The organism is Chryseobacterium indologenes, assembly GCF_018362995.1.
Lineage (GTDB): Bacteria > Bacteroidota > Bacteroidia > Flavobacteriales > Weeksellaceae > Chryseobacterium > Chryseobacterium indologenes_G.
Map to the genome: position 1 here is coordinate 2,477,689 of NZ_CP074372.1, position 57,671 is coordinate 2,535,359.

The following is a 57,671-nucleotide window of genomic DNA, read 5'->3' on the forward strand; positions in this document are numbered from 1 at the left end:
TGTTCTGGAACTAAAGATACGTCCGAATACATATTCATGGCTTGACTTTGGAAGTTTTGAGGAAATTCTGAACAATTTTTATGCATCTTATTTTGCAGGTGCTTTATTAATTTCAAAAGAGCCGGTCATTGAGAAAACATCGGAATTTTTCCAAAATAATACTTGGGAATCAAAAAATTTCGAGAATCTTATCAACAGTTTTACCCGTTCTCCTGAAACGTTCTACTACCGACTGACCAATATTCTCTCGGCAGAAATGGGAATTAAAGATTTATTTTATCTATGTCTGGTAAAAAAGAAAAATTCGGATAAGATTCAGATTTTAAAAGAACTCCACCTGAACCATCAGCAGGCTCCTCACGCTAATGCAACCAACGAACATTACTGCAGAAGATGGATTGCCGTGAAAAATCTTGATCATTTAAAAGAAAATGAAACTCTTACGGATGCTCAAATTTCCCATTATAAAGATCAGGGAATAAGTTATCTGGTCATTTCCACTTCACAAAAGAATCCTTTTTCGGATGGAAGCAACAGAAGTTACTGTCTGGGTATTTTATTGAATTCTCAAACGATCAAAAAAATAAGTTTTATAAAATCTCCTTCTCTGAAAACGATTAATGTTGGAGTTACCTGTGAATCCTGCAGTATTGCAGATTGTGAAGTGAGACAAGCGCCGCCGGTAAGACTGGAAAAAGAGCATTTTAATCTAAGTATGAAAAACGCTGTGGAGAAGATAAGGAAGAGGTTCGAGGATTAAAGGGTGAGTGGTGAATCATCAATGTTTTTGCGAGGTGCGTGATTCGTGGTACGTGCTGCGTGATTCGGGTTGATGTATTTTAGTTTAGGTATAACTTCTTAAACGCTGAGTTCGCAAGGTTTTCTATTATACTTTAGAGTATTTTGATCGCAAAGGCGTTACACTCAGCAACGAAAAATACTTTCCCTCTGTTAAATGAAATGCCCTTGCGAACGATACGAAAGTAACGAACTTTGCGAACATTAGAGTTAATAAATTCATTATTGACTTTGTGACGCAAAAATTGACATTTTTTTATATCTTAGTAAAAACACACTATGATATTAGATATATTATTTCCCAACCGTTGCATCCACTGCAACAGAATCATTGATCCTGAACTTTTGGTATGTGATCTTTGTTTCAGCCAGATTTATTTTACCCACTATTCTTATTTTGAAAATAATCCGATCAAGGAAAAATGCAGTTTGTTTTTCCCTGTTGAAAACACCTTTGCTTTACTGCAATTCGAAGAAGAAAGCTTAAGCCGACAGATCATCCATGAATTAAAATACAAAAGCAGGGAAAAAGCAGGAAAGATCATTGCCAACTGGACAACAGAACGTCTGGACTTCAAAAATGAAAAGCCTGATCTTTTGGTAAGTGTACCACTTCATCCAAAGAAGCTCAAGGAGCGCGGATATAACCAGCTTCATTTATTCACAGAAACTTTATCGGCATTTTACGACATCCCTTTTGACCATCAATTAATCAAAAGAAATCATTATTCAAAAGCACAGGCTTTAAAAGATAAGAAACACAGATTGGAAGCTGTCAATACATTCTCTATTACACAACCGGTTTCAGGAAAGCACATTCTTCTGATTGATGACGTTTTTACCACAGGAAATACCGTTTCATCGGTAGCATGGGAGATTTTAAATGCCGGAAATAATAAAGTGAGTGTACTGGTAATGGCAATGGATGTTTGAGAGGAGTTGCGAGGTACGAGATTCGAGGTTTAGGGATTTCGGGATTTTCAGCGCGGAATTATTTTTAAAAATATTCTCAAACTCTGGAACTCTCAGACACTCCGACACAATCACTCATTCAATTTTTTCCATTCAATTCTTTTTCCTAATTTTCCGGAAACTAAACCACTATGCCACATCTGCTTTTATTACACGGAGCTTTAGGTCACAGCAACATTTTTACGCCTTATCGGAGTGCTTTATCTCAGTATTTCACGGTACACACTCCTTTATTTTCGGGACATGGGGATAAGGAACTTCCGGCTGAAGGGATTAGTATTGAAAAGTACACTCAGGAACTATCAGAATATTGTGAAGTGAATAATCTGACAGATGTATCTATTTTCGGGCACAGTATGGGGGGTTATGCAGCGCTTTGCTACGCAATGAAAAATTCTGAAAATGTAAATTCTATTATCACGCTGGGAACAAAGTTTGACTGGAGCGAAGAGCAGGCTTTAAAGGAAAGTAAAATGCTTAACCCTGATGTCATTCTTGAGAAAATTCCGCAGTATGCCCAACTTTTAGAATCACAGCACGGATCAAAATGGAAGCAACTTCTTCCAGCTATCGCAGATTTGATGATTGATCTAGGTAAAAATCCTCCTTTGGAAAATAATCTTGCAACGATTAATATTCCCATTCAAATCATGGTGGGAGATAAAGATAATATGGTAACTCTCGAAGAAAGTTCCAGAGTTTACAGAAGCCTTCCGAATGCAAAATTGGCCGTACTTCCGGATACAAAACATCCACTGGATAAAGTACGACCAAGTCTATTATTGAACTTAATAAAAGATTTCTGGAATCTTTCTTAAATTATCTTTGAAGTTTTTCTCCGTAGCTAAGATCTCCGGCATCTCCTAAACCGGGAGTAATATATCCTTTTGATGTTAATTCTTCATCGATGGCTCCTACCCAGATATGAGCTTCAGGATAAGCATTCTGAATTGTTTCCACGCCTTGTCTTGAAGCAATTGCCGCTACAATATGAAGCTGGGTTGGATTTCCATTGGTTAATAAATCTTTGATCGCTTCAATTAAAGAAGCTCCTGTTGCCAACATGGGATCTGCTACGATCAAAGGTCTGCCTTCAATGCTTGGGCAAGTCAGATAATCCTGTTTGATGGAGAAGTAATCATTGGCATCGTGTTTTCTGTAGGCTGCCACAAAACCACAGTCAGCTCTGTCAAGATAGTTCAGAATTCCTTCAAACAATGGAACTCCTGCTCTTAAAATAGTTGTAATAACCGGCTGTACAGCAATTTCCCTGCTTTTAATTGTATCTAAAGGAGTTTGAATTTCAACCTCTCTGTGCTCCAGACCTTTACTGATTTCAAAAGCGGCAATCTCTCCGATTCTTTCCATATTTCTTCTGAATCTCATTCGGTCATGCTGGATGTTAACGTTCCTAAGTTCGTTAATCCATTCATTGACAAGAGAAAAGTGTTGCGATAAAATAGTAAGCATGAAAATTTTATTTTTAATTTCAGTTAATTAATTCCTGCAAAATTACAACTAAAAAACGAATTGGAAGATTGGGCCTGGGGATAAATAAAGCACATGAATAGAAATAAACCTATGCTATATACTATAATTATTCAATGATAAAAAGTCTGTTTTCAGTGATGAGCGCTTAGTTTTTTAATTTAAAATAAAAAAATCCGGCAAGCTAACTTACCGGATTTTCTTTGAACATCGTTCTTATTATTTTTGTCTGAAATACACTTCAATCGGAACTCCGGTAAACCCGAATTCTTTTCTCAGCTGATTTTCAGTAAATCTTTTATAAGGTTCTTTCACATACTGTGGAAGGTTACAGAAGAATACAAACTGTGGTGACGGCGTTGGAAGCTGCACACAATATTTGATCTTGATATATTTTCCTTTCAATGCCGGTGGCGGAGTATTTTCGAAGATCGGAAGCATTACTTCATTCAGTTTTGAAGTTTTAATTTTCTTCTTACGGTCTTCATAAACCTGCATTGCCACTTCTACAGCTTTTAGGATTCTCTGCTTCGTTAAAGCTGAAACAAATAAAATTGGAATATCCTGGAACTGACCGATTTTATCTTTGATTGATTTTTCGAAATCACGCATTGTATTGGTTTGCTTGTCTTCGATCAAATCCCATTTATTCACAAGGATTACAATTCCTTTTCTGTTTTTCTGAGCCAGTCCGAAGATGTTCATATCCTGAGATTCCCATCCCTGTGTAGCATCTACCATAATGATAACTACGTCAGAATACTCAATAGAACGGATAGATCTCATTACAGAATAGAATTCAAGGTCTTCGTTTACCTTGGACTTTCTTCTCATTCCTGCTGTATCTACCAAAACAAACTCATGCCCGAATTTGTTATACAGAGTCTGGATACTGTCTCTGGTAGTTCCTGCAATATCCGTTACGATATTTCTTTCAACATCCAATAAAGCGTTTGTCATTGTAGATTTCCCTACGTTTGGACGGCCTGCAATAGTAATTTTAGGTAATCCTTCGAAAGGGTCTTTATATTCTGTTGTTGGAAAGTCTTTAACGATATCATCTAAGATTTCCCCTGTCCCTGAACCGGTAGCAGAAGAAATAGTGTAATATTTATCAATTCCTAACTGGTAAAATTCTGTTGCCGGAAGTTCTTCTTTGGCAGAATCTACTTTATTGATAACGATATAAATCGGTTTATTGGATCTTCTTAGTAAACTGTAAATTTCGTAGTCTGTATCAGTAAGTCCTTCTTCCACGTTCATCATAAAGATAATAGAAGTAGCTTCTTCTACGGCTAATTGTACCTGCTTACGGATTTCTTCTTCAAAGATATCATCTGTACCTACATCATAACCTCCGGTATCAATTACAGTAAAGTCTACCCCGTTCCAGTCTGATTTTCCGTAGTGACGGTCTCTGGTAACACCGGCTGTAGAATCTACAATAGCTTCTCTTCTTTCTAACAAACGATTAAAAAGCGTGGATTTTCCTACGTTGGGACGTCCAACGATTGCGACAATATTTGACATAAAAAATGTTTAATAATCCTTTTGCTTATGCTCAGGATATGTTATTAATGGGTTACTCCAACTTTTGGAGCCCAATTTTTTGCAAAGATATGATTTTATTATTTAACCAGACTTTTAAGGATGGAAGCCGGAAGAAGAAGGCTGAAAGTTATTATTCATCGGATAAATTAGCATAAACCTGACTCTTCAAATTGAGCAGACAATATTCACCAGCCTGCTGCTTATGGGTAGGAGCAGATTTTTTTTAAATTTTTATTAAAAATAATTATTTGGATATCAATAAGTAAAGCGTTTTACACTCTTATTATGTTAATTAATCTTTAATTTTGATTTTCATATTTAAAATAAATTCTATAATTTCGCATCATCGAAACAGACCTATAGTGTAACGGTAGCACTCCGGTTTTTGGTACCGTCAGTCGGGGTTCGAATCCCTGTGGGTCTACAAACCATCCTTTTTTAAGGATGGTTTTTGTTTTTATATCTTCATGACAAATCCTTAAATTGTAATTTGGTTCAGCCCCAAAATAATGGCAGACGAACTTTTGTAATCCTTCAATTAAAAAAACCAATTAAAACAAGTAAAATGACAGAATCAGAATTAAAAAACATCATGGAAATATGTAATAAAGCTACTCCATCTCCATGGACATCATATATTGAAGGAAGAGATCTTAATTCCGGATCCGGTTTTATAATGACCGGAGAAGAAGAAAACAGGGATTATGATATCGAATTCATTTCAATAAAGCCTGAGGATCAGGATTTCATTGCTATGGCAAGAAACGTAATTCCACTATTAGTAGATGAAATTATTAAATTAAAAAGAGATCAATAAAATAAACAAATCTTTCGTTAACCTTCAAAGTCAACGATAAATATAAAAACAACAGGCTGCCTTTTCAAGACAGCCTGTTTGTTATATATAATTAAAAAAGATTAAACCAGATCAAACCTATCCAGGTTCATCACTTTCGTCCATGCTGCCACAAAGTCTTTTACAAACTTACCTTGTGCATCAGCACTTCCGTATACCTCAGCGACTGCTCTCAATTCAGAATTGGAACCGAAAACAAGATCGGCACGGGTAGCGGTCCATTTTGGCTGACCGCTTGAACGATCACTTCCTATATAAAGCTGCTTATCGTCTGACATTGCTTTCCATTGTGTTCCCATATCTAAAAGATTCACGAAGAAATCATTGGTAAGAACTCCCGGACGGCTGGTAAATACACCATGTTTTGAACCGTCAAAGTTGGTATCCAAAGCACGCATTCCGCCTATCAAAACTGTCAATTCAGGAGCTGTAAGCGTTAATAACTGAGCTTTATCAATTAATAAAGATTCTGTAGATACCGTAAATCTTCTTTTCAGGTAATTACGGAATCCATCGGCAACAGGCTCAAGATATCCCATAGATTCTACATCGGTCTGTTCCTGAGAAGCGTCCATTCTTCCCGGAGCAAAAGGAACTTTCACATCCTGTCCGGCATTTCTTGCTGCAACTTCTACCGCTGCGTTACCTGCTAAAACAATCAGATCAGCTAAAGAGATTTTCTTACCTCCATTTTGAGAATCATTAAATTCTTTCTGGATTCCTTCCAATACTCCTAATACTTTATTCAGCTGTGAAGGATTATTTACTTCCCAGTTTCTCTGAGGTTCCAGTCTTATTCTTGCTCCATTGGCACCACCACGCTTATCACTTCCTCTGAAAGTAGACGCAGACGCCCAGGCTGTAGATATAAGCTCTGAATTAGTTAATCCTGAATTTAAAACTTTTGATTTCAATACTTCCACATCATTTTCGTCAACCAATTCGTGATTCACTTCTGGAATAGGATCCTGCCAAATTAATTCTTCCTGTGGAACATCCGGTCCCAGATAACGGGCACGTGGGCCCATATCTCTATGTGTTAATTTAAACCAAGCTCTTGAAAAAGCATCGGCAAAAGCATCAGGGTTTTCGTAAAAGTGTCTTGAAATTTTTTCATACACAGGATCCAGTCTCAATGAAAGGTCTGTTGTAAGCATTGTTGGTTTATGCTTTTTGTCAGCATCAAATGCATCAGGAATAATATCTGCTCCATCCTTTGCTACCCATTGGTGAGCTCCGGCAGGGCTTTTTGTCAATTCCCATTCATTTTCAAAAAGATTTTTAAAGAAGTAATTGCTCCATTGAGTTGGAGTTTCTGTCCAGGTCACTTCCAGACCACTGGAAATAGCATCTCTACCAGTTCCGGATTTATAGCTGCTTGCCCATCCTAATCCCTGTTGTTCAATTCCTGCTCCTTCAGGTTCTTTTCCTACATGATCTGCAGGACCTGCTCCGTGTGTTTTACCGAAAGTGTGTCCTCCGGCAATCAAAGCAACCGTTTCTTCATCATTCATTGCCATACGGCCGAAAGTATCACGGATATCTTTAGCGGCAGCAATAGGATCTGGATTTCCATCCGGGCCTTCTGGGTTTACATAAATAAGTCCCATCTGTACAGCTGCCAATGGATTTTCAAGATTTCTTGAATGAATATCTCCGTCTGCATCATCATCAGTAGGAAGAACTGCTGATTGCCCTTCTACTACTCCTTCTGAACCATGAGCATAACGTAAGTCACCTCCCAGCCATGTTTTTTCTGATCCCCAATATACATCGGAATCCGGTTCCCAAACGTCTGCACGTCCTCCGGCAAATCCAAATGTTTTGAAGCCCATGGATTCAAGAGCAATGTTTCCGGTAAGAATCAAAAGGTCTGCCCATGAAATATTTCTACCATATTTCTGCTTGATCGGCCATAGTAATCTTCTTGCTTTATCAAGGCTTACGTTATCCGGCCAGCTGTTTAATGGTGCAAAACGCTGTTGTCCAGCTCCTGCTCCACCTCTACCATCTCCTACTCTATAAGTTCCGGCGCTGTGCCATGCCATACGGATAAACAGTGGACCATAATGACCAAAATCTGCCGGCCACCAATCCTGGGAATCTGTCATCAATGCATGAAGATCTTTTTTTACGGCCTCAAGATCCAGGCTTTCAAATGCTTTGGCATAATCAAAATCCTTGTCCATAGGATCTGAAAGGGAAGAGTGCTGGCGCAGAAGATCTACTCTAAGCTGATCCGGCCACCAATCAGAATTCTGGGTTCCGCCACCTGCTACGCTCTTCTTCATTGTTCCGTTATGAAACGGGCATTTACTGATGTCATTCAAATCTTTTTCCATTGTTGTTTATTTTATTTTTTATGTTGATTAATACAGTTTCAATTTTCTGTTGTAAGAACATGACAAACCTACAACGTTTGAATGATAAATACAATCTATTAATTTTTATTTCAATGATAGTCAAAAACTATAAACATGTATTTCTTACAGCTTCAGAGCTAAGACAAAATTGTGGTATTAAGTTAATCATTTTTCAGATTAACTTAATTAAAAACAGCAGTATAGCGCTCAATTTAGAATTACTCAACGTAAGAATTTATAAAGAAAGGAAGAAAGAAGCTTGGGGAAGGAAGTGTAGTAGCATCTTCTAACTTTATCTCACTAAAAATAAATTAACTACCTTTATCTTTACCAAACATGAATACTATCTCTATGAAAAAAATAATCGTTGTTGTGCTTGTTGCTTTTATTATCATTCAGTTTTTTCCGATTGATAAAACAAATCCACCTCCTACTCCAGGCATGGATTTTCTGAAGATTAAAAACACTCCGGAGAAAATTGCCAATACCATCAAAACGTCATGTTACGACTGTCATTCCAATGAAACAACATATCCATGGTATACCAATATTTCCCCGGCCTCATGGTGGGTAAAAAATCATATTAACGAAGGCAGGAAACATCTTAATTTTTCTACCTTTGCAGTATATGAGCCTAAAAGACAGCTTCGTAAACTGGAGGAATGTATAGAAATGGTTGAGAAAAAAGAGATGCCGCTTGAATCTTATTATTTGGGACATCAGAATGCCAAACTATCGGATGAACAGCGTGCAGAACTTATTCAATATTTCAAAAAGGCTAAAGAAGATACAGAAAGAAGAATCATGTTCAATAAATAAAGTCGTGGAAAACTGGGAAAATAAACATATCGTATTTTTTGATGGAGATTGCGGAGTCTGCAATTTCTGGGTGCAGTGGATTTTGGAGCGGGATAAGAAAGACAAATTCATGTTTGCTTCCCTTCAGTCTGAATTCGGGCAGCAATTTTTATCTGAAAGAGGTCTGGAAACCAATGTCTTTAATACCATGTATCTATGGAAACCCGGACGATATTATCTGATCAAATCACGGGCAGTACTGGAAATCGCCAACTTACTGGGAGGAGTGTATAAACTTTCTTTTATTGGTAAAATTCTGCCTGCATTTTTAAGTGACAAAGTATATAATGTCATTTCTAGAAACAGGATGAAACTGGCCAATCAGAAGTGTTATTTACCGGATCAGCACCAGAAGAAAAAGTTTATTCAGGTGTAATTTTATCTTACATCGTTTCTTTTAACTTATAAAAATATCATTCCGTAAGAGTTTCCTACAATATGTATTATAAATAATGCATTGTATAGATTCCTACGGAATGACAAATAAAACGTATAGTTGTTTTTGTTTAATATTTAATGGAAGTTAAACTGAAGAACAGTCTTTTACCAGCTTAATCAATTATCAATTATCAATTATCAATTATCAATTATCAATTATCAATTATCAATTATCAATTATCAATTATTACTTATAAATTAAGCGACCATACAGAATAAGAATTCGGCGGACACTGGATTTTCACCCATTTATCACCTTGGGTAGTCGGGTACCACGTTGAATTTCCGGTAAAATCTTTGATCTGCTGACTGCTCCAGTTGGTTTCTACCCATCTTTCCTGCCAGCTTGATGATGTATTGATATAAACAACCAACCCGGGATTTCCATTATAGCCGTTTCTTCTTGCAATATATTCATCATTATCGGTGTAGAGAATAGAAGTTGTTCCGGTAGCTTTATTATTGTGAATCCAGATCAGATTATTCAGTCTTTCTTTGTTCAGCCATTCTTCATAATCTCTATAAAAAATGGTTGGATATCCTTCATGGGTTAAGATATAAGCATAGGCTGGCATTTTATTGTAAATGATATCTGTGTCATGATTGGCTACAAAAGTGACTGCCTTGTATGGATTTCTTTTCCACATCATATCATCATTCAGAACGTTTAAATTTCCGTTGTCAAAAGCTTCGTCCATTTTATAATAAGCCGCAAAATCAAATACTGAACTGTTGGCATTATTGGCCCACCATTCCAGTGTATTTACGTTAGAATCCCACAATTCGCCGACAGAAAATCCACCTACTTTTGAATTCCAGGTATTGACCACCCAAGGTCCAAAACCTTTAACGTAATCGAATCTCCATCCATCAAACTTCATTACATTCTTATAATATTTTGCGACAGAATCATCTCTTCCCCAAAGCCAATCCTGCACGTGAGGGTTCGCATGAGAAAGATCGGGAAATCCGCCAAAAGCGCCTTCGTCATTGTTTCCGTAGGCATTTTTATAAAAATCATTGTAGTTTCTCTGAAATTTCCCCGAAGCAACGCCTGAAAAATCAGTCCAGGTATTGGTTCCGGTGAAAGGATTCGCTTCAGATTGTCCACCACTGTTATGATTAATCACAATATCTGCGTATACCTGCATACTTTCTGCATGCGCTTTTGTAATCAATGCTTCAAGCTCTGTTCTGGATCCGAAACGGGTTTCCACACTACCATTCTGATTAAAATTTCCAAAATCATAATAATCCGTAGGATCATATCCCATAGAGTAAGCTCCATTCTGTGCTTTTGAAGCAGGAGGAAGCCATACGGCACCAATTCCGGCATCGGACCATGCAGTTAATTTATCTTTAACGGTATTCCACCAGTTGCCTCCTTCAGGAACATCCCAGTAAAAACCCTGCATCAGAACTCCTCCACCGGGACCCGCAACAAATTTACCGTTTGTAGATCCGGAATCCTTTCCGGTACTGAAAGGACGGCCGTCATGATGAGTAACATTCACCGTTTTGTTATGAACTTCTTCCTGTCTGGAAGTTTCATTAATCAATTCATCCCTGTTATGACAAGAGCTAACTAGTGCTAAAGTCAATAGGGAAAGGAAAAAATATGTTTTTTTCATCGTAATAATTAATTATCAATCTATTAAACAAGATACAATTTTATTGAAAACAAATTCAAATGAATGGGAAATATTTTAATTTTCAACAATAAATCAAGAGGAAAGTCATTTAAAATTTTCATTAAAAAATCATAAATTTTTCAGATTCTCGAAACAATTTTTCTTTTAATCCATATATTTGCATACTATGGAATACAATACCCAAAAAACTCAGCTTCATATGCCGGAATACGGCAGAATTATACAACAGTTGGTTGAGCGCTGCAAAGAACTTCCTACCAAAGAGGAAAGGAATGAAATGGCTATGGCAATCATCGATTTTATGGGTCAGAGAAACCCACAACTTCGCGACGAGGAAAATTATAAACATAAACTTTGGGACCATCTTTTTATTCTTGCTAATCATGATCTGGATGTAGATTCTCCATATCCGTTCCCTACTCCGGAACAATTGGCAGAAAAGCCTAAAAGAATGGAATATCCAAAACTTCAGGGTGACTTTAAGTTTTACGGAAAAAGTATTCTTCAATTGATAGAAAAAGCAATTGAACTGGAAACGGGTGATGAAAAAGAAGCCCTTATCGAGGTAATTGCCAACAATATGAAGAAATCTTATAATGTCTATAATAAAGAACATGTGACGGATGATGTTATTTTCCGCCATCTGAAAGAACTGTCTGAAAACAGGCTGGACCTTACCGGAATAGATTCTCTTGAAAAAAGTAAAATCTATTACACCAGCAATAACAACAACAGGAATAATAACAATAACAACAGGAATAACAACAGTAATAAAAACAACAACAGCAACCAGCCTAACAAAAGAAGGCATAATAACAATCATAAAAACAGAAAATAATGAGTGGAACATTTCAAATAAGAGGAGGAAAAAGACTGCAGGGCGAAATAACTCCACAAGGGGCCAAGAATGAGGCTCTACAAATTTTATGTGCGGTACTCCTTACGGACGAAGAAGTAAGAATCAAAAATATTCCTGATATTCATGATGTGAACAGACTGATTGAAATTCTTGGAGATTTTGGGGTAAAAATTACTAAAAACGGACAGGGAGATTATACTTTCAAGGCTGATCAGGTAAATTTTGATTACATAAAATCTAACGAGTTCAAAAAAGACGGCGCAAAATTACGTGGATCTATTATGCTGATGGGGCCAATGCTTGCCCGTTATGGTGAAGCCTATATGCCGACTCCGGGAGGGGACAAAATCGGAAGAAGAAGACTGGATACCCACTTTCAGGGACTTGTTGAATTAGGCGCTGAATTCAATTATGATGAGGAAGAATATTTCTATTCTTTAAAAGCTAAAGAATTAAGAGGAAAATTCATCTTACTGGAAGAAGCTTCTGTTACCGGAACTGCCAATATTGTGATGGCAGCAGCCTTAGCAAAAGGAAAAACAAGAATCTACAACGCAGCCTGCGAACCTTATCTTCAGCAATTATGTAAAATGCTGAACAGAATGGGAGCCAATATCTCAGGAATCGGGTCTAACCTTCTTACCATTGAAGGAGTAGATTATCTGAGAGGAACAGAACATACTATGCTTCCGGATATGGTAGAAATCGGATCGTGGATTGGTCTTGCAGCCATGACGAAGTCTGAAATTACCATTAAAAATGTAAACTGGAACCAGCTTGGTGTCATCCCGAATACATTCAGAAAATTAGGAATTGAGCTTGAGCAAAGTGGTGATGATATCTACATTCCTGCTCAGGAACATTATAAAATTCAGAAGTTTATTGACGGATCTATCCTTACTATCTCGGATGCTCCTTGGCCAGGATTTACGCCGGATTTATTATCTATTATTCTAGTGGTAGCTACTCAGGCAAAAGGAAGTATTCTGGTTCATCAGAAAATGTTTGAATCCAGATTATTCTTTGTTGATAAATTAATTGACATGGGAGCTCAGATCATTTTATGTGATCCGCACAGAGCTACGGTAATCGGGTTGAACCAGGAAGCTCCGTTAAGAGGAACAACAATGGTTTCTCCGGATATCAGAGCCGGAAATGCACTTCTTATTGCAGCACTTTCTGCAGAAGGAAAATCTATTATCCACAATATCGAGCAAATCGACAGAGGATATGAAAATATCGATGGAAGACTGAAAGCAATTGGTGCTGATATCGAAAGAATTTAAAATTATTTTATTTAATATCGAAGCGTTCAGAGTAATCTGAGCGCTTTTTTCTTTTTTACCACCCCGTCAAAAATTCTTTGAATTTTCGCCACCCCTCCGGAGGAGGGGAATTTTGTCCCGGCCAATAATTATTCTGTTTTAATTTACTTTTAGTGTAAAATAAAAAGTGCCCGGTAATAAACCGGACACTTTGAGTAATTAAAACTATATGAATCTCACTTAAAAATACTTTCTGCAGATATACTCCACTGTTGTATTCATAAGTTTATTTTTATTCAGATAGATCTCAAGCTGCTGAAAATCTTCTGAACTTACATTAATATATAACTGTACTGAACCAAAACTATATCCGTTCACATACTCTACATTAGCGGATAACACTCTATGACAAATGCCGAATTGATTATAGATCGTATTCATCAAATGTTCAAATTTCATTTTGCCATTCAACTCTATTTCCAATAACAATTCTTTTTTAGGCAGGTTAATTTTATTTTGTAAAACCTGCAGGCCCGGATTAGGTGTAATCATCGCTAAACATTTTTTGGTTAAACTTCTATGATCATATTGCGCTATGCATTTAAATCTGTGACAAAAATATAAAAAAATATTAGTCCACCAAATTAGTAGACTAATATTTTTAAAAATTTAACATAAAAAAAGAAGCCTGTTCAGCTTCTCTCCATATTTTAATAGTTTCCTATCCTTTCTAATTTATCAGACCCGGCAAGTCCGTTAGGGTTACAACCCGGCTCTCCTTCAGGGACTTTGAGATTTTTTTTGGTGTAAAATTCTTCCCAGAATGCATTTGTTTTTCCTGTTTTGGGATCAATAAATGTCATGGGCTCCAGCTTGAAAATATTTTCTTTACGAAAAGCTCTTTCCACAAAATCTGAACAGTAATACGAATTTTCATCCAAGATATAATTGAAATTATAAGTCTTCCCCAACATGGAATGCGCTTTTTTAATAGCTTCAGGAATAGCTTTCTGATATTCCGGCTTTAAACGATAAACAATCACCTCCTGCCCGTCTTCTTTCTGATCTTTTATAAAATCCTTCAGATCTTGTTTTTGAGAACCACCTTTCGGAGCAGCATGCAGAACAAACATTTTATTTCCTTCTTTTTCAAGAATTCCGATATGATCAAATGAGGCAGCCTTCTGTTTTTGAGTGACATTATTGATTGCACCGGAAAGGCCAGATTCTTTAGCCGTTACAAAAAGCAGATCACCATTTTTAAGCTGTACCTTACCGGAATAAGCATTTTTACACTGTACCAATAATACCATCAGACAGGATAAAAACCAAATAACAGCACCCTTTTTTATTCTTTTTTTAGTTCTAAATTCAGACATTCGATTATACTTTCGGGACCAAAATTACAAAATAGAATTCATTACATTTGTGGGAATATTGATCTATTCTTCACACCAACCCAAACCTATTCAAGATTCTTATGCCACATATTTTATTAGTTGAAGACGATGACAGACTTTCCAAACTGATTGCAAAAGGATTTCAGGAAGCTGAATTTGAGGTGACCGTGGCTTATGATGGAATCACAGGTCTGAAACTGGCTTTGCAGACCAATTTTGATCTGATCGTCACAGATATTGTCCTTCCTAAAAAAAACGGCCTTGAATTTTGTAATGAAATCAAAGCATTAAAACCTAATCTTCCTGTCATTATGCTGACTGCACTGGGAACCACTGATGACAAACTAGAAGGATTTGATGCCGGAGCTGATGATTATCTGACCAAACCTTTTGAAATGCGGGAACTGACAGTAAGGATCAAAGTACTTCTGAAACGTTTTTCACAACAGAGGCTGCAAAAAGTTTCTGTTCTTCAATATGAGGGAATTGAAATGAATCTGGAGCAGAAAACGGTGAGCAGGGATCATACTCCGATAAAACTGACTCCGAAAGAATTTAATCTTTTAAAATTCATGATGGAGAATTCCGAAAGAGTTCTTTCCCGAAGTGAAATTGCAGAAAAAGTATGGGAGACCCATTTTGACACGGGCACCAATTTTATTGATGTATATATCAATTACCTTAGAAAAAAAATAGATAAAGATTTTGAAACGAAACTGATCCACACCAAAGCCGGCATGGGATTTATTCTGAAAAAAGACTATGAATCAGGCCTTGTACAGTAAGCATTAAGATCAACTAAAAATATCCGGATGAAAATAAGAACCCAACTTACGCTGCTTTTTACCTTAATCACTGCAATGCTTTTGGGGGTTTACAGCGTTTCGATCTATTATTCATCCAAAGAAGCCAGAGAGAAATCTTTTTATAGCGAACTTCAGAACGAAGCTATTGCTAAAGCTGATTTATTTTTCCGGAGTTCATTGCCTGAAAAGGAAATGCATAAACTTTATAAAAACAATACCAGAACGCTTAATGAAGTTCAGGTAGCGATTTATGATGTTGATAAGCAACTCATTTATCATGATGATGCGAAAGTAGATTATGTAAAGGAAACCCCGGAAATGCTTTCGCAGATATTCCAGAAAAAGAGAATCAATTTCTTTCTAAACGATTTACAGGTGATTGGAATGGTATATCATTATGAGGGAAAAACTTACGCCGTCACTGCAGCAGCTTATGATCAATATGGATATGAATATCTCACTCACCTTCTTACGATCAGCATTATTTCCTTCTTTATTATTTTAATATTGATTTATCTGGCCGGGATATTTCTCTCGAAAAAAGCATTGAGCCCACTTAGTGAAATGGTCAATCAGATCAAAAAAATCACAGCCGGAAAATTACAGTTACGCCTGAAAACAACGAAGGAAAAAGATGAACTTAATGAGCTTGCCCAAAACTTCAACGGAATGCTGGAAAGACTTGAGAACTCTTTTGATTCACAAAAGCATTTCGTATCAAACATTTCACATGAACTGAGAACTCCTTTATCTGCGATTATTGCCGAACTGGAACTGGCTTCTGAAAAAGATAAGACCAAAGAGGAATACAAAGAAACCATTCAATATGCCCTGAATGACGCCCGAAATATGGTAAAACTGTCCAACAGCTTAATGGACCTCGCCAAAGCAAGCTATGATCCCAATGAAATCAGTTTTTCCGAAGTCCGCCTGGATGAGATTCTTCTGGAATCTTACAGCAAAATAATAAGAGAAAATTCAGAATATAAAGTTTCACTGAACATCGAAGATTCAATAGAAGAACACCAACTGATTATTCAGGGAAACGAATATCTGCTGCAGGTTGCATTTAATAATCTTATTGACAATGCCTGTAAATATTCTCCGGAGCACAGTTGTCAGATAGATGTCAGAATTCATTCTAAATATCTTAAAATAAGCTTTATTAATACTGGAAATATGATTCTTAAGGAAGATGTACAGCATATTTTCGAGCCATTTTTTAGAAGCGGAACAACCAGACTGGAAAAAGGCCACGGAATAGGATTATTCCTCACCAAAAAAATTATTCTGCTCCACAATGCAAAAGTGACTGTAATATCAGATCATAACGAAACTATTTTCACAGTAGAATTTATAATCAGTTGATGTATCAACACTTCATTCAATTTTATTTGAATTTTAATTTCCTTTAAAGCCTTAATTAACTTAATGGTTAAAAATTCCATGCCTCTACTCATGAGAAAGAGATTTTTTATTGAAAACTGTAGTTCCTATGCTGGCAGCAATGACACATGCAATAGAAATCCACTGTAAAAAAGATAGTTCTTCGGCAAGAAAAACCAATCCTGAAAGTGCCGCAAATGCAGGTTCAAGACTCATCAGAATACTGAAAGTCTTTGCAGGAAGTCTTTTCAATGCCATAATTTCTAATGAAAAAGGCAAAGCACTCGAAAGAATAGCCACACCGAGACCTTTAACAAAAATAGCAGGGGTAAGATTAAAAACCGCTCCATCCCAAATCGTAAAGGGAATAATTACCATACTTGCAAATATCATCCCAGTCGTTACCGCATCTTTTCCGTCCATTATTTTTGAAACCTTTCCACCCATGATGATGTAAACAGCCCAGAACATCCCCGCCAGAAAGGCCAGCCCAAGACCTACCAAATCAACGTGATCATTTTGCCATGGAACAATCAGCAGAATTCCGACACAGGCTAATAATGCCCATACAACATCCAATAGCTTACGGGATAAAGCCAGCGCAAGAAATAAAGGACCTGCAAATTCTACTGTAACCGCCAATCCCAATGGAATCCTTTGAATTGCCATATAAAAAATAAGGTTCATTGCAGCCAGTCCTACTCCGTAGACCGCACAGTATTTCCATTTTTGCCTATCAAACTGTAAAAATTTCGGACGGTTAATCAACGTAAGCAAAACAGCAGAAAGTACAATCCTTAAAGTAACTGTACCAATAGCTCCGATGGCAGGAAAAAGCTGCTTGGCAATGGACGCTCCTCCCTGTACACAGATGATCGCTAAAAGCGTAGCTGGTATTGCTATGTTTGATTTTTTCATTTCTAAAATATATAATTCAAAAGATTTTGGAAAGAAATTTCCGGGATTCAGCAGGTTTTTATTTTATGTGATAAATCGTGAAATTCATCCTATAAAACTGCCTGCCCCCAAATGTATTGAAATTTTATCTTTTACAATGGGTACAGCTTACACTTATTAATAGGGTCTAAAAAAATAATCAATTCTTATTTCACCATAAAAAAAACAGGAAAACATTTTCTCTAATGATTTTATAATAATATTCTAAAGCTTTTCTAACGGTAAAAAAATGTGTTACTCTTTACTTTTGCACAGTAAAAAATAAAGCACATGGACGCAGATCCTTACAGTAATTATCAATCTGAAAAGCTTTAGTTGTACTCACTTTTCCCGTACAGCTGAAAAGCTTTATAAAAACAGGAAAAGTTATGAATACATTCGAATTTACCCTTCGTCTCCTTACCGCATTTGCCTTAGGTGCAAGCATTGGTTTCGAAAGACAGTGGCGTCAGAAAAGCGCAGGTCTCCGTACCAATACCCTTGTATGTCTTGGCTCAGCTGCATTTGTTCTTCTTTCTATCAGAATTGGAGGTGATGCTACAGGCAGAATAGCCTCTTATATTGTAAGCGGGATTGGTTTTTTGGGCGGAGGCGTCATCATGAAAGATGGCCTTACCGTTAGAGGACTCAATACAGCAGCTACCATCTGGTGTTCCGCCTCTGTAGGAGCTCTCAGTGCCATGGGATTTCCTTTTGAGGCAGCCATTACCAGTGGATTTATTATTCTCACCCATGTCATTCTCCGTCCTTTAGGTGTAAAACTGGGCAATACTATCAACAACAGAAACCATTATACCGAATACCTTCTCAGCATCAAATGCAAAAGTGAAGTGGAAAATCATGTCCGCGTACAACTCATGCAATCGCTGAGCGGAAATGATAAAGTATTACTTAAATCCCTTACCAGCGATGACAACGGCCTTCCCGAAAATGCCATCATTACTGCAGAAGTTCATGCTTCTACTCCACAAGACAGTTTCATGGAAAAAACAGCCAGCAGACTTACGATTGAAGATAAAGTCATCAAAGTAAGCTGGGAAATTATAGGTACTGAAAACGATTTGTAACATTAAAAACAACCCTTGAAGCAATGTTAAAAAAATCTTCAAACAAAAATCTCAATTCCGCCGCTCTTGTAAAATTGAAAGAAGCTGCTGCCGAGAGCGAAAAAATGATTTATGCCCTTCTGGAAACCTCAGAAGAAGGCCTCAGCGAAAACACGGTAAAAGACCGGCTGAAAATTTATGGTAAAAATGAAATTGCAACTCAAAAAGCGCCCTCATGGGTCAAACAGTTTGCCCATTCTTTCTTTAATCCATTTAATTATATCCTGGCCTGTATTGCTATCATTTCATTATTTATTGATGCTATTCTTGTACCTGCCGGGGAAAAAGATTTCAGTACCAGTATTATTATTTCCGTGATGCTGCTCTTCAGTACGGTTTTAAGATTCATTCAGGAATTCCGAAGCAACAAAGCGGCAGAAGCATTAAAAAAGATGGTAAAGACAAGCTGTCTCACCAAAAGAAAATTTAATGAAAGTAAAGAAATAGAAATCACTGAAATTGTCCCCGGAGATATGATTATTCTGTCCGCAGGGGATATGGTTCCGGCCGACTGCAGAATTCTTAAGAGTAAAGATCTTTTCATCAGTGAATCCATCCTGACGGGAGAAGCACTTCCTGTAGAAAAAAATGCACTCCCCATCAAAGAAGCCAAAGACCGCAATCCCCTCAGCCTTCAGAATATATGCTTTATGGGTACCAATGTAGTAAGCGGATCTGCAACAGTTGTTGTGGCAAACACGGGTATTTTCACCTATTTCGGAAGCATCAGCAGAAGCCTGGCTTCTAAAAGACCAGAAACTGCTTTTGATATCGGGATCAATAAAGTGAGTTATCTGCTGATCAGATTTATGCTGATCATGACTCCTGTTATTTTCCTTATTAACGGATTGGTAAAAGGAGACTGGATGCAGGCTTTATTATTTGCCATTGCTGTTGCCGTAGGATTAACTCCTGAAATGCTTCCTATGATTGTTACTGCCAATCTCGCCAAGGGAGCAGTCAATATGAGCAAAAAGAAAGTAATCGTTAAAAGACTCAATGCTATTCAGAATATCGGAGCTATGGATATTCTCTGTACTGATAAAACAGGAACGCTTACACTGGATAAAATTGTATTGGAAACCCACCTCAACGTTCGTGGTATTGAAGATGATGAAGTATTGAAATGGGGCTACCTCAACAGTTTTCATCAAACCGGCCTCAAAAATCTGCTGGATCAGGCAGTGCTGGATCATGCTGAAGTTCACAACCTGATGAAAGCTGATGAATTGTATCAAAAGGTAGACGAAATTCCTTTTGATTTTGAAAGAAGAAGAATGTCTGTGGTATTGAATACCTCTACGGGAAAACACCTGATGATCTGTAAAGGTGCAGTCGAAGAAATGCTTCCTTTATGCCAATATGCATTAGATCCAGGCGAAGATCACAGCCTGCATATCGAGAATGATAATAGTGTTCCACTGGATGATCTTATGAAACAGCAAATTATCAGAATGTCCGAAAAACTGAATGCGGAAGGACTACGTGTATTATTGATTGCCATCCGGGAATTTGACGGTGATCATCCACTGAATTATTCTGTTGCTGATGAAAATAGCCTTACGCTTACAGGATTCATGGGATTCCTTGATCCGGCGAAACCCTCTGCAGAACCAAGCATCAAAGCTTTACACAAACTGGGCGTAGAAGTAAAAGTAGTAACCGGTGATAACGATATAGTGGCTAAAAAAATATGCCACGATGTAGGAATTCCTATCAATACTATTATGCTTGGTGAGGAACTGGAGCATATGAGTGATGAGGAACTTTGCAAGGATATGGACCTCTATTCTGTTTTTGCTAAAGTAAGTCCTCTACAAAAACAACGTATTGTAAAAATATTAAGATCCAAGGGTCATACCGTTGGCTTTATGGGAGATGGGATCAATGATGCGGCAGCCATAAAGGAAGCAGATGTAGGAATCTCCGTTGATACCGGGGCAGACATTGCCAAAGAAAGTGCAGATATCATTCTGTTGGAAAAAGATCTGATGGTCCTTCGAAGCGGAGTGATCTATGGAAGAAGAACTTTCGGAAATATCGTGAAGTATATAAAAATGACTGCCAGCAGCAACTTCGGAAATATGTTCAGCATGATCGGAGCCAGTGCGTTGCTTCCGTTTCTGCCTATGCTTCCGCTGCAGATTCTGACACAGAATTTACTGTATGATGTATCGCAAGCCTCCATTCCATGGGATACGATGGATAAAGACTTTCTGGAAAAACCGAAAAAGTGGGAAGCTGCAAGCATTAAAAAATTCATGCTGTATATAGGTCCTTTGAGTTCCATTTTTGATTATGTGACTTTTGCTGTGATGTTCTTCATTTTTAAAGCCAATACACCGGAACAACAAGGTTTGTTTCAGACTGGCTGGTTTGTGGAAGGGTTATTATCTCAAACCTTGATTGTTCACATTATCAGAACAAAAAAAATTCCATTTATCCAAAGCTGGGCCGCCACACCGGTAGTTGCTTTAACAAGTTTAATCATGCTGATCGGAATCCTGGTTCCCTTCACTCCAATGGCCGTATATCTGAAAATGCAGCCTTTACCTCTGAGTTATTTTCCTTATTTAATAGGAATTCTTACAGGATACTGTGTTTTAACCCAGCTTGTGAAACAATGGTTCATCAAAAAATTCGGACAGTGGCTTTAGTACAAAAATTCTAACCACACATATAAAGTGAAATTAAAATAATGGTTATAAATAACTTATATGAGAAAAACAGTCTTAACAATAGTCTTTTTGACATTGGTAACCTCTTGTAAAAATCCCAAAAGTGAAACTCCGCAGGATCAGGATCTCCGTATAAAAAACGATCACGTGACCGTTCCTGAAAATAATCCCATTTTCAAAAAAATTAAAACACAGGTTGTTACCGAACAGGAACATAGTGAGGGAGTAATCTCAGCAGGAACAATCCAGGCGATTCCCAATCACTATGCGGAAATTGCCAGCCCTTTTTCCGGAAGAATTACCCGGTCATTTATTCAGCTTGGACAAAATATTCCTGCCGGAAGCCCGCTTTTCGAGATCCTTTCTTCAGATTATTTTTCAGTCCAAAAGGATTATACAGATGCCTTGAATGATGTACAGCTTGCGGAAAAAAATTACAGACGCCAGCAAGATCTTGTCAAGCACGGAGTAGGTATCCAGAAGGAACTGGACGAAGTAGAAACCGATTTTAAAAATAAAAAGACATCTCTTTCCAACGCATCTTCAGCTTTAAAGGTCTATAACAGCAAAGGAGGGATAGGAAGTCCTCTCATTGTACGAGCTCCTATCAATGGAGAAATTATTTCCAACAAAATTGTAAACGGCCAATATCTAAAGGGAGATGCAGATCCGGTAATGATTATCGCAGAATTATCAAAAGTCTGGATTTCCGGTGATGTAAAGGAAAAAGACATTCGTTTTGTCAATACCGGAGATCAGGTTTCAGTAAAGGTAAGTGCCTATCCGGACAGGAATATTACCGGAAAAGTGTATCACATCAATGAAATAGTGGATGAAGGCACCCGAAGTATAAAAGTTCTTATTGAATGTGATAATCCAGACAGAAAATTAAAACCTGGAATGTACGCCACTGTGCAATTCTCAACAACTCCTGAAAAAGCAGTGATGATTCCTGTAACGGCATTAATGCAGCAGGACAGTTCGCAATATGTATGGGTAAAAACCGGTAATAATCAATATAAAAAACGTTCTGTGACAACGGGAGAAACCGATGAAAAAACAGTAAGAATCACATCAGGATTAAAACCCGGAGAAACCATCATGACTGAAGGAGGAATTTATATGCTGGATGCAAAATAATGTAAAAGAAAAACTATGAAGAAATTACTAACAATCTCTATACAGAAGAGATGGCTGATGCTTGCTCTCTTCCTTTTACTGGGATTTTTCGGGTATTATTCCTGGACCAGATTATCCATAGAGGCTTATCCTGATATTGCTGATGTGACTTCACAAGTGGTAACGCAAGTTCCGGGGCTGGCCGCTGAAGAAGTGGAACAACAAATCACCATTCCATTAGAAAGATCTCTGAACGGACTTCCCGGAATGCATGTCATGCGAAGCAAAAGTACCTTCGGGCTTTCCATTATTACGATGGTTTTCGATGACGGGATAGATGATTACTGGGCAAGGCAGCGTATTCAGGAAAGACTGACGGATGTTGAGCTTCCATATGGTGCGCAGCCAGGATTAGATCCCCTTACCTCTCCCATCGGCGAAGTCTATCGTTATATTATCGAAAGCAACAACCACAGTCTGCGGGAATTGACGGATTTACAAAAATTTGTTATCATTCCCCGTATCAAACAGGTGTCAGGAATTGCTGATGTAACCAATTTTGGGGGAATTACCACTCAGTTTCAGATCGAGCTGGATCCGCATAAGCTTGAACAATACGGACTATCTCTGTCTGAAGTGACCGAAACTATTTCTAAAAATAATGTCAGCGCCGGAGGCAGTATGCTTCCCCGCGGAAACCTTGCCTATGTCATCCGTGGAATAGGTTTGGTAAAAGATTTAAATGACCTTGGAAAAATTGTAGTCAAAACCCAAAATGGGGTTCCCGTTTTTCTGAATGATGTAGGAACGCTGAAATACGGAAACTTAGAAAGAAAAGGAATTCTTGGCTACACAGACCGAAAACGGAATTATTCTGAAAGTGTGGAAGGAATTGTACTTTTATTAAGGGGACAAAATCCTTCACAAGTACTGGAAGGCGTTCATGAAGCGATTGAAGAACTGAATAACGAAACACTTCCTCCCGGAGTAAAAATCCATCCTTTTCTGGACAGAACAGATCTTGTAAAAACTACACTTACCACAGTTTCCCATACCCTTACCGAAGGCATTGTACTGGTTATTATCGTACTGATTGTATTTCTTGGAAGCTGGCGGGGAGCTTTGCTGGTAGCGATTACCATTCCGCTTTCTTTATTATTCGCTTTTATACTCATGCATTTTACCAATATTCCGGCCAATCTTCTTTCACTGGGAGCGATTGATTTCGGGATTATTGTAGACGGAGCCATCGTCATGCTGGAAACCATTCTTAAGAAAAGAGAAGAAAATGCGGAAGAAACACTGGAAGAAAAGACCATTACCCAAAGAGTGATTGAGGTGGCAAAACCTATTTTCTTTTCAACCATTATTATCATTACCGCCTATCTGCCCTTATTTGCATTTGAAAGAGTAGAAAAAAAATTATTTACCCCTATGGCTTTTACTGTTGGATATGCCCTGTTGGGAGCCCTTGCTGTTGCATTGCTTCTGATTCCCGGATTAGCTTATGTGATCTATCGGAAACCACAGAAGATCTATCACAATAAATGGTTGGAAAAACTAAGCACAGCCTATGGAAAAAGCATTGAAAAAATAATGCAAACTCCTAAAAGAGTTATTATTCCTATTATGATCGTTCTGGTTTCTGCCGGAATCCTATCCTGGCATGTAGGAAAAGATTTTCTTCCCGAATTGGATGAAGGTTCCATATGGTTACAGGTACAGTTACCTCCTGGAATTTCTTTAGCCAAATCAAAAGAAATGAGTGATACTTTACGTGCCCGTACTCTCAGACATCCTGAAATCACTTATATGATGATTCAGGCAGGACGTAATGATGATGGTACCGACCCATGGACGGCTTCCCACTTTGAGGTATCTGTTGGAATAAAACCTTACAGCGAATGGCCTTCAGGAAAAACAAAAGCCGACCTCATCAAAGAACTTGCAACAGATTATAAAGATATGCCGGGATTCACCGTTGGGTTTTCACAACCTATGATTGATGGTGTCATGGATAAAATCTCCGGAGCTCACAGTGAGCTGGTGGTAAAAGTATATGGAGAAGACTTTAAGGAAACCAGACGTATTGCAGAAAATGTATTATCCACTTTAAATACAATTCCGGGCTCTGCAGATCTTGCTATCGATCAGGAGCCGCCGTTACCTCAACTGCAGATTATTGCCAACAGAGACAAGATTGCTCAGTATGGACTGAATGTAGCAGATGTTGCCGACCTTATTGAAGTGGCATTGGGAGGGAAAGCCATTTCTCAGATCTTTATCGGCAATAAAGTGTATGACATTTCATGCCGTTATACAGAAGACAGCCGTAATACGCCGGATAAAATCGGAAATCTGATGCTGACTTCAGCTTCAGGAGCAAAAATCCCATTGTCTCAGGTGGCAGAAGTAAAATTAAGCACCGGTGAAAGTACCATTACCAGAGAAATGAACAAACGTCATCTTACGGTAAAGCTGAATCTGAGAGGAACTGATCTTTCTTCTTTCCTGAAAAAAGCACAGGATAAAATTGAAAAAGATATCCAATACGATCACGAAAAATATCAGATCAAATGGGGCGGACAGTTTGAAAATCAAAACAGGGCGTATTCCAGACTGGCATTTATTGTTCCGCTGGCATTGGCAATCATGTTTCTTTTATTATACGGTGCATTTGGAGATTTCAGACAGGCTTTGGTTCTGATGTCTATTGTTCCACTGGCATTATTTGGAGGAATGCTGGCTCTCAATGTAAGAGGAATGTCTCTGAATGTATCTTCAGCCGTAGGATTTATCGCATTGTTCGGAGTTGCTATCCAGAACGGAGTCATTATGATTTCTCATATCAACGATCTCCGTAAGAAAGGATATGAACTGAAAGAGGCAGCCATCAAAGGGGCAAAAGATCGTTTCAGACCTGTACTGATGACCGCAACAGTGGCTGTAATTGGATTATTCCCTGCATCATTAGCCACAGGAATCGGTTCTGATGTACAGCGTCCACTGGCAACTGTGATTGTTTATGGACTGATGTTCTCCACTATTTTAACCCTATTCGTTTTACCAGCAATTTATTTTATGGCTGAACACCGAAACGAAAAACAAAATTTAGAATCAGATGAAAATTAGAGTTCGATTTATCATATTATCTCTCGTATTGCTGAGCATTACAGAGATGAAGGCACAGGAAAAAGAACTTTTATCATTCGAAGAATACCTGAGTCTTGTCGGAAATAAAAATCTGGGTTATGCCTCTCAAAAATACAATGTAAGTATGGCCGAAGCTACTATTCAGACTGCCAATATGTTTCCTGACCCTCAATTAGAAATGGAAACTACCAATAATGGAGTCAGTCAGAATATGGGATATGTGTATGGTGCATCACTAGGCTGGACCCTTGAATTGGGTGGTAAAAGAAAAGCCAGGGTAAATCTGGCCAGAAACCAATCGGAGCTGAGCAAAATACAGTTGCAGGATTTCTTCAGGAACCTGAGAGCAGATGCAAGCTTAGGATATATCGATGCTTTAAAATCCAGGGCTTTGCTTGAAGTACAGCAGGATTCTTATAAAAATATGCAACAGCTTGCAAAGTCCGACAGTATCCGTTATAGATTGGGAACCATATCACTTGTAACGTCCAAACAAAGTAAACTGGAAGCTGCTTCCCTTCTCAATGAAGTATATCAGGCTGAAAGTGCAGAACAGCAGGCGTTCACCAGTTTATCAGTTTTTCTTGGAGAAAGCAAAATTACAGACAGAAATGTTGCCGGAGATTTTAATGCATTCAACAGGGATTTTAGTATTGATGATCTGGTTCTTCAGGCCTTAAATGAACGAGCAGATTTATTGGCTGCCAGACAAAATACAGAGGTTGCCAAAAGTCAGATCAGCCTTGAAAAAGCTAATAGAGTTATAGATTTAGGCATAAGTGCCGGAGCAGAACGACATACCGAAGCTACGAATGAAATTGCTCCTTCTCCCACCGTAAATGCTGTAAAAATGGGCATTAGCATTCCTTTGAAGTTTTCCAACAGAAGAAATGCAGGATTGAAAATAGCAGAAATGGCCCATTCGCAGGCAGAAGTTGAGTACAAACAAATCGAACAAGGAATAAAAGCTGAAGTAATGCAGGCTTATCAGCAATATACAGCTACCCAGAAACAGCTCAGACAATTTCATAACGGAATGCTTACGGAAGCACAAAACATTCTTGAAGGAATCACCTACAGCTACAAAAGAGGAGAAAGCTCAATCCTTGAAGTCCTGAATGCCCAGAGAACGTATAACAATGTAAGGAAAGATTATTATCAGGCTCTTGCAGACAATGCAGCTGCTTTGATTGAGCTTGAGCGTAAAGTTGGAATCTGGGATATTCATTTTTAGCTGGAGGATGGAAGTTTCCAGATGTCGATGAATAAATACACACCATTTAATTAACTTTTTAATCGTAAAATACATACCATCAAACGACAAACATTGATTCTAAAAACACAACTATAACTTCCTGCTTCCATCCTCCAGCTTCCGGCATAAAAAAGGCCCTGAAATTTAGATTCCAGGGCCCTTTTTTATCTTTTATACTGAGATTCATAAATTCCGATCCAGTCATCAGGAGTCATTTTTTGACTCAGCTCGGCAATCAGTTCAAAAGGAATATCTTCCACTTTTTTGAAGCGGACGCAGGATTTCCCCATATCCAGCTTCTTTTTGGAATGTTTTGGATATTCTCCTACGAACCAATCCAGAAGTTCCGGTTTTGAATACAAACCCATATGATACAGCGCTATAAAATTCTTCTGAGAAGCCAGATTGATGAACGGCAGCGGTGTTCCGGGTGCACAGTGATATCCGGCAGGAAATGTTGTCAAAGGAACTACCCAACCTATCATCCCATAATTTGTAGCGTCCTCAAAACCTTTCGGGAGATTATCATTTACCGCATCATAAAGTTTTTTGAAAGCTTCCTGTCTTTCTTCAGGAATCTTTGAGACATAATCTTCTATAGAAACTGACTGAATCTGCATATTGTAATTTTTTGTAAAATACGATTATTTTATAAAATTGTACACACTGAACATCTGAACATCCTTGCTGCTCTTTTGAAGGAACATCATTTTGTTGACATTCGGAACATATTGAATCATATTTCCATCTGCAAAACCATAGTTCTGGAAGAAGTTTCTTCCTTTATAATCAAGGCTTACTTCCTGAGGTTTCAGGTTGGCAAAATCAAAAACTTTCATAGAGAATCCTGTGTTTCCGAATGCTCCTTTAGGATAGAATGCAGAAATATAAAGCTTGTCTCCGGATTCAACCACGTGAATTCTTTTTCCAGTAGAAGTTCCTGCTGCTACAAATTGCTTTACTTCCCCTTCTTTATTAAATTTAATCAGCATTCCTGCATCCAGAGAATATACGGGATCCGGGAAACGATTCATTGTTGTAGGCATCGGTCTTGTCACCGTTTCCTGCTGAACAGCCATTAAAGTCTCATCCCCTTTCACGATAGTTTTGATGACCTTCACGTCGTTCATATCTTTGCTTCCCGCTAAATTGGTATTGCTGATCACCGCTTTCCCGGATTTCATATCATAAAACATTACCGTTCCAAAAGTACTCGCTCCAATGGTAACTGCTGCATTTTTTCTTCCAAAAGTCACCAGATAATCATTGTCGTTTTTACTGAAAGCATATAATTTTTCAGGAATATATTTGTCATCAAATGGAAGATCTTTATCCTCAGTATTGGAAACCAATTCCAACTTATAAGATTCCTTCCAGCCTGCAGCTTTACGCAGTACAACAATTTTCGCTGAGTTAGTTAATGTTAAAGATTTTTCAACATAATCATTACTCAATATAATTTCTTTGTTCCAAACCGGAGAAAGGGTTCTCAGGTCCAATACCAGAACATCATTTACATTATCTGTTTTTTTGTTGGCAAATCTGTCATTGAAGATGGCTGCATATTTTCCGTTTTCTGAGAAAAGTACATAAGTTGTACCCGATCTGTTGGTAGATTCAATATTGTATTTTGCAATACTCTTTGTTGTAAAAGTACCTTCTTTTTTACTGAAAACATGTTGAAAAACTTCTTTCCTGTTTTCCTTTCCAAAATATTCTTCAGTAAATGCTATAAATTTATCATCATCAATCTGCTGTGATCCCAAATAATTGTGAAGAACACCATTCGTTTTATTGGCGTAATCTTTCACATAAGTATCCACAAGACTTCCGTTCTGATCCAGTTTTCTCATTAATAATTTCTTGTGAGGAAAAACATTTCTCATCAGTCCGTCAATATTGATGGCACTGAACATATAAGAATTGTAATCATCTGCCAGTACCAGTTTATCATCCGTTTCAAGATTGGCATCCACCGTGAATTTTGTTCCCTCAGTCACTTTCGTCTGTGCATAAGAGTACACAGAAGCTGTAATTAATGCCGAAGCAATAATCTGTTTAATCATATCGTTTTCTTTAATTATTATAAATTTTTTCTTCTAATCTTTTCAGTTCAAGATTGGCATCATAGGATAGTTTAATATCTACCAGATGTTCCTGTAACTCATTTAAATATTTCTCTGCTTCCTGGTAATTGCCTAATGCGATATTCAATCTGATCAGGTTAAAATAAAGATACTCCCCGATCTTTTGGTTGTAAAGCGCTTTCTTATCGTTGTAATTTACTTTTGTCAAAGCACTTTTCCAAAGATCAATCCCTTTCTGCATGTTTTCCATAGCTACTTTATTCGGTGCATAATCTGTCTTTGCCTGAAGTTTTTTAAGATTGGTTGTAACGTAGATATATGCTTTTTCCAGATCATCATACTCTCCTTTGTTCTTCACAGTTGCCAAGGTCACGGTAGAATTGATGGTCTGATACCCGAAATTTTCATTGATAATATTCCTTGTACGGTCAATGGTTCTTTGCAGGAATCTTTTTTCCTGAGTATTCAGATTAATTTCATTGGTAGGAACGCTTGCTATTTCTGCAAAATCTGAGAAATAAGTCTTATCCAGTTTTACAGTTCCTCCCTGTTTTGCAATAATTCTTGTAGGTTGATTGGCGAAAGTTTTTCCCTGATTGTCCTGAAAATTTGTTCTTTCCATTTCAATGACAATATCGAGACAATTTCCTCCTTTTGAAAAACCGATCACATCTATTTGAGAAGCCAGAATTTTATTATCCACAATTAAGGCGTCTCTCAGGTCAGGCTGCTGATACACTGGAACTGGAGGAATATTAAGGACAGGTCTGGATGGTAATCTCAGCGTTGGAGCACCGTTGGTAGCTGCAATTTTTTCAACCGCTGATAACTTGCTGTATTCTGCAGACTCAAGTTTGTACTTTTCCTGAAGCTTTTTCACTTCAGCATCATAATCCTTCAATCTTTCTCCGTGTTCGTACTTGGCATTTTCAACGTTTGCCTGATAATTATCCACCTTTTTCTGATGATCTTCTTTTGATAATCTTATAACATCATCTTTTGTAATGTTATAGGGAGATTTTACCGTAATCGTATAGTTTCTGTTGGAAAGGTCTGTAGGAAAAACCGGTTCTTTCAAAAGCTGGAAACTGATCATTTCTTTATCAATTCGTTGAGCCTGTGAAAATTCGGAATAAAATAATGGTATTAAAAAGAGTAGTTTTAATTTATTCATGGGTGTTATAGTTTTCGGTGCAAATGTATAATAATTTCATCAACATTTTTTAAGAATAATTTGTCCAGTTATTATTTAATGGATCATAAAAAAGGCAGCCACACGAATGCAACTGCCTACAGAAATTATTAACTCAAAAAATTTTATTTTTTAATGGCTTTTACTGTAGATTTTGAACCATTTTTAAAGTTCATTGTCACTAAGTATAAACCAGTATTTAATTCTCCTAACTGAAGTTCTGAGGTTGGATTGTCAATAGTTTTCACCACTCTTCCTGCTACATCTGTAACCGTTACAGATTTAACATCTTTAATATCTGCAACATGCAGAACATCTTTGAAAGGATTAGGATATACATTCACTTCTTTTTTCTTAACAGATGTTTCAGCTGTAGCTAAATTGGACTGTGTAAGAGAAAAATCATCAAATCCCATATAATATGGAGCCGTTGTTGTATTCAAAGCTTTAATTCCAAATGAATAGTCACCAGTAGCCGTTGGGATATAGGTAACGGTAACTTTAGTATAATTAGCACTATTACCTCCCCCCGCAGCTGTTTGATCAGCCGTAATAAATGTTGATAAGCTAGTTGCTCCGGTCGCTGTTTGTCCGTTGTTTACCAATACTTCATTCTGCCAACCAGAATAGCCGTCTCCTACCCAATAGAATGTAAAATCATACGAACTTCCTGCAGTTAGAGTAAATGTAGGTGTCCATAAATAAGCTGCATTACTATATGGATAATAAATCGTCACATAATTTGGAGCAGATTTAGGATCATTATAAGCTTGCTGGGAAGCATTTGCTGATGTAAAGTTATAGTTAGATGAACTTCCTCCCGGAGTTTGTTTCCAACAGTTCGGAATGATTGCAGAACCTATAGTTGCCATTGCATCAAAATTTTCACTCCAAGGCAGTGTAGTTATTGGAACACAAAGAGTTGTAAATGATGTAGAAGTACTCCAGATGCTCTTATCAGATGCACTACAGCTAGATCTTACCCACGTATAATATGTTGTAGAGGGCTGCAGTCCGCTTAACGGTGCAGAAGCTGTTGTAGAAGTTACAGAGTTTGTAGCGTTTAAAACAGTTGAAGCATCAGGTGCAGTATTGTTTGTGCTGTAATAAACTTCGTATCCACCTGCAGGAACCGGAGATGGTTCCGTCCAACCGATCGTTGCTGTGTTCGCTCCTACGTTTGACGACGTAACTGCTGTAGGCTCCAGGCAAGAAGGAATATTCTGAACTGTAATATTATCTATATAAAGTCCACGGCCTGTACCTCCTAAACCATGCTTAAATGCTAATTGTAAATCAGAACCCGCAGGAATATTAACTGTATATTGTGTATGGGTAGTTGTCAGAGCAATAGGAGAACCAATTGGTGTAAAAGACGCAGGATCAGCAGGGTTTGATAAAGTACCCACTAACAATGTGTACCCATTTGATCCGGATCTTGCATAGAATCTCACCCGTTTAGTACCATCTGAAAGGTTTACAGTTGGAGGCGAAACTAACATTTGGCTGCCTGTAGTAGCCGTAGAGTTATATAAATAATAAGCATTAGGTGCTGAATAGTTGTTGGATGTAGTTACATATCCATAACCCGCAAATGATGCACTTTCCAGATATGCCCAGCAGCTTGGTGCATTTGTATTGGTGCTGGAACCTGTACTTGTTGTATCAAAGTTTTCTGTATACGGAACCGTGAAAGTAGAACAAGCTGTTTTAAATGTTCCTGCAAAAGACCATACACTTTGGCCTGTCGCTGTGTTACAGTTGGATCTTACCCAATAATAATAAGTGGTATTGGAATTAAGACCTCCTATCGTTGTACTGGTCCCTGTTACTCCCGGATAGGTAGGTGTTACTGAGCTCGCCGGTGTTGTGTTTGAAGTACTGTGGTATACATCATAGCTGGCAGCACTGCCTGTCCATGAAATCAAAGCTGAGTTTGCCGTGATTCCTGAAACGGCTTGCAATACAGGAGGCATACAATCCGAATAAGCATCTGCTGAAAAAGCAAAAATATTCGGTATCCCTGAACCACTAGCCTTGGTTACTGTTACACTTTGTATCAGTTTTGTCTGATTCGCTGCATCTATTGCCAGTTCAGCCTGATATAATCTTGGATTGGTTCCGCCTTCAGGAGAAGGAACATCATCACCAGCTCCAGGAGTAGCTCCCGGCTTTTTAATCCTTCCTATTCCCTGAATGGCAAAATTAGATCCATTATACCAGTCTGCAAGACTGATACTTGAAAACGTCTGTGAACTCCCATCTGTAAAATTGACCACTACACTTACTGTAGAAGTCCCACTTCCACTTACAGCAAGCATATACAGCTTGGTTGCTGCTTTTGGTGTTGTAAATGCCAAAGTTCCGTTATCATTGATTGCAGCCAGCCTTAAAGAGTTGTTCGCATTCAAACTGGCTAACTGAAAGCTCAATCCCGGAGTGGTTCCCACTACAGAATTAATAACTCCATCAACAGGAATACCATACGTAATCGCTGCACTTGTGGAGGTCAGCTGAAAATCTTTCGCTATAAAAGCATAAGAAACTCCGTCTACGTCATTATTTGTAGTAACTGTTGAAGAACCTATCCCGTTTGCAATTACATCAGCTGTAAAGCCTGAAGAGATCGGCATCGTTTGATAATTTTGAGCCATGAGTACACTGGCAGAAAACAGAGCGATAGCAGGTATCACTCTAGAAAATAAATTTATTACCATTTTAATCACATTTGAGGCGAAATTTAGGAAAAATAATAATACAAAAATGTTATTTTTAACAAAATCTTAAACTTTATTTAAAATGTGTGAAAAATTAATATCAAACATCATTTAAATAAGCAACTTTCAAAGACAAAGTAAAACTTAATGAAACATCTTCTTATTGATTCTTAATTTTATTATTGAGAAATTAAATCCTATTTTTGTCATACAAATTTTTTGAACAATGCCGAATATTTCAAACAGAGCGCTGCATATGCCGCCATCGCCGGTAAGAAAACTGGTTCCCTTTGCATTACAAGCAAAACAGAAAGGAATAAAAGTATACCACCTTAATATCGGACAGCCTGATATTGAAACTCCGGAAACAGCTTTAAATGCTTTAAAAAACATCGATTTAAAAGTATTGGAATATGCGCTTTCTGAAGGAAATATAGAATACAGAAAGGCCCTTACAGAATATTATCACTCTTTAGGTTTTTCAGATCTTACACCCGATAATTTCATTGTTACCAATGGAGGTTCTGAAGCCCTGAACTTTGCGATCTCTACTTTATGTGATGAAGGTGACGAAGTGATTATCCCTGAGCCTTACTATGCCAACTACAATGGTTTCACCAGCACATTTGATGTGAATGTAGTAGCCGTATCTTCTACTATTGATACAGGTTTTGCTTTACCTCCTATTGAAGAATTCGAGAAAAAAATCACAGAAAAAACCAGAGCAATCATTATCTGTAACCCAGGAAACCCTACCGGATATCTGTATACCCGCGAGGAACTTCAGAAGCTTGCAGACATTGCTTTGAAATATGATATTGTAATCATTTCTGATGAAGTATACAGAGAATATGTATATGACGGAAAACAGCAGATCTCTATGTTTGATTTTCCTGAATTAGCTGAAAACTGCATTATCATTGATTCTGAATCCAAGCGTTATTCTATGTGTGGAGTAAGAATCGGATGTATGGTTACCCGTTCCAGCAAGATCCGTAATGCTGCCATGCTTTTTGCACAGGCGAGATTAAGCCCGGTTCTTTTAGGACAGATTGCTGCAACAGCGGCACACCAGAATGATGGTGCCTACATCAGAGCGGTAAGAGAAGAGTATACCCACAGAAGAAATGTATTGGTAGATCTTTTGAATGCAATCCCAGGTGTAATCTGCCCAAAACCAAGAGGAGCTTTCTACTGTGTTGCTGAACTTCCGGTAGATGATACTGAAAAATTTGCACAGTGGCTGCTTGAAAAATATTCTCTTAACAACGAAACCATCATGGTAGCTCCTGCAGGAGGATTCTACAGTGATCCCGAATTAGGAAAGAAACAGGTAAGAATTGCCTACGTTCTGAAAGAAGAAGATTTAAAAAGAAGTGCTGAAATTCTGAAAGAAGCTTTAAAGAAGTACAGAGAAGAATTCAGTCTGTAAAATATATCCTATGCCGACAACAAAAAAACTACATCTGAAAATACTGTTTTCGATTCTTTTGCTGTTGGCATTTTTTTCCTGTGACTCCAAAAAAACGGAACAGGCTATTTCTCATCAAAATCCGCATGAGATTACTTTCATCAGCGTATCCGACATTGGAGGATATCTTGGAAATTACAGAATTATTAAAGTCACAAAAGATTCCGTTTTTGCAGAAAAAGGAATGACAGCCAATCAAACCCATAAAAAATGGTCGTCTGCCATCAATTCCAACACATGGAAACAGCTTGTATCATCAGTAAGGATTGTAGATCTCGACCATATTAAAAGCTCTCCCAGCCTACAATCGGTAGACGGAACAGATGAAACTTTTCAGATCCGGACTCCGAAAAAATCACACATCTATGTGAATGCTTATGCAGACACTTTACATTACAAGCAATTACAACAACTTAAAGAACAAATAGACAAAATTCTTCCCAAAGAATACAAATAAACATGCAGGAAAATTTTTCATTACAACCTTATAACACATTCGGTGTTGAAGCCAAAGCCCGCTATTTTACTGAAGTCAATACCATTGATGAATTAAAAGAGGCTCTTATTTTTTCGAAAACCCAATCTCTTCAGCTTCTGTTTCTAGGAGGAGGAAGCAATATTCTTCTTACCAAAGATCTTGACGGTCTTGCCATCAGACTTAATTTAAAAGGAATTACCGAAGAGAGCATCAACGAAAATGAAGTATTGGTAACAGCAAAAGCAGGTGAAAACTGGCATGAATTTGTGATGTACTGCCTGCAGCAGAATTTTGGAGGGTTAGAAAATCTTTCTTTAATTCCCGGAAATGTAGGTACTTCTCCGATGCAGAATATCGGGGCTTATGGGACAGAAATCAAAGATATTTTTGTAAACTGTAAGGTATTGGATTTAGAAAAGCTTGAACTGAGAACCTTCAATCTGGAACAGTGCAAGTTCGGTTACAGAGATTCTATTTTCAAACAGGAAGGAAAAGGCAGATATGTGATTCTGGAAGTCACTTTTAAACTTACCAAAAAAGATCATTCTATCAAAACAGAATATGGTGCGATTAAATCTGAACTGGAAAATCTCGGCGTTGAAAATCCAACCATTCAGGATATTTCCAAAGCGGTTATCAATATAAGACAAAGCAAACTGCCGGATCCTAAGGAAATAGGAAATGCCGGAAGCTTTTTCAAAAATCCAACTATTCCTCTAGCTCAATTTGAAGATTTAAAGCAAAAGTTTGAAAATATACAGGGCTATCCAAATGGTGATATGGTAAAAGTTCCTGCAGGATGGCTGATTGAACAATGTGGATGGAAAGGAAAGCAGATTGGAAATGTAGCTTCACACAAATTGCAGTCACTGGTTATCATCAATGCTACCGGGAATGCTACCGGAAAAGAAATTTTTGATTTTTCCACTGAGATTATTAATTCTGTGAAAGAAAAATTCGGAATAGAATTAGAAAGGGAAGTGAATATTATTTAATCTAAAAATATATAAAGGCTTTGAATACAGTCTTTATATATACACTATTTTTAAAAATATTGGTAAACGCAAAGGTGCAGGGGTATTAATTTCTTTGAGTTTTTAAGGCACAAGGATTTTATCTCAGATAAAATGCGTTATGGCTGCATGATAGCTGGAAAATAGTAAGGCTGGATTCTTTCAGAATGACAACACAACGCTTAGCTTATCCGTACACTTTGTCATTCCGTAGGAATCTATGCATAGATGGAATGAAAAACACAAGGACAGAAGTTATTTTCTAAGCTTTATGTTGTAAAGCACAAGGATTTTATCTCAGATAAAATGCGTTATGGCTGCATGATAGCTGGAAAATAGTAAGGCTGGATTCTTTCAGAATGACAAACACAACGCTTAGCTTATCCGTACACTTTGTCATTCCGTAGGAATCTATGCATAGATGGAATGAAAAACACAAGGACACAGGTTATTTTCTAAACTTTATGTTGTAAGGCGCTAAGATTTTATCTCCGATAAAATTCAATGCTGTTCGATCTTTGTGCGACAAAAAGGATTAACCTTATCTCATTTCATTCTCACCCTTGCAGAAAATCTCACATTGAGCGAAGTCGAAATGTTCTTGCGCCTTACAACAGCATGTCATTCAAAATCTTTGCGCCTTTGCGTTTTCCCAACCATATCTCATTACAAGTTTCCAAAAAATCATTATTTTAGCTTAAAATTTACAATCCGTAATGAAAATAGCTATTCTTGGAGCCGGAAATATGGGACTTTCTTTTTCAAAATCATTTTTGAAATACGAGCTGATCAAACCTGAACACCTTCATCTGATTATCAGAAATCAGGAAAAAATCTCCAAAATAGCTGAAGAATTCCCCAAATCTAAAATTTCCACCTTTGAAGAAGTGAAAGAACTCGATGCGGATTTGATCATCATCGCTGTAAAACCTCAGGATTTTCAGTCGGTTGCCCAAAATATTCAATTTACTTTAAAAGAAAACCAGATGGTATTATCCATCATGGCGGGAATCAATATTGAAAAAATTCAAAAATTACTTAATCATCCGCTTGTTGTAAGAGCAATGCCGAACTCTCCTACCCTTCTGGGAATGGGAATTACGGGATATACCGCTGCAGAAGGAATTTCTTTCAGTCAACTCATAAGTATAGAAAGATTACTGAACAGCACGGGAAGATCTGTTTATCTGGAAGAAGAAGAACTCCTGGACGGTGTTACAGCACTTTCAGGAAGTGGTCCCGCTTATTTTTATTACATCATTGATGCAATGATTAAGGCCGGAATTGAAATGGGAATTGAAGAAAATCTCTCCAAACTTTTTGTAAAGCAGACAATGCTGGGAGCTTATCACCTGATCAATAACTCAGAAAAAAATCTTGAAGAGCTTATTAAAGATGTCGCATCTAAAGGCGGAACTACTGAAGCTGCTTTAAAAACATTTGAAGACAACAGCTTCAAAGAAATTCTGAAAAAGGGAATTCTGAACGCTGAAAAACGCGCCAAGGAACTTAATAATTAAATTTTTTTTCAAAAATCCTGCAAAATACCCATCCCAGATACACCCCAAATGTATTCAGGATGATATCGTCTACCTCAAATATTCCCATTCTTGTAAAGTATTGCAGTGCTTCAACAATAACGATACATGAGATAAAACTAAATAACAATGGTTTTAGTTTTTTCAGATCCGGCAAAACCCACCCCAAAAATCCAAAAGGAATAAACATGATAACATTTCCCAGGACAATCATTACAATATCTATCGTCTTATTCGGACCCTGGATAAATTTTATTGTAGAAAAAACGGGTTCTAACGTAAGGAGATTTTCTTCATACTGAAACCTGTCCATTCCCAAAAACATCAGGTAAAGCAAAAACAGAGTATACGGAACAATACTAATTTTATATATTTTCTTTAACATTGAACTGCTAATATATTCATTTCAAAAACATTAAATTTGTGTATTAAAATAATTTAATGAAATACGTTCTACTTACACTTATTTCAGCAATGCTGCTGTCGGTTTCATGGCCAACTTATGGAGTTCCGTTTTTTATATTTTTTGCCCTTGTTCCTCTTCTGATGATGGAGCATGGAGTTTCGAAATTCTCAGATTACAAAAGGAAAAGCTGGGTCGTCTTCGGATTGTCTTATCTATGTTTTGTGATCTGGAACATAGTCACTACAGGATGGCTGTATGGCTCAAAGAATCCTGACGGAAGCCATTCTCTGATGGCTGTTGTATTCCCGGTATTGGTCAACTCTCTTTTATATTCATTAGTATTCCAATGTTATCACTGGTACAAAAATGCTCAGGGAACCTATTGGGGATTAGGATTTTTGATCGCGATCTGGATGAGCTTTGAAAAATTTCATTTGGGATGGGAACTGACATGGCCATGGCTGAATCTGGGGAATGTATTCGCCGACTATCCAAAACTGATCCAGTGGTATGACACTTTAGGTGCTACCGGAGGAAGTTTCTGGATTCTTCTGATCAATGTTCTGATTTTTTATACCGTAAGAACCTGGGAAGCTGGAAGAAAGAGAAAAGACCTGATTAAAAATTCAGCTATTGTTGGAGCTTTAATTGTTCTGCCAATGATCATTTCAGTGATCAAATACAATAATTTTGATGAAAAACCAGCCGGCCAGGTGAGTGTTCTGATGTTACAGCCGGATCTTGATCCTTATGCTGAAAAGTATTCGAAAGACAGCCTTACCATTGAGCAGGATTTACTGGCACTTGCTGAAAAAAATTCTACCGGTAAAATTGATTATTATATTGCGCCGGAAACTGCTCTTCCCGGCAGAGGATCTATTTCCGAAACGGCTTTTGAAAAGAGCTTACTTTTAAATAATATCAAAGGATTTCTATCCAATCATCCGGGATCTGTTTTTGCAACCGGAATTTCTTCGCACCGTTTTTTTTATAATCCTGCTGATTTACCTAAAGAAGCTTACCAGATCAATAGTGGTGTTTGGGTGAGCAGTTATAATACAGCAATTCAATTGGTTCCTAACCAGAAAGTACTGGCATACCACAAAGGGAAATTGGTGCCTGGTGTTGAAATATTCCCTTATATGAATGTTTTAAAACCACTTTTAGGAGATGCTATGCTCAACCTGGGAGGTACTGTAGCCTCTTTGGGAACAGACAAAGAAAGAGTTGCTTTTTCAAATCCTTACAACAAAGGGAAACTGGCGCCTATTATCTGCTATGAAAGTATTTACGGTGAGTTTGTAACTGAATACGTAAAAAAAGGAGCCAATTTTTTAGCTATTATGACGAATGATTCCTGGTGGGGTGTTACAGAAGGACATAAACAGCTTTTATCTTATGCTAAACTGAGAGCTATTGAAACCAGAAGAGAAATTGCCCGTGCTGCGAACAGCGGAATTTCTGCCCACATCAATGCTAAAGGTGAGGTGACTGCCGATACTTTCTATGGAGACAAAACGGCCTTATTTGCAAAAGTGAATCTGTATGATACAAAGACATTTTATACAAGGGCAGGTGATCTTCTTTCAAGGTTTTCCATATTTGCATTGGGCTTTTTATTGTTTTACTATTTGATTGAATGGTTCAAAAATAAAACGAAGAAAGCGTAATTGTTAAACACTAGTTACACAAATTTTCGCACGAATACCACAATCTGCGACATTTAAAAAATATTTTAAACATAAAAAAAGAGAAAGCCAGCTGGACGTCTGGCTTTTCTCATTGATAGAAGATAGAATTGATTCAATTACTTAATCGTAAGCTTCTTTGTGGTTATTTCGTTTTTTATCTTCAGTTTTAATAAATACACTCCTTTAGGTAAATGAGAAACATCAATAGACTGATCTCCATTCACACTGATATTCAGTTTTTTTCCATCCATTGAATACATTTCAGCTTCCGAAACCTTTTCTCCCTTAATATATACTTTATCTGATACAGGATTCGGATAGATGATAAGCTGTTTATCATATTTAATTTCAGCTGTTCCCAATACACTTTGTACAGAAGCATCAGAATACACCTTTGAAGCATCAATAGATTTCACACTCCAGTATACATTCTCAATGGCCGGATCAAGATCCAGAAACCATGATGGGGTCGTCACAACATATTTAGTAATATCATGAGCGCCCTGTGTAGATCCTACTGTGATTTCATAACGCAACGCATCTACCGGAGTTTTGTCATCCGAAGCACCACTCCATGTAAAATTAAAACGGTTTCCGTTTTTAGTCATATTCAGTTGGGTTGGCGGTGTAGGCTTTGCATTTGCGGCAGTAGAATTATTTTTAAATACTTTAGTGAGTGAAGGCAGATCAGAAGCAGCCCAGTCAAATCCACCCAACAGGATATCCAGATGATGATCATTATTAAAATCAAACAGCTGTACCAGTCCCGGACCTCCAAGCGCAGTTATACCCGATAATGTTCCTTCATTAAACTTATTATTGGAAACATCATAGATATACGTTTTCACAACAGCATTATAGTTTTCATTTCCTGAAATGATAAAGTCGTAATACCCGTCATTATTAAGGTCACCAACACTCAGTGAAAGATCTGAAATATCAGTTCCGGTAATTGTTTGAGGAATCAGATTACCTGTACCATCGTTCATCAGAACTGCAAAATATCCTTCATCATTTCCGTCTCTTCCAATCACGACAATATCCTGAAAACCATCCGCATTGAAGTCTGCAAAATCTATTTTCCCAACAGCTACAGGCGCAAGATCCTGCGTAGGAGTAAGAACTCCTGCCTGATTCATATACACTTTAGAAACCGGATCACCATTGATATCTGATCCGATAATGACCAGATCAAGAAGCTTGTCATTATTAAGGTCTACTACTTTAAAGCTTCCGCTTTGAGTTCCGTCAACCCAGTTTGCTGTCAGATCAAAACCGACACCTGTATTTTTATAATAATCCAATGTATTTCCAAACCCTCCTCCATGGGCATATTGAGTTCCGTTGACCGCATAATCCGATTTTCCGTCATGATTAAAATCAAAAACTTCTACAGATCCATAAATTTTCCCGGGAAGTTCAGCTTCTTTCACAAACCCTGTCCCTGTATTTTTGAATCGGTACTGTTTATAATTTACAACATCCATATAGCTGAGTCCTGTGGAAATAATATCCATCAATCCATCATTATTATAATCAATAAATCTGATATCCCCCAGATGGGTCACATCGGCTCCCAATCCTGCATAAGGTAACAATGTTGTTCCATTGTTCTGATATACTTCATTATAAGTACTGTCTACATTTCCATCACCATCAGAATCTATCGCCCCATTCAGCACAATATCAAGCGTACCATTGTTGTCTATATCTGCGATATCAGCTGCGGAATAATAAAAATTATTCATGCTGGTTTGTACCTCTGTAAAATTCTGAGCCATCAGACCGACAGGCAACATAGACAATAAAATATAAATCCTCTTCATAGTTGTTTTTATTTAGATTAATTAAAAACAAAGATAGAATATTAACTTCTTTGCTTAAAAAAAAGCCTGTATGAATTATATCAGCACTGATTATCTGCTGTATCCCAAGGATTCTGCTATTTTAAAAATTCATGATTATTAATCAGTCACTTATTTGCAAATATTTTCTAAAAGATTTGTCTATCTAAAAAATTCTTCGTTATTTTGCACTCTCAAATATTATACAAATAAGAACATCGAGATATGTCAAGAATTTGCCAAATAACAGGAAAGCGTGCAATGGTTGGTAACAACGTTTCTCACGCTAATAACAAAACGAAGCGTCGTTTTGAAATTAACTTATTAGAGAAGAAGTTTTACCTTCCAGAGCAAGATAAGCACGTAACACTGAAAGTATCAGCTCATGGATTGAGAGTGATTAACAAGATTGGAATCGAGGAAGCTATTGAAAGAGCTACTAGAAACGGATTGATTAAAAAGAATTAATAAATCATGGCAAAAAAAGGAAATAGAGTTCAAGTAATCCTTGAATGTACAGAGCACAAAGAAAGCGGTATGCCAGGAATGTCTAGATACATTTCTACAAAAAATAAAAAGAACACTACAGAGAGATTGGAATTGAAAAAATACAATCCTGTTCTTAAGAGATCTACCCTTCACAAAGAAATTAAGTAATTTATAAATAATAACTTACCATGGCAAAGAAAGTAGTAGCAACCCTACAAAGCGGTCAGTCTAAGAAAATGACGAAAGTAGTGAAAATGGTTAAGTCTTCTAAATCAGGAGCTTACGTTTTCGAAGAAAAAGTAATGAATGCTGACGAAGTAGACGGTTATTTGAAAAAATAGTCAGTACTTTGTTTACAATATAAAAAACTACTCATATTTTGGGTAGTTTTTTTGTTATCTTTGTGCACCAGATTATTAATCAGTAAAGTATGAAAAAGATACTTGTTCTGGCCTGCACAGCAACTTTTCTATTTTCATTCAGTCAGAAAACAATGAACCCAGTAGAATATAAAAGTTCGCCAAAAGTTTTCAACATAAAAGGCCTTTCACAGTCAGTAAGTATTGACTGCGGGAGTTCCAAAATGATTTTATTATCCGGGCAGGTACCTCTGGACACGGAAGGTAATCTTGTGGGAAATACGATAGAGGAGCAGACACAGCAGGTTTTCAAAAATATCGAGAACATCCTGAAAGAATATGGAGGAACAGGAAAAGATATCATTAAACTTGGAATCTTTACCACAGACATCAAAAAAACACCTGATTTCAGAAAAGTAAGGGATTTGTATGTCAATCTTCAAAACCCTCCTGTAAGCAGCCTTGTGGAAGTAAGCAGGCTTTTCAGAGATGATGTGCTTGTAGAAGTAGAAGCCACAGCAGTGATTAAAAATAAATAAGAATAAACTAAAACTATGAGTTGGTTTAAAAATATTTTCAAAAAAGAAGAAAAAGAAACCTTAGACAAAGGATTGGAAAAATCCAGCCAGGGATTCTTTGAAAAAATGACAAAAGCCGTAGTCGGTAAAAGCAAAGTAGATGACGAAGTTCTTGATGATCTTGAAGAAGTACTTATTGCATCCGATGTAGGCGCCTCTACTACTATTAAAATCATAGGAAGAATTGAAGAACGTGTTGCCAGAGACAAATATGTAAGTGTAAACGAACTGGATAAAATTCTTCGTGATGAGATTTCAGGATTATTGCTTGAAAATCCTCACGCCGGTACAGGAAATATTGATACCTCCAAAAAACCTTATGTCATCATGGTGGTAGGAGTAAATGGAGTGGGAAAAACAACGACTATCGGAAAACTGGCTCACCAGTTCAAATCAGAGGGTAAAAAAGTAGTTCTCGGAGCTGCTGACACCTTCAGAGCCGCTGCAGTAGATCAACTGGTGATCTGGAGTGAAAGAGTGGGCGTTCCTATCGTAAAACAGGAAATGGGGTCTGATCCTGCTTCCGTGGCATTTGATACTGTACAAAGCGCTGTAGCACAAAATGCAGACGTTGTGATCATTGATACGGCAGGAAGACTTCACAACAAGATCAACCTGATGAACGAACTTTCCAAGATCAAAAGAGTTATGCAGAAAGTAATTCCTGATGCACCTCATGAGATCTTGCTGGTTCTTGACGGTTCTACCGGACAGAATGCCTTTGAACAGGCAAAACAGTTTACAGCAGCCACGGAAGTAAATGCATTGGCAGTTACAAAACTAGACGGAACAGCAAAAGGAGGTGTGGTAATTGGTATCTCTGACCAGTTCCAGATTCCTGTTAAATATATTGGTGTAGGCGAAAAAATGCAGGATCTACAGCTTTTTAATGGTACGGAATTTGTAGACTCATTCTTCAAGAAAAGATGATTTATATCATGTTTTCCCTTATATTAGCAACAAATCAATTTTAAATATTAACAATTAAAAAAATTTGCAACTATGGGAATACTAACATGGATCTTATTCGGTCTTATTGCTGGTGCTATCGCTAAAATGATCATGCCCGGAACTCAGGGAGGAGGATGGCTAATCACTATTATCCTGGGGATTCTGGGAGCATTTATAGGAGGAGCTATAGGAGTTTACATTCTCCATTGGGGAGATGTCACTTCATTCTGGAATCCGAGAAGCTGGATTCTTTCAATTGGGGGAGCTTTAATCATCCTCTGGATTTACGGAATGGCTACCAAGAAAAGCTGATATTAACGCTGATAAAAAAATAAAATCCCGGATCTGAAATTTCAGATCCGGGATTTTTGTATACAATATAAATTTAGTTAGTTGTTGATTCTGATCTGGTAAGGCATTTCCATCTTCACCTCAGACTGCAGCTTTTTGTCTGTAATCTGCTGTAGAATCTCATAGTTGGATTTACCGATCTTGTTCTTAATAATTCTGGCAGAAACGTCCTCCTCATTCAGATCCTTGAAGATTTGCTCAAATGGTGTCATTCTCTTAGGGAAAGCGTCTACCTGGTAAGACTTCAATCCTGCTTTTTGTGCAGCAAATTTCACAGCATCATTCAAAGTACCAAGTTCATCTACTAAACCGATCTCTTTGGCACGAACCCCGCTCCATACTCTACCGCCACCTACATTATCAATCTGCTCAAAAGTTTTCTTTCTGTTCTGCGTTACGAAATGTACAAATCTTTTATAAGTACCTTCCACACTTCTCGTCATCATATTTACCCCATAAGGAGTCACTCCGTTTAGTCCTGAATAATACATAGAGTTGGCATTCGTAGAAACAATATCCGCACGGATTCCGTTTTTGTTCGCTATATCTTTATAATAAGGCATTACCCCAAATACTCCGATAGAACCGGTAAGTGTGTTAGGCTCTGAATAAATTTTATCAGCTGCCATGGCAACATAATATCCTCCTGAAGCGGCATAGTCACCGAAAGAAACCACCAATGGCTTTTTCTTTTTCAGCTGCTGCAATTCAAATAAAATCTCATCTGAAGCATTGGCACTTCCCCCAGGAGAGTTGATTCTGAAAACTACTGCCTTCACTTTGTCATCATCCTGAAGCTTTTTAATATACTTCACATATTTCTCAGAGTGAATGTCATTATATTCGTCTCCGTTGTTGATAGATCCTGAAGCATAAAGCACCGCAATCTTTTCACCGGATTTGTCTTCATCAGCGTAAGAATTGATATAGCTGGTCAAAGAAATCTTATTCAGCTTTTCTTTTTCTTTTACACTCAGTTTTGTCTTAAGAAGATCTTCATATTCTGATTTCTGAATAAGTTTATCCGCAAGCTTATATTTCAAACTCTGCTCAGGAATCATTCCGTATAAACTGTCTGTAATCGTTCTGAACTGTGCCGTATCAATTTTTCTTGAAGCAGCCATTTTATTGGATGTATTTTTCCAAAGGTCGTTCAGAAGAGTACTTAGCTGTTCTTTATTTTCAGGTGAAATATCATTTCTTAAAAAAGGTTCTACAGCAGATTTGAATTTGCCGTGACGGATCACTTCAATCCCAATGCCGTATTTATCAGCAAAATCTTTAAAGAAAGTAACTTCAGTGGAAAGACCTTTCAATTCAATGCCTCCTGCCGGATGCAGATAATATTTATCCGCCACAGATCCTAAATAATAAGCGGATTGTGATACTCCGTTTCCATAAGCATACACAAATTTTCCGCTTTTCTTAAAATCTTCAATAGCATTTCTAAGATCATCAATCTGAGTCAGACCTGCATTCAGATTATCTGCCTCAATACTGATCCCTTTAATATTATCATCGGTCTTAGCTTTATTGATAGCTTCCAATGCATCATATAAAAGGACACTTTTATTTTGGGCACCTATACCAAACAATCCCATCTCCTCTTCAGTAGGACTATCAATTATATTTGTCTTTAAATTAATCGTAAGAACCGAGTTCTTTTTCACCGCCACCGACTTATCACTTCCCATAGAACTGAACACGAGCATCATAATGAAAAAGATGAAAAATAGAGCGCAAAGTATGACAATTGCTACTATATTTGCCAAAACATTTTTGAAGAAACTTCTCATAAATCAATCAATTTTCTAATATGTCGCAGCATAAGGTCGTTTTGTTACTAGGAAGTAACTTAGGAGAGCAAAAAAAAAATGTAGAGCTTGCATTAAAGAAGCTAGAAGATGTTGGAAATCACATTTCACAAACCAGCGAATATTTAATGTCTGAGCCCGTAGAGTTTGTCAGTTCCAATATTTTTTGTAATATTGCAGCAATAATATTCACTTCTCTTTCGCCAATTCAACTGCTTGATTGTATTAAGAATATAGAAGTTGAGATGGGAAGAATTAATGATTCAAAGGTATCCGGAGGTTATACTGACAGGATAATAGACATTGATATCATTAAGTATAATGAATTAAATTTTCAATCAGAAAGATTAGAAATCCCTCATAAAAAACATCTTTTTGAAAGGGATTTTTCCAGAGTATTATTAAAAGATTTTATTTAAAACATAAAACATATTGTATGAAATTAGGTTTATTATTATTGGCTACGACATTGCCAATTGCAGCGTTCGCACAGAACAGCAGCACTACAGTAAACTCTTCCACAGAGTATCCTAATACATTCTCCTCAGGCTCCGCTAATGTACAACCTTTCGACAATAAAGCCAGACGCTTCAGAGACTGGTCTATTTCTGTCGGGGGAGGTCCTGCATTTATGGTTCACTCCGATTTAAAATCTATCCGCAAGGATAAGACCAATTGGGGGTACAATGCCTATGTAAGCGTAGACAAACAAATCACACATGCATTCGCTCTAAGCGTTATGTATATGAGAGGAGAAACGAAACAGACGGCACAGCTTCCCGGTGCTGCAGGTGTAAAATCAGGAATTGCTACTGCAACAACACAGTTTGACAACATCTCTTTATTAGGAGATATTAACTTCTCGAACTTATTCAGAAGAGTAGACAACCATTCCCCATACAGATGGGCATTCCATGGATATATGGGAATTGGAGTTCAGGGATTCAGAACATCATTACATGATAATGATGAGTTTAGATGGAGCACTACTCCAAGAAGAACCCCTTTATTCATTAAGCAAGACATTGATATCAACTCTATCTTCTACCAGGGAGGTGTAGGAATTAAATATAATGTCTCAAAACTTATTGATGTTGAAGCAAGAACCATGTACATCATCAGTGGTGATGATGAATTTGATGGCGGCGGATGGGCTGATCCTAATGACTATGATCCTTCAACGCCAGGTTCAAAATATAATATGCTAAACTCCAGAAGATCAGATAATGCCTGGACAGTAAGTTTAGGAGTATCTTTCAAATTAGGAAAGCAGTTATCTCACCTTGCATGGCATGACCCACTTCAGGAAGCTTACTACAGAACCAGTGTTCTTGAAAATGCATCAACAGATCTTGTTGTTTGCGAAAAAGGAGATGCTGACAATGACGGAGTATGTGATGATTGGGACAGACAGCTTGATACTCCTGCAGGAGCAAGAGTAGATGGTGCCGGAGTTGCTTTAGACATGGACCTTGACGGAGTTATTGACCTTTATGATAAGTGTGTAACTGTACCAGGACCAGTTGAAAATAACGGATGTCCTATCAAATAATTAAAAATTCTTTTTCAAAAGAAATCAAATAATAAATACACGATGAAATTAAGTTTAGCAATTGTAGCATTTGCTCTGGCAATTCCTTCTGCCACTTATGCACAAGACTCAACGGCAGTTTCAAAAGGAGAATACCCTAATACATTTTCTTCGGGATCTGCTAATGTTTCCCCATTTACCAATCAATCTAAAAGATTTAATGATTGGTCTATTTCAGTAGGGGCTGGAGTTCCACTTCTTCAGTCGGCAGATTTAACCTCAATCAAAAATGGTAACGGTAAAAACCTTTTTGGATATTCTGCCTATGTAAGTATTGATAAAGCCATTACTCATGCTTTCGGAATCAATCTGCAATATGACAGAGGTGAAACCAGACAAGGATGGTTCAATACTAAAAATGCAGCACCTGATGCAACAGCGGTAGCAGCTAGAACTCAATATGATGCAATTTCAATCTTAGGAGACATTAACTTTTCTAATTTATTAAGAAGAGTTGATAATCATTCTCCTTACAGATGGGCTCTTCATGGATATGCAGGTATCGGTACCATTGCATACAGAGCATACCAGAAAGATGGAAATAACAGACAGACATTGATGACTGAAATTAAACCTTTCCAATTAGGTTCTTTGTTCTTCCAGGCTGGTACAGGTCTGAAGTTTAAAGTAAACAGAAGAATCGATATTGAAGGTAGATTAATGTATGTAGTAACCGGTGATGATGAATTTGATGGTGGTGGTGATGCTTACAGCGCTATCAACAAACGTTCTGAGCAGGTTTCTGACAACTTCTTCAATGCGACTTTAGGTCTTACTTTCAAATTAGGGAAACATGAGTCTCACCTAATGTGGCATGACCCGCTTCAGGAAATCTATTACAAACTGGATGTACTGGCTAATAAAAACCAGGATATCGAAGTATGTAAAAAAGGAGATGCTGATAACGACGGGGTATGCGATGATTGGGACAGACAGCTTGACACTCCTGCAGGAGCAAGAGTGGATGGTGCCGGAGTTGCTCTTGATGTCGACCTGGATGGTGTAATTGACCTTTACGACAAATGTGTAACGGTTCCTGGACCTGTTGAAAACAATGGATGTCCTATCAAAAAAGATAACAAGGAAACTGCTGTAGAAGTAGAGAAAACCCTTAAAGATATTTACTTCAATTTTAATAAAGCGACTATCAGACCTGAATCTAATGAAAAATTGGATCTGGCAGCTTCAATTATTAAAGAAAATGGAGGTAATTATCTGTTAACAGGACATACCGATATCAAAGGAAATGCAGCTTACAACTTAAGGCTGTCTAAAGAAAGAGCAGCTGCTGTTGTAGGAGCTCTGGAAACCAGAGGTATCAATGAAAATGTACTGAAATCAAGAGGAGTAGGTTCCGCAGAAGCTACGATCCCTGCATCAGCTTCAGATGCTGAAAGAATGGCAGACAGAAAAGTTACGGTAAAATTTATAGAAACATCAGAATGGGATTCTATCAAAAAGAAAGACTATGAAGATGCACCTGTAAAGAAAGCAGTAAAAAAAGCACCTGCTAAGAAAAAGAAGAAATAATTTATAATACATCAAACCGAAAAGAATTATTTCTTTTCGGTTTATTTTTTTTCTACTACGAATTATTTTACATACCTTTATCATTATTTTCGGGATAGTAATATGAAACACATTAAAAATCAACTAGTTTGATTTGAAAAAAAATAATAAAAAATCGCTTTTTGGCGTAAAAAATCATTTAAAATAACTTAACTTAAAAAAATAACACTATGAAATTAAGTTTAGCAATTGTAGCATTTGCTTTGGCAATTCCTTCTGCCACTTATGCACAAGACTCAACGGCAGTTTCAAAAGGAGAATACCCTAATACATTTTCTTCGGGATCTGCTAATGTTTCCCCTTTCACCAGCCAATCTAAAAGATTTAACGATTGGTCTATCTCTGCAGGGGTTGGAGTTCCACTTCTTCAGTCAGCAGATTTGACTTCAATCAAAAATGGTAACGGAAAAAACCTTTTTGGATATTCAGCCTATCTAAGTATTGATAAAGCCATTACTCATGCTTTCGGAATCAATCTACAGTATGATAAAGGTGAAACCAGACAAGGATGGTTCAATACTAAAAATGCTGCACCTGATGCAACAGCAGTGGGAGCCAGAACTCAGTATGATGCTATCTCAATCTTAGGAGACATTAACTTTTCTAATTTATTAAGAAGAGTTGATAACCATTCTCCTTACAGATGGGCTCTTCATGGATATGCAGGTATCGGTACTATCGCTTACAGAGCATACCAGAAAGACGGAAGCAACAAACAGAGATTAATGACTGAAGTAAAACCTTTCCAATTAGGTTCTATGTTCATGCAGGCTGGTACAGGTCTGAAGTTTAAAGTGAACAGAAGAATTGATATTGAAGGTAGATTAATGTACGTAGTAACCGGTGATGATGAATTTGATGGTGGTGGTGATGCTTACAGCGCTATCAACAAGCGTTCTGAGCAGGTTTCTGACAACTTCTTCAATGCAACTTTAGGGGTTTCCGTAAAATTAGGAAAACACGAATCTCACCTAATGTGGCATGACCCACTTCAAGAAATCTATTACAAACTGGATGTACTGGCTAATAAAAATCAGGATATCGAAGTATGTAAAAAAGGAGATGCTGATAACGACGGGGTATGTGACGATTGGGACAGACAACTTGACACTCCTGCAGGAGCAAGAGTGGATGGTGCCGGAGTTGCCCTTGATACAGACCTTGATGGTGTAATTGATCTTTACGACAAGTGTGTAACGGTTCCTGGACCTGTTGAAAACAACGGATGTCCTGTAGCAACAACAGGACCTGTAGTAGAAACAGAAACTAAATTGGAAGGAATCGAATTTGATTTAAATTCTGACAGAATTTTACCTTCAAACACTCCAATCTTAAATAATGCTGTAAACTATATTAATTCTTCAAATGGTTCTTATAGTGTAATAGGAGCTACTGATACAAGAGGTACTGATGCTTACAACCAAAAACTATCTGAAAGAAGAGCAAACAACGTTAAGAACTATCTGATCAAAAACGGTGTTCAAACAGGTAAACTACAGGCAATAGGAAAAGGTGAAAAAGACCTTAAATACCCTGAGTGTGAGCCAGCAACGAAGTGCCCTGAATGGAAAAACAGAGCCAACAGAAGAGTTTACTTCGAAGCTAAATAATAAACTTATTTATATTATATGAAAGTCACGCCTGGCGTGACTTTTTTTGTCATAATACTTTCCTTATTTTTACAACATGATTTCGCCGCAAGATTTTCAAAAGCTCAAATATGATACTCTTAAGTATTTCTGGGGTTATACCGACTTCAGAGATGCTCAAGAAGAAATTATTAACGCTGTCATTAATGAAAAAGACACTTTGGTTCTGTTACCCACAGGAGCAGGAAAATCTTTATGCTATCAATTACCCGCTTTACTGAAAGAAGGAACCTGCCTGGTAGTTTCTCCCTTACTTGCACTAATGAAAGACCAAGTAAATCAGCTTAAATCCCGTGGTATAGAAGCAGAATATCTTTCCTCTGAACTGGATGAATATGATGCGGAAACAATTTACGACCGCTGTAAAGAAGGCCTTACCAAATTACTCTATGTTTCTCCTGAAAGACTTACCAATACTCAGTTTATTCAGAACATGCAGGAAATTCAGTTATCCTTTATTGCAGTTGATGAAGCTCACTGTATCTCAGAATGGGGTCAGGATTTTAGACCAAGTTATCAGAATATTAAAGGATTCAGAAGCAATAATCCTGAGATCCCTTGTCTTGCCCTGACAGCCACTGCAACACCAAAAGTCCTGGAAGAAATCAAAAATAAACTGGAGCTTAAGAAACCCTTTGTTTTCCAAAAAAGTTTCAAGAGAGAGAACATTAAAATATTTACAGATGAAGTAGCTGATAAATTCCAACGTGTTTTTGATATTCTAAAATACAGTAATGATTCTGGAATTGTATATGTAAGAACCAGAAAAGAAGCTGAACTGCTGGCAGAATTTTTGAAAAAAAATCAACTGAAAAATGTAGATTATTTTCATGCGGGCCTAACCACCAAAGAAAAAAATGCCAGACAGAATCTTTGGAACAACAGTGACAATCATGTTCTTATTTCCACCAATGCCTTTGGAATGGGTATTGACAAAGATAATGTACGATTTGTAATCCACTACTCTCCTGCCGCCTCCCTGGAAAACTATTATCAAGAAATCGGAAGAGCCGGAAGAGATGGAAAAGACAGTTTTGCCTTCATGCTTTGGAATAAACAGGAACTCCTGAATTTTGATCAGATCTTAAAAAACCAAACACCCAACAAAGCAGAATTTTTAAAGATCATCAGCTACCTCTACTCTATTTTCCAGGTAGCAGAATTTGAGCTTCCTGAAAAAACATTCCAGCTGAATACTCTTGGGATACAGAATTTCACAAAACTGTCGAAAGCAAAAATCAACAACATACTTAATTTTCTGCACAACCAGGAAATTATCTACTACAATGAAAACAAAAGCCTGTCTTCTCTCGAACTATTTATCAAAGCAGACGAGATAGATCAGCTACCACAAAAAGATGCTTATTTCATGGAGCTTCTTTTCCGTACGATATCCGGTATTACTACCCATAAGGTAATGTTCAGCGAACAGCAGGTAAGCAATAAAATCAATGTCAGTGTCCCTTTGATCAAAGAACGTCTTAAGGAACTGCAGCAAAAGAATTACCTTGAATATATTGATGGCGCGCTGTCCAGTATTAAATTCCTGAAACCCCGCGATGAAAGAGCGGTAAATAGTGCGTATTGGAAGTTGTTTGAACATATTCAGAGAAATAAAATCCAGAAATGGGAAGAGATGAAGTTTTATGCAGAAAATAATGAATACTGCAAAATGAAACTCATCCTGGCCTATTTTGGTGAAAAAAATTCAAAAAACTGTGGCCAATGTTCTGTTTGTGAAAAAAATAAACAGTCAATGTTTGGTAAAAATATTTCCCAGCAGATCATTAATTTATTAGCTAAAAAGCCGTCAACAATTGAAGAGCTTTCTATACAGTTGAGCTATCATTCTAAAGAGAATATCTTAGAAAACCTTATTTTTCTTTTAGATTCCGGAAAGGTAAGAATGCTGAACTTCAGAACGTACGAGCTTAATCATCAATAATGAGCAATGAGCAATAATAAGAATAGAATATTTTTTAATTAAAAAATAAAATATACTCATCCTATCTCTAAAACTCTACTACTCTCAGACTTTAACACCCTTCGACTCTCAGATCAAAAACTTATCTTTGTAGTATGAAATCATTGAAAGTCGTTTTTTTAGGGACTCCTGAGTTTGCAAAAACATCTTTGGAGGCAATCCATCAATCTCACCATCAGGTGGTAGGTGTTGTAACTGTAGCTGATAAAGCAAGTGGACGTGGACAGAAAATTCACCAATCCCCTGTAAAAGTCTATGCTGAAGAAAACAATATCCCTGTTTTTCAGCCGGAAAAGCTGAGAAATCCTGAATTTTTGGAAGAACTTAGAAAACTGGATGCTGATGTTTTTGTAGTAGTGGCTTTCAGAATGATGCCTAAAGTTCTTTTTGAAATGCCTAAAATGGGTACCTTCAATCTTCATGCTTCTTTACTGCCAGATTACAGAGGAGCAGCTCCCATCAACTATGCAGTCATTAACGGTGAAGAAAAATCAGGAGCAACTACTTTCTTTATTAATGAAAAAATTGATGAAGGTAATATTCTTCTTCAGCAGGAAATAGAAATTTTACCTGACGAAAATGCAGGAAGCCTTCATGACAGACTCATGGAAGTGGGTTCAAAACTCGTAGTGAAAACATTAGACGGTCTTGCTGAAAACGCTATTGAAGAAAAACCTCAGCCACAGGTAGAACATCCTAAAAATGCTTATAAAATTTTCAAGGAAGATACCAGAATCAAGTGGGATCAGTCTTCAAAAACCATTCATCAGTTTATTCTGGGAATGTCTCCTTATCCTGCAGCTTTCACAACTTTAAAAATTGAAAACGAAGAAAAAGGATTAAAGATATTCGGTGGCAAATTTGAACTTTCTGACCATGGAAAACCGGTAGGAACTTTAGATATTTCCAAAAATGAATTTAAAATCTATACTCAGGACGGAATTTATTATCCTCTGGAACTTCAGTTGGAAGGTAAAAAAAGAATGACTGTAAAGGATTTTTTAAATGGTTTCAGGAATTTCGATGGAATCACATTAAACTAAGAATAAGATTCAGATCATTATCTTACTATACAAAAGCCATAAAAGTATTTGAAATAAAACTTTTATGGCTTTTTAAATTTTATATCATTAAAAAAGGCTTAGGAAATCCTAAACCTTTTATATTGTAAACAGTTAAAACTTATCGTTGACTATTCAATTTATTATAGTTGAACCATCTCGGTAACCTCTACATCGTATCCTCCAACCTGAGGTTTGATATTAGGATTTTGAGTGATTACTTTGAACTTATTAATTCCTAAATTCTTTAAGATCTGCGTTCCAATTCCATAATCTCTGTAATTGTACGCTAAAGTAGGATGCTGCTCCTGACCATCCTGATAGTTCAGAAACTGCTGAAGTTTTCTCAATGTATTTTCAGAATTAGAAACGTTATTGATAAAAATGATCGCTCCTTTTCCAGCTTCATTTACCATACCGGTTACTTTTTCCAATAATGGCTTTTCACCGTTATTTAATCTTGTCAACACATCGAAATAAGAATCAGAAGACTGTACTCTCACTAAAACCGGCTCATCTACGGTCCATGCTCCTTTTGTCAGTGCAAAGTGGATCTGATCATTAGAAGTTTCTCTGAAAGCATAAAAATCAAAATCACCGTAGTGCGTTTTCACTTTTTTCTCTTCAAGTCTTTCAACCAGGTTACCTTTTTTAAGCTGATAATGGATCAGATCTTCAATAGAAACAATCTTCATATCGTGTTTCTGAGCGAATGCATGAAGTTCAGGCAGACGGGACATAGTACCATCCTCATTCATGATCTCACAGATTACTCCACCTTCTTTTAGCCCTGCTAAATTCGTAAGATCGATAGCAGCTTCAGTATGTCCGGCTCTTTTCAATACTCCTCCTTTTCTTGCACGAAGCGGGAAAATGTGGCCAGGTCTCATAAAGTCTGTAGGTTTGGATTTTTCATCCATCAGTGCTAAAATTGTTTTTGCTCTGTCTCCTGCAGAAATTCCGGTAGATGTTCCGTTTCCTAAAAGGTCAACCGATACGGTAAAAGCAGTTTCTTTAGGATCGCTGCTTCTGCTTACCATCACTTCAAGCCCAAGCTCATCACATCTTTTTTCAGGAAGCGGCATACAAATAAGCCCTCTTCCATGAAGAGCCATAAAATTGATAATTTCCGGTGTTGTCAACTCTGCTGCGCAAAGAAAATCTCCTTCATTTTCTCTGTCTTCATCATCTACTACTATGATTATTTTACCATTTTTAAGGTCTTCAATAGCCTCTGGAATAGTATTTAATTTAATATCGGACATTTTTACTTTTTATTTTTGCAAAGATACTCATAAAAATAAGCATCTGCCAATTAATTATGAAGGGTTTATTACGCTTCGGATAAAGAGTTCACAGCCTCTCTGAAAATTTCGTAAGATCTTAATCTTTTCTGATGGTCGTAGATATGGGAGTTGATCATCAGTTCATCCACCTGGAATTTTTCCTGAAAATTTTTAAGCTTTTCCTGAACTTCATCCTGATCTCCGATAAAAGTATATCTCAGTTTCTGCAGAACCATGGATTTTTCCATTGGTGACCAGATTTCGTCCATATCGTCAACAGGCGGAGCAAAAGGCTTTCTGTCGTTTCTTACAATATTGATGAAGGCCTGGAATAAAGTAGTAGAGATTTTATGTGCTTCCTCAGAGGTTTCTGCTGCTACGCCATTTACGCAGGCAATAATATAAGGCTTATCCAGATATTTTGAAGGCTCAAAATGTTCTCTGTATATTTTAAAAGCCATTTCCATCTGCTCCGGAGCAAAATGTCCCGCAAATGCATAAGGTAAGCCAAGTTCCGCAGCCAGCCATGCACTATCTGTACTTGATCCCAGAATATAAATGGGAACATCCAGCCCTTCCCCAGGAATAGCACGAACCATAGCATCTGAATTTTCCTTAGAAAAATAACGCTGAAGTTCCAGAATCTGTCTTGGAAACTGTTCATTAATAATAGCAGGATTTCTTCCCAATGCCTGAGCCGTCAATCCGTCAGTTCCGGGTGCTCTTCCAACCCCAAGATCTATTCTTCCGGGAAAAAGAGACTCCAGGGTACCGAACTGTTCTGCAATAATCAGAGAGCTGTGGTTCGGAAGCATAACACCGCCGGAACCCACTCTGATTGTCTTCGTTCCGTTGGCAATAAAACCGATCAGAACTGAAGTAGCCGAGCTCGCAATACTTTCCATATTGTGATGCTCTGCCAGCCAAAATCTTTTATAGTTTAAATTTTCAGCATGGTTCGCTAATGATAAGCTGTCCTGAAAAGTATCGTGAATGCTTTTGCCTTGCTTTACCGGTGCAAGATCTAAAACAGAAATTTCAAAATTTTTCATATTGAGATGTTAATTTTTCTTTGGTCTGAAAAAACCATACAAATTTAAAACATAAAATCTGCATTAGTTACTTTTTGTAATTAATAAAACCGATCGGTTAATTCAGGGAAAAACTATTGGAATTAAAATTTTCTTTAGTTGATTTTAGTTATATGATTTTTGAATAAATACTTTACTAAAATTTATAGAATTCAACAATAATAATTCAATAAAAAGAGAAATATTTATTATATTCGTATACCAAATCATTAAAAAAACTTTAATATGAACAAAAAAACCAATGGGCTGTTTTCTCAGAAAATATTCTCAAAAAGAACTGTCCTTATGAGCATTATTATGACTGCAGTTCTAACATCATGTAGTAAGAATAATGAAGAAATCACTTCAGAAGCTCAAACCAATGCTTTCAATGTTAAAAACGTTAAAAAAGGACAAATGAATGGTCAGGAAATCACTTATGAAAGAAAAAACGGAATGAATTTTTTCCAGGGAGATATTGTTTTGTCCGACAAACAACTGGCAGAAGGTAGTGAAGCCAATAAGGGCGGCGCTAGTTTTTCAAGATGGCCAAACGGTAAAATTTATTACACCATTGCCAGTAACATGGGCTCTATCAATGTCAATAAAATCAATTCTGCAATCAGCGAGTACAACAACAAAACCAATACTCAGTGGATCTACCGCACTAATCAGTCTAATTATGTTGAATTTATTTTTGGAAGTTCATCAGGATCGGATGGCTGGGCTCATATCGGTTATCAGGGAGGAAAACAAACCGTTTCTCTGGACCAGTATATTTCTGTAGGATCGGTAATTCATGAAATGGGACATACAGTAGGACTTTATCATGAGCATACCCGTAAAGACAGGGATCAATATGTAAAAATCCTGTGGAACAATATCCAGAGCGGGCAGTCTTATAATTTCAATATCTATAACTCAGGAACGGATATTGGCCCTTTTAATATTAATTCCGTGATGATGTACTGGCCGACTTCTTATTCTAAAAATGGACTGCCAACTATCACAAGAGCGGATAATTCGAACTTTACGTATAACAGAACCGGTTTTACAACAGGAGATATTAATACAATCAACACAATGTATCCTTAATTTTCAGGAACATGTGTAAATAAAAGAAAGAACTCTTATGAGTTCTTTTCTTTTTTATAATTATAATGATTGATCAGAATCCTGATTTCATTGAATTCAAAATGACTAGGGAGTGCGCTCTTCCACTCTGTGAGGGTTTCGTGCGGATTTTTGTAGAATTCATCCTCAAAAGCCCTGATTTTATCTGAAGTGATGACTCTTGCAATATCCAGCAATCCCTGTTCTGCAAATTTGGCTAAATGGCCAATCACCGTTTCTTTTACCAAACCTCTTTCCAAAGCAATTTCACCGATAGTTTTTCCCTGTTCAAACAACTGGAACGTTAAAACCTGAGATGGAACTTTAGCGATTTTCAGATTGATTTCTTTATCGTTCTTTTCATCTAAAAGTTTAGTTTCCAGAAGATAAATTTCTCTTAAACTATTCA

General features: G+C 37.3%; 50 protein-coding genes and 1 tRNA gene (2 of these 51 only partly in view). 34 read left to right on the forward strand and 17 right to left on the reverse strand.

Translation table 11 applies throughout. The features are described from left to right. The 3 genes from DYR29_RS11195 to DYR29_RS11205 form a co-directional block, all read left to right on the forward strand. Nucleotides 1-760 carry the 3' portion of a helix-turn-helix domain-containing protein gene (locus DYR29_RS11195; protein WP_213280527.1) on the forward strand. 719 nt of this gene lie to the left of the window's left edge, so only the last 760 of its 1,479 coding nucleotides appear in the window; its start codon lies off the left edge, out of view; the stop codon is at nt 758-760. 317 nt (nt 761-1,077) lie between these two features. Further along, complete coding sequence (locus tag DYR29_RS11200; protein WP_213280528.1) at nt 1,078-1,731, forward strand: ComF family protein; 654 nt, start codon at nt 1,078-1,080, stop codon at nt 1,729-1,731. A gap of 170 nt (nt 1,732-1,901) precedes the next feature. Then, nucleotides 1,902-2,588, forward strand: a complete 687-nt coding sequence (locus tag DYR29_RS11205) for an alpha/beta fold hydrolase (RefSeq protein ID WP_213280529.1) — start codon at nt 1,902-1,904, stop codon at nt 2,586-2,588. 1 nt (nt 2,589) lies between these two features. Here the strand turns inward: DYR29_RS11205 and upp are convergent, their stop codons facing one another. Together upp and der are read right to left on the reverse strand one after the other, a co-directional pair. Next, entirely contained in the window at nt 2,590-3,240 is a 651-nt protein-coding gene (gene upp, locus DYR29_RS11210; RefSeq protein WP_213280530.1) for a uracil phosphoribosyltransferase, read from the reverse strand. Between the two features lie 237 nt (nt 3,241-3,477). Continuing rightward, entirely contained in the window at nt 3,478-4,788 is a 1,311-nt protein-coding gene (der, locus tag DYR29_RS11215) for a ribosome biogenesis GTPase Der (protein WP_213280531.1), read from the reverse strand. A 374-nt stretch (nt 4,789-5,162) separates the two neighbouring features. On the opposite strand from der, the gene DYR29_RS11220 reads away from it, so the two are divergent. Both DYR29_RS11220 and DYR29_RS11225 read left to right on the forward strand, forming a co-directional pair. Beyond that, nucleotides 5,163-5,233, forward strand: a tRNA-Gln gene (locus DYR29_RS11220). A gap of 141 nt (nt 5,234-5,374) precedes the next feature. After that, nucleotides 5,375-5,626, forward strand: a complete 252-nt coding sequence (locus tag DYR29_RS11225; RefSeq protein ID WP_213280532.1) for a hypothetical protein — start codon at nt 5,375-5,377, stop codon at nt 5,624-5,626. Nucleotides 5,627-5,727: 101 nt separating this feature from the next. Here the strand turns inward: DYR29_RS11225 and katG are convergent, their stop codons facing one another. After that, nucleotides 5,728-8,007 carry a catalase/peroxidase HPI gene (gene katG / locus DYR29_RS11230; protein ID WP_213280533.1) on the reverse strand — a complete coding sequence of 760 codons (2,280 nt, stop codon included), beginning with the start codon at nt 8,005-8,007 and terminating at the stop codon, nt 5,728-5,730. 372 nt (nt 8,008-8,379) lie between these two features. On the opposite strand from katG, the gene DYR29_RS11235 reads away from it, so the two are divergent. Then, the gene (locus DYR29_RS11235) at nt 8,380-8,847 is read left to right on the forward strand and encodes a heme-binding domain-containing protein (protein ID WP_213280534.1); all 468 of its coding nucleotides are present in this window, start codon (nt 8,380-8,382) and stop codon (nt 8,845-8,847) included. 4 nt (nt 8,848-8,851) lie between these two features. Beyond that, nucleotides 8,852-9,262, forward strand: coding sequence for a thiol-disulfide oxidoreductase DCC family protein (locus DYR29_RS11240; RefSeq protein ID WP_249413672.1), 411 nt, complete (start codon nt 8,852-8,854; stop codon nt 9,260-9,262). 253 nt (nt 9,263-9,515) lie between these two features. On the opposite strand, the gene DYR29_RS11245 is transcribed toward DYR29_RS11240, so the two are convergent. After that, a complete protein-coding gene (locus DYR29_RS11245) occupies nt 9,516-10,955 on the reverse strand; it encodes an alpha-amylase (protein WP_213280536.1) in 1,440 nt (479 codons plus the stop codon). Nucleotides 10,956-11,142: 187 nt separating this feature from the next. Here DYR29_RS11245 and DYR29_RS11250 point away from each other — a divergent pair, with 187 nt between their 5' ends. Both DYR29_RS11250 and murA read left to right on the forward strand, forming a co-directional pair. Then, nucleotides 11,143-11,814 carry a DUF4290 domain-containing protein gene (locus DYR29_RS11250; protein WP_142717766.1) on the forward strand — a complete coding sequence of 224 codons (672 nt, stop codon included), beginning with the start codon at nt 11,143-11,145 and terminating at the stop codon, nt 11,812-11,814. Continuing rightward, the gene (murA, locus tag DYR29_RS11255) at nt 11,814-13,121 is read left to right on the forward strand and encodes a UDP-N-acetylglucosamine 1-carboxyvinyltransferase (RefSeq protein WP_047386545.1); all 1,308 of its coding nucleotides are present in this window, start codon (nt 11,814-11,816) and stop codon (nt 13,119-13,121) included. Before DYR29_RS11250 ends, murA begins: the two co-directional genes overlap by 1 nt. A 219-nt stretch (nt 13,122-13,340) precedes the next feature. Here the strand turns inward: murA and DYR29_RS11260 are convergent, their stop codons facing one another. Both DYR29_RS11260 and DYR29_RS11265 read right to left on the reverse strand, forming a co-directional pair. Continuing rightward, nucleotides 13,341-13,652, reverse strand: coding sequence for an NIL domain-containing protein (locus DYR29_RS11260; protein WP_047386542.1), 312 nt, complete (start codon nt 13,650-13,652; stop codon nt 13,341-13,343). Nucleotides 13,653-13,810: 158 nt separating this feature from the next. After that, nucleotides 13,811-14,479 (reverse strand): YiiX/YebB-like N1pC/P60 family cysteine hydrolase, encoded by a 669-nt coding sequence (locus DYR29_RS11265; protein ID WP_213280537.1) that lies wholly within the window; start codon nt 14,477-14,479, stop codon nt 13,811-13,813. A 101-nt stretch (nt 14,480-14,580) separates the two neighbouring features. Here DYR29_RS11265 and DYR29_RS11270 point away from each other — a divergent pair, with 101 nt between their 5' ends. Continuing rightward, a complete protein-coding gene (locus tag DYR29_RS11270) occupies nt 14,581-15,285 on the forward strand; it encodes a response regulator transcription factor (protein ID WP_213280538.1) in 705 nt (234 codons plus the stop codon). 27 nt (nt 15,286-15,312) lie between these two features. Further along, nucleotides 15,313-16,674 (forward strand): HAMP domain-containing sensor histidine kinase, encoded by a 1,362-nt coding sequence (locus DYR29_RS11275; protein ID WP_213280539.1) that lies wholly within the window; start codon nt 15,313-15,315, stop codon nt 16,672-16,674. An 84-nt stretch (nt 16,675-16,758) separates the two neighbouring features. Here DYR29_RS11275 and DYR29_RS11280 read toward each other — a convergent pair whose 3' ends face one another. Then, nucleotides 16,759-17,610, reverse strand: a complete 852-nt coding sequence (locus tag DYR29_RS11280) for an EamA family transporter (protein ID WP_213280540.1) — start codon at nt 17,608-17,610, stop codon at nt 16,759-16,761. Between the two features lie 407 nt (nt 17,611-18,017). Between DYR29_RS11280 and DYR29_RS11285 the strand changes: the two genes are divergently transcribed. The 5 genes from DYR29_RS11285 to DYR29_RS11305 are packed head-to-tail and all read left to right on the forward strand — an operon-like array spanning nt 18,018 to nt 26,939. Beyond that, nucleotides 18,018-18,716: an MgtC/SapB family protein gene (locus tag DYR29_RS11285; protein WP_213280541.1), complete on the forward strand. Its 699-nt coding sequence runs from the start codon at nt 18,018-18,020 to the stop codon at nt 18,714-18,716. Between the two features lie 23 nt (nt 18,717-18,739). Next, nucleotides 18,740-21,412: a magnesium-translocating P-type ATPase gene (mgtA, locus tag DYR29_RS11290; RefSeq protein ID WP_213280542.1), complete on the forward strand. Its 2,673-nt coding sequence runs from the start codon at nt 18,740-18,742 to the stop codon at nt 21,410-21,412. A gap of 60 nt (nt 21,413-21,472) precedes the next feature. Further along, complete coding sequence (locus DYR29_RS11295; RefSeq protein ID WP_213280543.1) at nt 21,473-22,573, forward strand: efflux RND transporter periplasmic adaptor subunit; 1,101 nt, start codon at nt 21,473-21,475, stop codon at nt 22,571-22,573. A gap of 15 nt (nt 22,574-22,588) precedes the next feature. Next, a complete protein-coding gene (locus tag DYR29_RS11300; RefSeq protein ID WP_213280544.1) occupies nt 22,589-25,684 on the forward strand; it encodes an efflux RND transporter permease subunit in 3,096 nt (1,031 codons plus the stop codon). Then, nucleotides 25,674-26,939 (forward strand): TolC family protein, encoded by a 1,266-nt coding sequence (locus DYR29_RS11305; protein WP_213280545.1) that lies wholly within the window; start codon nt 25,674-25,676, stop codon nt 26,937-26,939. The genes DYR29_RS11300 and DYR29_RS11305 overlap by 11 nt, the downstream gene beginning before the upstream one ends. 185 nt (nt 26,940-27,124) lie before the next feature. Here the strand turns inward: DYR29_RS11305 and DYR29_RS11310 are convergent, their stop codons facing one another. From DYR29_RS11310 to DYR29_RS11325, 4 genes are all read right to left on the reverse strand, one after another. Beyond that, nucleotides 27,125-27,580: a DUF1801 domain-containing protein gene (locus tag DYR29_RS11310; RefSeq protein ID WP_213276946.1), complete on the reverse strand. Its 456-nt coding sequence runs from the start codon at nt 27,578-27,580 to the stop codon at nt 27,125-27,127. A gap of 24 nt (nt 27,581-27,604) precedes the next feature. Then, complete coding sequence (locus tag DYR29_RS11315; RefSeq protein ID WP_213276947.1) at nt 27,605-29,026, reverse strand: hypothetical protein; 1,422 nt, start codon at nt 29,024-29,026, stop codon at nt 27,605-27,607. Nucleotides 29,027-29,036: 10 nt separating this feature from the next. After that, the gene (locus tag DYR29_RS11320; protein ID WP_213276948.1) at nt 29,037-30,221 is read right to left on the reverse strand and encodes a hypothetical protein; all 1,185 of its coding nucleotides are present in this window, start codon (nt 30,219-30,221) and stop codon (nt 29,037-29,039) included. 143 nt (nt 30,222-30,364) lie between these two features. Continuing rightward, nucleotides 30,365-32,956 (reverse strand): fibronectin type III domain-containing protein, encoded by a 2,592-nt coding sequence (locus DYR29_RS11325; RefSeq protein WP_213276949.1) that lies wholly within the window; start codon nt 32,954-32,956, stop codon nt 30,365-30,367. 226 nt (nt 32,957-33,182) lie between these two features. On the opposite strand from DYR29_RS11325, the gene DYR29_RS11330 reads away from it, so the two are divergent. The 4 genes from DYR29_RS11330 (at nt 33,183) to proC (ending at nt 37,438) form a co-directional block, all read left to right on the forward strand. Further along, a complete protein-coding gene (locus DYR29_RS11330) occupies nt 33,183-34,388 on the forward strand; it encodes a pyridoxal phosphate-dependent aminotransferase (RefSeq protein WP_047425920.1) in 1,206 nt (401 codons plus the stop codon). A 10-nt stretch (nt 34,389-34,398) separates the two neighbouring features. Continuing rightward, nucleotides 34,399-34,884 carry a hypothetical protein gene (locus tag DYR29_RS11335; protein ID WP_213276950.1) on the forward strand — a complete coding sequence of 162 codons (486 nt, stop codon included), beginning with the start codon at nt 34,399-34,401 and terminating at the stop codon, nt 34,882-34,884. Beyond that, nucleotides 34,881-35,900 carry a UDP-N-acetylmuramate dehydrogenase gene (gene murB, locus DYR29_RS11340; RefSeq protein WP_213280614.1) on the forward strand — a complete coding sequence of 340 codons (1,020 nt, stop codon included), beginning with the start codon at nt 34,881-34,883 and terminating at the stop codon, nt 35,898-35,900. The genes DYR29_RS11335 and murB overlap by 4 nt, the downstream gene beginning before the upstream one ends. A 734-nt stretch (nt 35,901-36,634) precedes the next feature. Then, complete coding sequence (gene proC, locus DYR29_RS11345; RefSeq protein ID WP_213276952.1) at nt 36,635-37,438, forward strand: pyrroline-5-carboxylate reductase; 804 nt, start codon at nt 36,635-36,637, stop codon at nt 37,436-37,438. Here the strand turns inward: proC and DYR29_RS11350 are convergent. Then, nucleotides 37,428-37,841 carry a VanZ family protein gene (locus DYR29_RS11350; protein WP_213276953.1) on the reverse strand — a complete coding sequence of 138 codons (414 nt, stop codon included), beginning with the start codon at nt 37,839-37,841 and terminating at the stop codon, nt 37,428-37,430. The two genes, proC and DYR29_RS11350, sit on opposite strands and share 11 nt — an antisense overlap. 56 nt (nt 37,842-37,897) lie before the next feature. Between DYR29_RS11350 and lnt the strand changes: the two genes are divergently transcribed. Beyond that, nucleotides 37,898-39,532, forward strand: coding sequence for an apolipoprotein N-acyltransferase (gene lnt, locus DYR29_RS11355; protein ID WP_213276954.1), 1,635 nt, complete (start codon nt 37,898-37,900; stop codon nt 39,530-39,532). A gap of 137 nt (nt 39,533-39,669) precedes the next feature. On the opposite strand, the gene DYR29_RS11360 is transcribed toward lnt, so the two are convergent. Then, nucleotides 39,670-41,379, reverse strand: a complete 1,710-nt coding sequence (locus tag DYR29_RS11360; protein ID WP_249413482.1) for a T9SS type A sorting domain-containing protein — start codon at nt 41,377-41,379, stop codon at nt 39,670-39,672. A 243-nt stretch (nt 41,380-41,622) separates the two neighbouring features. Between DYR29_RS11360 and rpmB the strand changes: the two genes are divergently transcribed. From rpmB to DYR29_RS11390, 6 genes are all read left to right on the forward strand, one after another. Next, nucleotides 41,623-41,865, forward strand: a complete 243-nt coding sequence (gene rpmB, locus DYR29_RS11365; RefSeq protein WP_002976757.1) for a 50S ribosomal protein L28 — start codon at nt 41,623-41,625, stop codon at nt 41,863-41,865. A 6-nt stretch (nt 41,866-41,871) separates the two neighbouring features. Next, nucleotides 41,872-42,054: a 50S ribosomal protein L33 gene (gene rpmG, locus DYR29_RS11370; RefSeq protein ID WP_027373683.1), complete on the forward strand. Its 183-nt coding sequence runs from the start codon at nt 41,872-41,874 to the stop codon at nt 42,052-42,054. A gap of 20 nt (nt 42,055-42,074) precedes the next feature. Continuing rightward, a complete protein-coding gene (locus tag DYR29_RS11375) occupies nt 42,075-42,227 on the forward strand; it encodes a DUF4295 domain-containing protein (RefSeq protein ID WP_002976755.1) in 153 nt (50 codons plus the stop codon). Between the two features lie 89 nt (nt 42,228-42,316). Then, nucleotides 42,317-42,784, forward strand: coding sequence for a RidA family protein (locus DYR29_RS11380; protein ID WP_213276955.1), 468 nt, complete (start codon nt 42,317-42,319; stop codon nt 42,782-42,784). A gap of 15 nt (nt 42,785-42,799) precedes the next feature. Continuing rightward, complete coding sequence (gene ftsY, locus DYR29_RS11385) at nt 42,800-43,753, forward strand: signal recognition particle-docking protein FtsY (protein WP_047425904.1); 954 nt, start codon at nt 42,800-42,802, stop codon at nt 43,751-43,753. A gap of 72 nt (nt 43,754-43,825) precedes the next feature. Next, the gene (locus DYR29_RS11390; RefSeq protein WP_050019846.1) at nt 43,826-44,086 is read left to right on the forward strand and encodes a GlsB/YeaQ/YmgE family stress response membrane protein; all 261 of its coding nucleotides are present in this window, start codon (nt 43,826-43,828) and stop codon (nt 44,084-44,086) included. Between the two features lie 77 nt (nt 44,087-44,163). Here DYR29_RS11390 and sppA read toward each other — a convergent pair whose 3' ends face one another. After that, entirely contained in the window at nt 44,164-45,921 is a 1,758-nt protein-coding gene (sppA, locus tag DYR29_RS11395; protein WP_213276956.1) for a signal peptide peptidase SppA, read from the reverse strand. A 20-nt stretch (nt 45,922-45,941) separates the two neighbouring features. Here sppA and folK point away from each other — a divergent pair, with 20 nt between their 5' ends. The 6 genes from folK (at nt 45,942) to fmt (ending at nt 53,775) form a co-directional block, all read left to right on the forward strand. Next, nucleotides 45,942-46,358, forward strand: a complete 417-nt coding sequence (folK, locus tag DYR29_RS11400; protein ID WP_213276957.1) for a 2-amino-4-hydroxy-6-hydroxymethyldihydropteridine diphosphokinase — start codon at nt 45,942-45,944, stop codon at nt 46,356-46,358. Between the two features lie 17 nt (nt 46,359-46,375). After that, complete coding sequence (locus DYR29_RS11405; RefSeq protein WP_213276958.1) at nt 46,376-47,491, forward strand: OmpA family protein; 1,116 nt, start codon at nt 46,376-46,378, stop codon at nt 47,489-47,491. 42 nt (nt 47,492-47,533) lie between these two features. Further along, nucleotides 47,534-49,060, forward strand: a complete 1,527-nt coding sequence (locus tag DYR29_RS11410) for an OmpA family protein (RefSeq protein ID WP_213276960.1) — start codon at nt 47,534-47,536, stop codon at nt 49,058-49,060. Nucleotides 49,061-49,269: 209 nt separating this feature from the next. Next, nucleotides 49,270-50,709, forward strand: a complete 1,440-nt coding sequence (locus DYR29_RS11415; RefSeq protein WP_142717790.1) for an OmpA family protein — start codon at nt 49,270-49,272, stop codon at nt 50,707-50,709. A gap of 76 nt (nt 50,710-50,785) precedes the next feature. After that, complete coding sequence (locus tag DYR29_RS11420; RefSeq protein WP_213276961.1) at nt 50,786-52,693, forward strand: RecQ family ATP-dependent DNA helicase; 1,908 nt, start codon at nt 50,786-50,788, stop codon at nt 52,691-52,693. Between the two features lie 134 nt (nt 52,694-52,827). Beyond that, on the forward strand, nt 52,828-53,775 hold the full coding sequence (gene fmt / locus DYR29_RS11425) for a methionyl-tRNA formyltransferase (RefSeq protein ID WP_213276962.1): 948 nt from the start codon (nt 52,828-52,830) through the stop codon (nt 53,773-53,775). 161 nt (nt 53,776-53,936) lie between these two features. Here the strand turns inward: fmt and ribB are convergent, their stop codons facing one another. Both ribB and DYR29_RS11435 read right to left on the reverse strand, forming a co-directional pair. Further along, on the reverse strand, nt 53,937-55,058 hold the full coding sequence (gene ribB / locus DYR29_RS11430; protein ID WP_047425887.1) for a 3,4-dihydroxy-2-butanone-4-phosphate synthase: 1,122 nt from the start codon (nt 55,056-55,058) through the stop codon (nt 53,937-53,939). Nucleotides 55,059-55,126: 68 nt separating this feature from the next. Continuing rightward, complete coding sequence (locus tag DYR29_RS11435) at nt 55,127-56,131, reverse strand: LLM class flavin-dependent oxidoreductase (protein ID WP_213276964.1); 1,005 nt, start codon at nt 56,129-56,131, stop codon at nt 55,127-55,129. 264 nt (nt 56,132-56,395) lie between these two features. On the opposite strand from DYR29_RS11435, the gene DYR29_RS11440 reads away from it, so the two are divergent. After that, nucleotides 56,396-57,244: a M12 family metallopeptidase gene (locus DYR29_RS11440; protein ID WP_213276965.1), complete on the forward strand. Its 849-nt coding sequence runs from the start codon at nt 56,396-56,398 to the stop codon at nt 57,242-57,244. Nucleotides 57,245-57,279: 35 nt separating this feature from the next. On the opposite strand, the gene DYR29_RS11445 is transcribed toward DYR29_RS11440, so the two are convergent. Next, a protein-coding gene (locus tag DYR29_RS11445) for a helix-turn-helix domain-containing protein (protein ID WP_213276966.1) crosses the window boundary here: on the reverse strand, nt 57,280-57,671 show its final stretch. Its footprint extends 1,735 nt past the window's final position; the window shows 392 of its 2,127 coding nt (coding positions 1,736-2,127); the start codon falls outside the window, past its right edge — the gene reads right to left on this strand; the stop codon is at nt 57,280-57,282.

Coding starts and splice junctions, on each gene's coding strand:
- DYR29_RS11420 (WP_213276961.1), top strand. CDS start 50,786: ATGATTTCGCCGCAAGATTTTCAAAAGCTCAAATATGATACTCTTAAG.
- DYR29_RS11415 (WP_142717790.1), top strand. CDS start 49,270: ATGAAATTAAGTTTAGCAATTGTAGCATTTGCTTTGGCAATTCCTTCT.
- rpmB (WP_002976757.1), top strand. CDS start 41,623: ATGTCAAGAATTTGCCAAATAACAGGAAAGCGTGCAATGGTTGGTAAC.
- sppA (WP_213276956.1), bottom strand. CDS start 45,921: ATGAGAAGTTTCTTCAAAAATGTTTTGGCAAATATAGTAGCAATTGTC.
- DYR29_RS11380 (WP_213276955.1), top strand. CDS start 42,317: ATGAAAAAGATACTTGTTCTGGCCTGCACAGCAACTTTTCTATTTTCA.
- DYR29_RS11315 (WP_213276947.1), bottom strand. CDS start 29,026: ATGATTAAACAGATTATTGCTTCGGCATTAATTACAGCTTCTGTGTAC.
- DYR29_RS11405 (WP_213276958.1), top strand. CDS start 46,376: ATGAAATTAGGTTTATTATTATTGGCTACGACATTGCCAATTGCAGCG.
- lnt (WP_213276954.1), top strand. CDS start 37,898: ATGAAATACGTTCTACTTACACTTATTTCAGCAATGCTGCTGTCGGTT.
- DYR29_RS11435 (WP_213276964.1), bottom strand. CDS start 56,131: ATGAAAAATTTTGAAATTTCTGTTTTAGATCTTGCACCGGTAAAGCAA.
- DYR29_RS11360 (WP_249413482.1), bottom strand. CDS start 41,379: ATGAAGAGGATTTATATTTTATTGTCTATGTTGCCTGTCGGTCTGATG.
- DYR29_RS11440 (WP_213276965.1), top strand. CDS start 56,396: ATGAACAAAAAAACCAATGGGCTGTTTTCTCAGAAAATATTCTCAAAA.
- der (WP_213280531.1), bottom strand. CDS start 4,788: ATGTCAAATATTGTCGCAATCGTTGGACGTCCCAACGTAGGAAAATCC.
- murA (WP_047386545.1), top strand. CDS start 11,814: ATGAGTGGAACATTTCAAATAAGAGGAGGAAAAAGACTGCAGGGCGAA.
- folK (WP_213276957.1), top strand. CDS start 45,942: ATGTCGCAGCATAAGGTCGTTTTGTTACTAGGAAGTAACTTAGGAGAG.
- DYR29_RS11320 (WP_213276948.1), bottom strand. CDS start 30,221: ATGAATAAATTAAAACTACTCTTTTTAATACCATTATTTTATTCCGAA.
- DYR29_RS11390 (WP_050019846.1), top strand. CDS start 43,826: ATGGGAATACTAACATGGATCTTATTCGGTCTTATTGCTGGTGCTATC.
- DYR29_RS11325 (WP_213276949.1), bottom strand. CDS start 32,956: ATGGTAATAAATTTATTTTCTAGAGTGATACCTGCTATCGCTCTGTTT.
- DYR29_RS11205 (WP_213280529.1), top strand. CDS start 1,902: ATGCCACATCTGCTTTTATTACACGGAGCTTTAGGTCACAGCAACATT.
- DYR29_RS11265 (WP_213280537.1), bottom strand. CDS start 14,479: ATGTCTGAATTTAGAACTAAAAAAAGAATAAAAAAGGGTGCTGTTATT.
- mgtA (WP_213280542.1), top strand. CDS start 18,740: ATGTTAAAAAAATCTTCAAACAAAAATCTCAATTCCGCCGCTCTTGTA.
- DYR29_RS11330 (WP_047425920.1), top strand. CDS start 33,183: ATGCCGAATATTTCAAACAGAGCGCTGCATATGCCGCCATCGCCGGTA.
- DYR29_RS11300 (WP_213280544.1), top strand. CDS start 22,589: ATGAAGAAATTACTAACAATCTCTATACAGAAGAGATGGCTGATGCTT.
- DYR29_RS11305 (WP_213280545.1), top strand. CDS start 25,674: ATGAAAATTAGAGTTCGATTTATCATATTATCTCTCGTATTGCTGAGC.
- DYR29_RS11335 (WP_213276950.1), top strand. CDS start 34,399: ATGCCGACAACAAAAAAACTACATCTGAAAATACTGTTTTCGATTCTT.
- DYR29_RS11295 (WP_213280543.1), top strand. CDS start 21,473: ATGAGAAAAACAGTCTTAACAATAGTCTTTTTGACATTGGTAACCTCT.
- DYR29_RS11310 (WP_213276946.1), bottom strand. CDS start 27,580: ATGCAGATTCAGTCAGTTTCTATAGAAGATTATGTCTCAAAGATTCCT.
- DYR29_RS11280 (WP_213280540.1), bottom strand. CDS start 17,610: ATGAAAAAATCAAACATAGCAATACCAGCTACGCTTTTAGCGATCATC.
- DYR29_RS11410 (WP_213276960.1), top strand. CDS start 47,534: ATGAAATTAAGTTTAGCAATTGTAGCATTTGCTCTGGCAATTCCTTCT.
- DYR29_RS11250 (WP_142717766.1), top strand. CDS start 11,143: ATGGAATACAATACCCAAAAAACTCAGCTTCATATGCCGGAATACGGC.
- ribB (WP_047425887.1), bottom strand. CDS start 55,058: ATGTCCGATATTAAATTAAATACTATTCCAGAGGCTATTGAAGACCTT.
- DYR29_RS11200 (WP_213280528.1), top strand. CDS start 1,078: ATGATATTAGATATATTATTTCCCAACCGTTGCATCCACTGCAACAGA.
- DYR29_RS11225 (WP_213280532.1), top strand. CDS start 5,375: ATGACAGAATCAGAATTAAAAAACATCATGGAAATATGTAATAAAGCT.
- DYR29_RS11375 (WP_002976755.1), top strand. CDS start 42,075: ATGGCAAAGAAAGTAGTAGCAACCCTACAAAGCGGTCAGTCTAAGAAA.
- proC (WP_213276952.1), top strand. CDS start 36,635: ATGAAAATAGCTATTCTTGGAGCCGGAAATATGGGACTTTCTTTTTCA.
- DYR29_RS11350 (WP_213276953.1), bottom strand. CDS start 37,841: ATGTTAAAGAAAATATATAAAATTAGTATTGTTCCGTATACTCTGTTT.
- katG (WP_213280533.1), bottom strand. CDS start 8,007: ATGGAAAAAGATTTGAATGACATCAGTAAATGCCCGTTTCATAACGGA.
- DYR29_RS11260 (WP_047386542.1), bottom strand. CDS start 13,652: ATGATTACACCTAATCCGGGCCTGCAGGTTTTACAAAATAAAATTAAC.
- DYR29_RS11245 (WP_213280536.1), bottom strand. CDS start 10,955: ATGAAAAAAACATATTTTTTCCTTTCCCTATTGACTTTAGCACTAGTT.
- upp (WP_213280530.1), bottom strand. CDS start 3,240: ATGCTTACTATTTTATCGCAACACTTTTCTCTTGTCAATGAATGGATT.
- DYR29_RS11235 (WP_213280534.1), top strand. CDS start 8,380: ATGAAAAAAATAATCGTTGTTGTGCTTGTTGCTTTTATTATCATTCAG.
- DYR29_RS11275 (WP_213280539.1), top strand. CDS start 15,313: ATGAAAATAAGAACCCAACTTACGCTGCTTTTTACCTTAATCACTGCA.
- ftsY (WP_047425904.1), top strand. CDS start 42,800: ATGAGTTGGTTTAAAAATATTTTCAAAAAAGAAGAAAAAGAAACCTTA.
- rpmG (WP_027373683.1), top strand. CDS start 41,872: ATGGCAAAAAAAGGAAATAGAGTTCAAGTAATCCTTGAATGTACAGAG.
- DYR29_RS11270 (WP_213280538.1), top strand. CDS start 14,581: ATGCCACATATTTTATTAGTTGAAGACGATGACAGACTTTCCAAACTG.
- DYR29_RS11285 (WP_213280541.1), top strand. CDS start 18,018: ATGAATACATTCGAATTTACCCTTCGTCTCCTTACCGCATTTGCCTTA.
- fmt (WP_213276962.1), top strand. CDS start 52,828: ATGAAATCATTGAAAGTCGTTTTTTTAGGGACTCCTGAGTTTGCAAAA.